Source organism: Dechloromonas sp. ZS-1 (assembly GCF_039649255.1).
Classification (GTDB): Bacteria; Pseudomonadota; Gammaproteobacteria; order Burkholderiales; family Rhodocyclaceae; genus Azonexus.
The window spans coordinates 1-48486 of the sequence record NZ_JBDIYD010000019.1; the positions used below are offsets into that span (position 1 = coordinate 1).

Sequence of the window (48486 nt, forward strand, 5' to 3'; positions counted from 1 at the left end):
TCTTGAGCGACGGCGGAGAAACCGATACCGGCCAGCAGGGCCAGCACCAGGGACTTCTTGGCGATATTCTTGATCATTGTTTTCCCTCGTTGAAGAAAAATATTCGAAAAATTCGAAAACCCGTTAACCCGCCTCAATGCTTACTCAGGAGCCTTACGACGGACTTCCAGTTTATTTTGCCATAGCGCAATTGACGACTCCAAGTCATTTTGCTCAATGCTGTGTAATTTTTTGTGCTCTACGCAACAGCGTCCGTTGACCCAGACATGGCTGACGCATTCCCTGCCGGCAACGTGGATGAGGTGGGAAAGCGGGTCGTAGCAGGGGCGGGTTTCCAGTGTATTCAATTGAACCGCGCACAGGTCTGCTGCCTTTCCTGGGGTGATTGAGCCGATTTTGTGGCCCAGTCCCAAGGCTTGGGCGCCTTTGAGCGTGGCCATGCGCAGTACTTCCAGGGCGGGCAGGGCGCTCGCGTCGCCGCTCGTGCCTTTGGCCAGCAGGGCGGCCAGGCGCATTTCGCCGAACATGTCCAGTCGGTTATTGCTGGCGGCCCCGTCTGTTCCCAGGCCGACGGCAATGCCGGATTGTTGCATTTTTACGACAGATGCAATGCCGCTGCCCAGTTTCAGGTTCGATGTCGGGCAATGGGCGAGGTAGCTGCCGCTTTCAGCGATGCAGGCGAGGTCCTCATCGTTCATGTGGACCGCATGCACGCCAATGAAATTCGGGCCGGTGATGCCCAGTTTGTGCAGGCGCGCCAGCGGGCGAATGCCATCGCGTTCGAGCGCCTCGGTAATTTCCTGCGCGGTTTCATGAATATGGCAATGAATTGGCAAATTCAACTGGCCGGCGAGGGTGGCAATCCGTTCAAAGGTGGTGTCGCTGACCGTGTAAGGGGCGTGTGGCGCCAGGCAGAACCCAATCAGAGGGTGATTGAGCCAGCGTTCTCGTGTGGCCAGGCCTTGCGTCAGATAGTCCTCGGCATCGCTCGCGTAGCGGGTTGGAAATTCGAGGGTGGTGATGCCCAGCATCGCGCGCATGCCCAGTTCTGCGGCGGCTTCTGCGGCAGCGTCCGGGAAAAAATACATGTCGTTGAAACAGGTGATCCCGCCGCGCAGCATTTCTGCGCAGGCAAGTCGGGTGCCGTCGCGGACGAATTGGGCGCAGACGTGCTCGGCCTCGGTCGGCCAGATATGGTGTTGCAGCCAATCCATCAGCGGCAGGTCGTCTGCCAGGCCGCGCATCAGGTTCATGGCGGCGTGTGCATGAAGATTGATCAGGCCGGGAATCAGCAGGTGATCATCCAGCCGAACCCGTTCGGCGGGTCTGTAGCGCAGATGCGCTTCGCCGCTGGGCAAGAGATCGAGGATGCGTCCCTGATGGACGGCCACGGCGTGATTTTTGAGGAGGCCATCGGTGTCGACCGGGGCGATCCAGCGGGCCTCGATCAGCAGATCGATGCTCTGGGGGGTGTTTGTCATGGCATTAGGCTCTCGGTGCGGCATGCGCGCATGTTAAAATAAAAAATTGCGCTCAGTTCGCGCTGTGCCGTTCAACCCGATGTGTCATCGCGCAAGCGATGCGATAGTGAGTCATGGATCAATTCGCCAAAGAAACCCTGCCGATCAGTCTTGAAGACGAGATGCGGCGTTCCTATCTCGATTACGCGATGAGCGTGATCGTCGGCCGGGCCTTGCCGGATGCGCGGGATGGCCTGAAGCCGGTGCATCGCCGTGTGCTGTACGCGATGCACGAGACGAACAATGTCTGGAACCGTCCCTTCGTCAAATGTGCCCGCGTCGTCGGTGAGGTCATGGGTAAGTACCACCCGCACGGTGACTCGGCGATTTACGACACCCTGGTCCGGATGGCGCAGGACTTTTCCCTGCGTTACACGCTGGTCGATGGTCAGGGTAACTTCGGTTCGATCGACGGCGACAACGCGGCGGCCATGCGTTACACCGAGTGCCGCCTGGAGCGCATTGCTTCCGATCTGACGGCCGATATCGACAAGGAAACGGTCGATTTCGAACCCAACTACGACGGCAAGGAACTGGAGCCTTCTGTTCTCCCGACCCGGATTCCCAACCTGCTGATCAACGGCTCGGCTGGTATCGCGGTGGGGATGGCGACCAACGTGCCGCCGCACAACCTGCGCGAAGTGGTGCGTGGTTGCCTGGCGCTGCTGGAAAATCCGGCCATCTCGATTGATGACCTGATCGCCCTGATCCCGGCGCCGGATTTCCCGACTGCCGGTCTGATTTACGGCGTGATGGGGGTGCGCGAGGGCTATCGCACCGGCCGTGGTCGCGTCGTCATGCGCGCCCGTACCCATTTTGAAGACATCGGCCGGGGCGACCGTCAGGCGCTGATCGTCGACGAGATTCCCTATCAGGTGAACAAGAAGAGCCTGATCGAAAAGATCGCCGAGCTGGTCAACGACAAGAAGATCGAAGGCATTTCGGACATTCGCGACGAGTCGGACAAGTCCGGCATGCGCATCGTCATCGAGCTGAAGCGTGGCGAAGTCGGCGAGGTGGTGCTGAACAACCTGTACAAGCAGACCCAGCTGCAGGACACCTTCGGCATGAACATGGTGGCGTTGGTCGATGGTCAGCCGCGTTTGCTGAACCTGAAGCAGGCGCTGGAATGCTTCCTGTCGCACCGCCGCGAAGTGGTCACCCGTCGCACGGTCTTCGAATTGCGCAAGGCGCGCGAGCGCGGGCATATCCTCGAAGGTCTGGCCGTTGCGCTGTCCAACGTCGATGAAATCATCGCCCTGATCAAGGCCGCGCCAACGCCGCCGGATGCGAAGCGCAGCCTGATGGGCCGCGAATGGCGCAGCCCCATCGTCGAGGAAATGCTCCTGCGCGCCTCGTCCGATGCTTCTCGTCCGGAAGGGCTGGCCCCCGAGTTCGGTTTGTCCGAGCAGGGCTATCGTCTCTCCGACGCCCAGGCCCAGGCCATTCTCGAACTCCGCCTGCAGCGCCTGACCGGCCTCGAGCAGGACAAGATCGTCGGCGAATATAAGGAAGTCATGGACAAGATCGTCGACCTGCTCGACATCCTGGCCAAGCCGGAACGCATCACGGCGATCATCGTCGATGAACTGAACCAGATCAGTGAGCAATACGGCGACGACCGCAAGTCGGAAATCGTGCTGCATACTCAGGAACTCGGTATCGAGGACCTGATCACCCCGACCGACATGGTTGTGACCCTGTCGCACGGTGGCTACATCAAGGCCCAGCCGCTCGCCGACTATCGTGCCCAGAAGCGCGGTGGACGCGGCAAGCAGGCCGCGGCGATCAAGGATGAAGATTTCGTCGATCATCTGTTCGTGGCCAACACCCATGACTACATCCTGTGCTTCTCGAACCGCGGCCGCTGCTACTGGCTCAAGGTCTACGAAGCGCCGCAGGGCAGCCGCAACAGCCGCGGCAAGCCGATCGTCAATCTCTTCCCGCTCGAAGAGGGCGAGAAGATCAACGCCGTGTTGCCGGTAAAGGAATTTGCCGACGACAAGTTCGTCTTCATGGCCACCCGCTCGGGTACCGTCAAGAAGACCCCGCTGTCCGACTTCTCCAACCCGCGCAAGGCCGGCATCATTGCGGTCGACCTGCTGGATGACGATTATTTGATCGGCGTCGAACTGACCACCGGCCAGAGCGACATCGTGCTGGTGTCCGATGCTGGCAAGGCAGTCTGGTTCGATGAGGGCGATGTCCGCCCGATGGGCCGTGGCGCCCGTGGTGTGCGCGGCATGAAGCTGCAGGATGGTCAGGCCGTGATTTCCCTGCTGGTGGCCGAGAGCGATCAGCAGTCGGTGCTGGTGGCGACCGAGAACGGTTTCGGCAAGCGCACCGTGCTGGCCGACTTCCGTCATTCCGGTCGCGGCACCCAGGGCGTCAAGGCGATTGCCGAAAGCGAGCGCAACGGTGCCGTGATCGGCGCCAAGCTGGTTGATGACAACGACGAAGTGATGATGATCACGACCGGCGGCGTGTTGATCCGCACCCGCGTCTCCGAGATTCGCGGCATGGGCCGGGCAACCCAGGGTGTGACCCTGATTGCGCTGGATGAAGGCGAAAAGCTGGCTGGTCTGGAAAAAGTGGCGGAATCCGTGGCTGAGGTGGATGCCGAGGCCCCGACGGTCGACGGCGAAAATGGGGCCGAAACCGGCGCAACGGATGCCGCACCGGCAGCCGAGTCGGGCGACGAGCAAGCAGGTGGAGAAGCGTAAATGAGCCGTATCTGGAATTTCAGCGCCGGCCCGGCTGCCTTGCCGGAAGCGGTGCTCAAGCAGGCGCAGGAAGAATTGCTGGACTGGCATGGCGCGGGATGCAGCGTCATGGAGATGAGTCACCGTGGCAAGGAATTCACCGCCATCATCGAGCAGGCCGAAGCCGATCTGCGCGAGTTGATGGGGATTCCCGAGCAGTACAAGGTGCTCTTCCTGCAGGGCGGCGCCACGCAGCAGTTTGCCCAGATTCCGATGAACCTGCTGGCCGGCCGCTCGGCCGATTACATCGTGACCGGCTCCTGGTCCAAGAAGGCCGTCAAGGAAGCGCAGCGTATCGGCACGGTGCGGGTCGCCGCGAGCACGGAAGCGAGCAATTTCACCCGTCTGCCGACCGGTGAGGAAATCAAGCTCGATCCGTTCGCTGCCTATCTGCACGTCTGTACCAACGAAACCATTCACGGCGTCGAAATTCCGGCCGAGCGGATTGCCGATGTGGGCGTGCCGCTGGTGGCAGACATGTCGTCGCACATCCTGTCGCGCCCGGTGCCGGTTGAAAAATTCGGCCTGATCTACGCCGGCGCTCAGAAGAACATTGGCCCGTCGGGCGTCACGCTGGTCATCGTCCATCGCGATCTGCTCGGTATGGCGCCGCTGTCGACGCCGACCGTCATGGATTACGCGGTGATGGCCGAGAACGGCTCCATGCTGAACACGCCGCCGACCTACGGGATTTACATCGCCGGCCTCGTTTTCCAGTGGCTCAAGCAGCAGGGTGGTCTGGCGGCCATCGAGGCGGTCAACATCGAAAAAGCCCGTATTTTGTACGACTGCATCGATCAGTCCGGCGGTTTCTATACCAACCCGGTCGATCCGGATTGCCGCTCGCGCATGAACGTCCCCTTCGTGCTGGCCGATGCAGCGCTGGACGCTGCCTTCCTGGCCGAATCCAAGGCCGTGGGTCTGGCCTCCCTGAAAGGCCACAAGTCCGTGGGCGGCATGCGTGCCTCGATCTACAACGCCGTGCCGCTCGCCGGCGTGCAGGCGCTGGTCGATTTCATGAACGACTTTATGAAGCGCAAGGGCTGAGCCGATGAGCGACGATCTGCAGACAGCACTGGCCGGCGTGCGCGCCGACATCGACCACATCGACAGCGAACTGCTGCGCCTGCTGAATGCGCGCGCGCAGTGCGCCCAGAAAGTGGGCGAGATCAAGGCGGAGTTTGGCGACGCCGGGTTCATCTATCGTCCGGAACGCGAGGCGCAGGTGCTGCGTCGCCTGCAGGATGTCAATCCGGGGCCGTTGCCGAACGAGAACATCACCTTCTTCTTCCGTGAAGTGATGTCGGCCTGCCTGTCGCTCGAACAGCCGCTCGGCGTGGCCTTTCTCGGCCCCTTGGGGACATTTTCCGAATCGGCGGCGACCAAGCATTTCGGCCATGCCGCCCGCCTGCTGCCGCAAGTCTCGATCGACGATGTCTTCCGCGAAGTTGAAGCCGGGCATGCGCATTACGCCGTGGTGCCGGTCGAGAATTCGACGGAAGGCGCTGTCGGTCGCACCATGGACCTGCTGCTCGGTTCCTCGCTGAAAATCTGCGGTGAAGTGGTCCTGCGCATTCACCAGAACCTGCTCTCCAACGAGACGGATCTGAATCAGATCACGCGCGTGTATTCGCACGCCCAGTCGCTCGCTCAGTGCCACGAATGGCTGAACCGCATGTTGCCGAATGCCCAGCGCATCTCGGTCGGCAGCAATGCCCAGGCTGCCCAGAAGGCCGCCGAAGAGCCGGGGGCTGCGGCGATCGCCGGTGAGGCCGCTGCCGCCCGCTACCAGTTGCCGAAGCTCGCTGAGAACATCGAGGACGAGCCGAACAACACGACGCGCTTCCTGGTCATGGGGCGTCAGGATGCCGGCATTTCCGGCCGCGACAAGACCTCCCTGATCATGTCCGCGCCGAACCGCACCGGATCGCTGCACGACCTCCTGCTGCCGTTCTCCGATGCCGGTGTCTCGATGAGCCGTCTGGAGTCGCGTCCGGCCCGCCACGCGCTCTGGGAATACGTGTTCTACGTCGATGTCGAAGGTCACCGCGACGAGCCCGCCGTCAAGCAGGCGCTCGACGCCCTGGCCGGCCGCGCCGCTTACCTGAAGATCCTCGGCTCCTACCCGGTTGCCGTTTACTGAGAGTGATCCATGAGTCTCGTTGAAAACGCCCTGTCCTACGTTCGTGCCATTTCGCCCTATCAGCCGGGCAAGCCGATCACCGAACTGGCCCGCGAAATGGGTATCCCGGTCGAGCGCATCGTCAAGCTGGCTTCCAACGAGAACCCGCTGGGCATGAGCCCGAAGGCGCGTCAGGCCGTTGAGGCGGCCGTTGCCGGGATCGAGCGCTACCCGGATCAGTTCGACCTGATCGCCAAGGTGGCCGGTCGTTGCGGGGTGGGGCAGAACCAGGTCGTGCTGGGCAACGGCTCGAACGACGTGCTCGACCTGATTGCCCGCGTGTTTCTTGCGCCGGGGCGTTCTGCCGTGTTTTCGCAGCATGCCTTCGCGGTTTACCCGCTCGCCACACTGTCGACCGGCGCCGAACTGATCGCCGTGCCGGCCAAGGCCTATGGCCACGATCTCGACGCCATGCGCGCGGCGATTCGCCCTGATACGCGCATCGTCTGGATTGCCAACCCGAACAACCCGACCGGCAATTTCCTGCCCTATGCCGACGTGCGCGCCTTCATGGAAAGCGTACCGAAGGACGTCGTGGTGGTGCTCGACGAGGCTTACAACGAATACATTCCGCCGGCCGAACGGGTCGATACCGCCGCCTGGCTGGCTGATTTCCCGAATCTGGTGATCTGCCGCACCTTCTCCAAGATCTACGGCCTGGCGGGTCTGCGCGTCGGCTATGGTCTGGCTTCGGCCGCCGTGGCCGACCTGATGAACCGCGTACGCCAGCCGTTCAATGTGAACAACCTGGCCCTGGCCGGCGCGCTTGCCGCGCTGGATGATGTGGATTTCCTGAACGCGAGTTACGAGCTCAATCGTGCCGGCATGGCGCAGATTGTCGCGGCGCTGGATCAACTCGGCCTGGAACATATTCCCTCCTGCGGCAACTTCGTGACCTTCCGTGCCGGCGATGCCGCTGCGGTCAATCAGAAACTCCTGCAGCAGGGCGTCATCGTTCGCCCGATTGCCGGCTATGGCCTGCCCGAGTGGCTGCGCGTGACCATCGGCAAGGCCGAGGAAAACGCGCGCTTCATCGAGGCGCTGCAGAAGGCGCTGTAAATGGACGCCGGGCTGCCCGAGTTTGGCAAGGTCGTTGTCTTTGGCACCGGCCTGATCGGCGGGTCCTTTGCCCTGGGCTTGAAAGAAGCCGGCATGGTGGAGGAGGTGGTCGGTTTCGGTCGCACCCCCGCCACGCTGAAGGCGGCGCAGGCGCTGGGCGTGATCGACCGGGCCGGGATCAATCCGGCACATGAGATCGGTGATGCCGACCTCGTCCTGGTCGCCACGCCGGTGGCGCAGATGCCGGAAATTTTCAACCGCATTGCCCCCTATCTGGGGCCGAACACCATCGTCACCGATGGCGGTTCGACCAAGGGCGATGTGGTGGCGGCGGCGCGTGCGGCGTTCAAGGGGCATATCGGGAAATTCGTCCCGGCGCATCCGATTGCCGGCGCCGAGAACAGCGGCCCGAGTGCGGCGCGCTGGGATCTGTATCAGAACAAGAAAGTGGTGGTCACGCCGCTGCCGGAGAACAACGACGAGCGGCTGGATCGCGTCAAGCGCGCCTGGTCGCTGTGCGGGGCGGACATTTATGAACTGACGCCCGAGATGCACGACCGTGTCTTCGCGGCGGTCAGTCATCTGCCCCATCTCCTGTCGTTCGCGCTGGTGCATGACCTGGCTGTGCGTGACGATGCGGACCTCTTCTTTACCTTTGCTGCCTCCGGTTTTCGCGACTTCACCCGCATCGCGGCCAGTCATCCGGAAATGTGGCGCGACATCTGTCTGGCCAACCGCACGGCGCTGCTGGGCGAACTCGACAGCTATCGCCGTCAGCTCGATGAGTTGCATGCGGCGCTCTCGGACAACGACGGCTCGCGCCTCGAAGAAATTTTCGGCATTGCCCGGCAGGCCCGGCGCGACTGGGCGGGCGGCTGATCATGTCACGGCTGCTGCGCTGCCTCATCCTTGGATGCTGGGTCGCGCTGCAGCCGCTGCTTGCTCCGGCTGCAGCGCCGGAGATCCTGCTCGCGAATGTCTATCGCGAGGGCATCGATGTCGGTGCCTATCTGGTCAGTGAAAAACTCGATGGTGTGCGTGCGATCTGGGATGGCGAGCACCTGCGTTTTCGCAGCGGTTTGCCCGTGGCAGCGCCCGAGTGGTTCATCGCTGCTTTGCCCAAAGTGCCGCTCGACGGCGAGCTGTGGGCCGGACGCGGCACCTTCGAGCGCTTGTCCGGCATCGTGCGCAAGGCGGTGCCGGTCGATGAAGAGTGGCGCCAGGTGCGCTACATGATTTTCGAACTGCCGGGCGCGCCGGGCGATTTCGCCACACGGGCGCGCCAGATCGAGGCTGTGGTGCAGTCGGCGCAGTTGCCCTGGCTGCAGGCGATTGAGCAGCGTCCGGCGGTCGACCGTCGCCAGGTGGCCAAAATGCTCGCCGATGTGTTGAAGGCTGGTGGTGAAGGCCTGATGTTGCATCGTGCCGATGCATCCTATGAAACCGGCCGCAGCGATACCTTGCTCAAAGTGAAGCCCTGGCTGGATGCCGAAGGTGTGGTCGTCGCGCATCTGCCGGGCAAGGGGCGTCACGCCGGTCGTCTGGGGGCTGTGCGCCTGCGTTTGCCGGATGGGCGCCATCTGTCGATCGGCACGGGATTTACCGATGCCCAGCGCGATGCTCCGCCGCCTCTGGGGAGTGTCGTGACCTATCGCTACCGCGAACTGACGGCCAGCGGGCTGCCCCGATTCGCCAGTTTTCTCCGTATCCGGACGGATTGAGCGGCGGCATGCGCTAAAATCCCGCGCTTCTCCTTTGTGCGGGTGATGTTGTGAGCCACGAATTCCTCGACCTTCCCCAGTTGCTGTCCGCTGCCGGCACGGTGCGCCTGCCCGGCTCGAAGAGCATTTCCAACCGCGTGCTGCTGCTGGCGGCGCTCTCTGCCGGCGTGACCGAAGTGCGCGACCTACTGGCTTCCGACGACACGGAACGCATGCTCGAGGCCCTGCAGGCGCTGGGCGTGGGGGTCGAGTCGCTGGGCGATGAGGCGTGGCGCATCACCGGCTGTGGCGGTGTTTTCCCGGTCAAGCAGGCCGAACTCTTCCTGGGGAATGCTGGCACCGCCTTCCGTCCGCTCACGGCCGCCCTGGCGCTGGCCGGCGGCGATTACATCCTGAAGGGCGTGCCGCGCATGCATGAGCGCCCGATTGGCGATCTGGTCGATGGGCTGCGTCAGCTGGGTGCGGACGTGACCTACCTCGGCAACGACGGTTATCCGCCGCTGCATCTCAAGCCGGCAAGCATTCGTCCGGGCGGCAGTGTCCAGGTGCGCGGCGATGTCTCCAGCCAGTTCCTGACCGGCCTGTTGATGGCCTTGCCGCTGACCGGCGAGACGGTGACGGTCGACGTGGTGGGGGAGCTGATTTCCAAACCGTATATCGAGATCACGCTGGCCACGATGGCGCGTTTTGGCGTCACGGTGGTGCGTGACGGCTGGCAGCGCTTTACGGTCAAGGCCGGCAGCCACTATGTGTCGCCGGGTGTGGTCTATGTCGAGGGCGATGCTTCGTCCGCTTCGTATTTCCTCGCCCTGGGCGCCATCGGCGGCGGTCCGGTGCGCGTCGAAGGGGTCGGTCGCGACTCCATCCAGGGCGATGTGAAATTTGCCGATGCGCTGGCGCAGATGGGGGCGGTGATCGAGATGGGGCCGAACTGGATGTCGGCCCAGGCGCCGGCCGGCGGTCTGCAGGCGGTCGACCTCGATTGCAACCATATTCCCGATGCCGCCATGACCCTGGCGACGGCGGCGTTGTTCGCCAAGGGCACGACGGTGCTGCGCAATATCGCCAGCTGGCGCGTCAAGGAAACCGACCGCATTGCCGCGATGGCAAACGAACTGCGCAAGCTCGGTGCCGAGGTGGAAGAGGGCGAGGATTTCATCCGCGTGACGCCGGTCGACCGTCTGGCATCGCCGCCGGAAGGCATCGACACCTATGACGACCATCGCATGGCCATGTGCTTCTCCCTGGCTGCCTTCGGGACGCCGCTGCGCATCAATGATCCCAAGTGCGTGGCCAAGACCTTCCCGGATTATTTTCAGCGCTTTGCCGGCGTCACCCGCGCGGCGCCGGTCATCGCCATCGACGGCCCCTCGGCGTCCGGCAAGGGGACGGTCGCCGGCCGGGTGGCGGCGGCGCTCGGCTTTGCCTATCTCGATTCCGGCGCGCTGTATCGCCTGACTGCGCTGGCAGCCCATCGGGCCGAGGTGGATTGGGCGGATGAAGCCGGTGTCGCGTCGATTGCCGCAGAACTTGATGTTGAATTCATCGGTGAAGACATCCGCCTCAATGGTGTGGCGGTGGGCGATGCCATCCGTACCGAAGCGATCTCCGCCGGAGCCTCCAAAGTGGCGGCATTGCCTGCTGTCCGCGAGGCTTTGCTGTTCCGTCAGCGCATCTTCAACCGTGCGCCGGGGCTGGTCGGTGATGGCCGGGATATGGGCTCGGTGGTCTTCCCGCAGGCGGTCCTCAAGGTCTTCCTGACGGCCAGTGCCGAGGCGCGCGCGGATCGTCGCTATAAACAGTTGATCGGCAAGGGTTTCTCTGCTAATCTCCCCGACCTTCTGGCGGACCTTCGCGAACGTGACGCGCGCGATGCGCAGCGCAGCGTAGCGCCACTCCGCCAGGAAGCTGATGCCAAGTTGCTCGACACCACGTCGCTTTCGATTGAGGAAGCGGTGCAGCAGGTGCTTGATTGGGCGGCAGAAGCAGCAGTGCAGTAAGCAGTACGGCGTTGCCGGTCGCAATGATCGGCAACGATTTTTAAACCTCAACCCGCTGCGGGCCGTTCGGTTCGTGGCATGAAAGTCTCTCCGTAATGGAATCTTTTGCTCAACTATTTGAAGAGTCCCTGGCCCGTCAGGAAATGCGCCAAGGCGAAGTCATCACTGCTGAAGTGGTGTCCATCGATCACAACTTCGTCGTGGTCAATGCCGGCCTGAAGTCCGAATCCTACGTTCCGGTCGAGGAATTCCTGAACGATCAGGGCGAACTCGAAGTCAAGGAAGGCGATTTCATTCAAGTCGCCATCGAAATGCTGGAAGACGGTTTCGGCGCCACCCGCCTGTCGCGTGATCGCGCCAAGCGCATCGCAGCCTGGAACTTCCTTGAGCAAGCTCTGAACGAAAACACCCTGGTGACCGGCACGATCACCGGCAAGGTCAAGGGCGGTCTGACCGTCATGTCCAACGGTGTCCGCGCCTTCCTGCCGGGCTCTCTGGTCGACATGCGTCCGGTCAAGGACACCACCCCGTACGAAGGCAAGACCCTGGAATTCAAGGTCATCAAGCTGGATCGCAAGCGCAACAACGTCGTGCTGTCCCGCCGCGCCGTGCTGGAAGCCACCGCTGACGCCGATCGCGAAAAGCTGATGGAAAACCTGAAGGAAGGTACCGTCGTCAAGGGTATCGTCAAGAACATCACCGACTACGGCGCATTCGTCGACCTGGGCGGCATCGATGGTCTGCTGCACATCACCGACCTGGCCTGGCGCCGTGTCCGTCACCCGTCCGAAGTGCTGGCCGTGGGCGACGAAGTCACCGCCAAGATCCTCAAGTTCGACGCCGAGAAGAACCGCGTCTCCCTGGGCATGAAGCAACTGGGCGACGATCCGTGGGTTGGCATCGCCCGCCGCTACCCGGCTGGTACCCGCCTGTTCGGCAAGGTCACCAACCTGACCGACTACGGTTCATTCGTTGAAATCGAGCAGGGCATCGAAGGTCTGGTGCACGTCTCCGAAATGGATTGGACCAACAAGAACGTTCACCCGTCTAAGGTTGTTGCCTTGGGTGACGAAGTTGAAGTCATGATCCTCGAGATCGACGAAGAGCGTCGCCGTATCTCCCTGGGTATGAAGCAGTGCATGCCGAACCCGTGGGATGACTTCGCGATGAACCACAAGAAGGGCGACAAGGTCCGTGGCGCCATCAAGTCGATCACCGACTTCGGTATCTTCATCGGTCTGCCTGGCGGCATCGACGGTCTGGTTCACCTGTCCGACCTGTCCTGGAGCCAGTCTGGCGAAGAAGCGATCCGCAACTTCAAGAAGGGCGACGAAGTCGAGGCAGTTGTGCTCGGCATCGACGTCGAGAAGGAGCGTATCTCCCTGGGTATCAAGCAGCTCGAAGGCGACCCGTACGCCAACTTCATCGCTACCCACGAGAAGAACAGCGTCACCCGTGGCACGGTCAAGACCGTTGATGCCAAGGGCGCCGTTGTCACCCTCGATGGCGAAAACGAAGGCTACCTGCGTGCTTCCGAGTTCTCCCGCGATCGTATCGACGATCTGTCGCAGCACCTGAAGGTGGGCGACGAGATCGAAGCCATGATCATCAACGTCGACCGCAAGACCCGTGGTATCAGCCTGTCCATCAAGGCGAAGGATCAAGCTGAACAGCACGAAGCCATGCAGAAGCTGGCTGCTGATTCCTCGGCTGCTTCCGGTACGACCAACCTGGGTGCGCTGCTGAAGGCCAAGCTGAACCAGCAAGGCTGATAAGGCGAAAGCATGACCAAATCCGAGCTCATCGCCCGGCTGGCGGAGCGGTTTCCGCAGTTGGTGGCGAAAGATGCCGATTTTGCGGTCAAGATGATTCTCGATGCGATGTCCGACGCCCTGGTGCGCGGGGATCGTATCGAGATCCGCGGATTCGGCAGCTTTGCGCTCAACTACCGGCCGCCGCGCACGGGCCGTAACCCCAAGTCCGGGGAGAAGGTCAGTGTTCCTGCCAAGTGGGTTCCCCACTTCAAGGCAGGAAAAGAACTGCGCGAGCGCGTCGATCAAGAGATCTGACGCGCCCCGCGCCGGCGCAATGTGGTAGATTCAGGGCAGTGAACCGGTTTCACTGCCCTTTTTTATTTTGATACTCATGACAGCTTTGACCTGGGCGATCCGCCTGATCATCTTTGCCGTACTGGTGCTGTTTGCCCTCCAGAATTCCGGGGTGGTGGTGCTCAATCTGCTGCCCGGGCAGATCTGGGAAGCACCGCTGGTCATTCTGCTGCTGGCCTTCTTTGCCGGTGGCGCCGTGCTGGGTGTGCTTTCCGTTGTCGGTACGCTGTTTCGCCAGCGCCGCGAAATTGCACGCCTGAAGCGTGAATTGGCCAAGCCCGCTGTCTCTCTTCCGGAACCCCCTCCGGCCGCATGAACGATCTTTTTGAATACTGGCAGCTGCTGCTGATCCCGCTCTTTTTTGGGCTGGGCTGGGCGGCGGCGCGCGTCGATATGCGACAGGTGGTACACGAATCCCGTGCCCTGCCGCGTTCTTATTTTCAGGGCCTGAACTTCCTGCTCAACGAGCAGCCGGACAAGGCCATCGATTCTTTCCTGGAAGTGGCCAAGGTCGACTCGGAAACCGTGGAGCTGCACTTTGCACTCGGTAACCTGTTTCGCCGTCGCGGTGAGACCGATCGCGCCATCCGCATGCACCAGAACCTGATCGACCGCCCGGATATCGAAGAGGGCGTTCGTTTGCATGCCTTGTCCGAACTGGGGCAGGATTTCCTGAAGGCCGGTCTGCTTGATCGCGCCGAAGAAATTTTCAACAAGCTCCTGGAGAGCGACTACGCCCAGGAAGCCAAACGTAACCTGCTGGAGATTTACCAGGTTGAAAAGGAATGGCTGAAAGCCATCACGATTGCCCGCGAACTGCCCGAGTTTGTGACGCAGCAGGATATCGCCGAGTTTTACTGTGAGCTGGCGGCAGACGAACTGATGCGCTCCCGCCCGGAAGAGGCACGGAGCCATCTGGAGGCGGCCGTGCAGCAAAACCGCAAATGTGTGCGGGCCAGTCTCCTGCTCGGTGATCTGGCTTTGCAGTCCGGTCAGCTGGATGAAGCGATTGCCGCCTGGCAGCGCATCGAGCAGCAGGATCCCCCTTATCTGGCCTTGGTCGCCCATCGTTTGCTCGAAACTTATCGCAAACTGGGCCGTCGCGAGGAGGGGATTGCCTTGTTGCGCGGTTATCTCGAACGCTATGCCTCGCTCGACCTGCTGGAAGTGGTCTATCAGCTGGTTCTGGAGAATGAAGGGAATGAGGCGGCTTATCGCCTGGTGCGCGCCGAGCTGCAGCGTAACCCGAGCCTGCTTGGCCTGGAAAAGCTGATGACGGCGCATCTGCCGATTGCGCCGCCTGAGGTGCGGAGCGATGTCGATCTGGCACGCACCATCATCCAGGGCTATACCCGCCGTCTGTCGCGCTATCGCTGTAACGACTGCGGCTTCAAGGCGCGTCAGTTCTACTGGCGCTGTCCGGCCTGCGGCGGGTGGGAAACCTATCCGCCACGCCGGACGGAGGAATTTGACCAGTCCATGTGAGTGGACCGTCGGACAGATTGGATGGCCGCCCGGCCATCGCGTTGAATGAATGGAACGGAACATACTGTGAGCGACATGCTGGAAAAAGTGGCGCAGGTGCGCCTGCTCGTGGTCGGCGACGTGATGCTCGACCGTTACTGGTTTGGTGACGTCAGCCGGATTTCCCCGGAGGCCCCGGTGCCGGTCGTCAAGATCGAGCGCCAGGAGGAGCGTTTGGGCGGTGCGGCCAACGTGGCGCGCAATGCCGGCTCGCTGGGCGCCGTGACTGCACTCTTGTCCGTGGTCGGCGATGACGATGCCGGACGCACCCTCGGTCGACTGCTCGAAGAGGGCCAGATCGACGCCGGCCTGCATGTCGATGCCGATATCGACACCATCGTCAAACTGCGCGTCATCGGCCGCCAGCAGCAATTGCTGCGCATCGATTTCGAAACCCCGCCGTCGCACGAAATCCTGCAGGCCAAGCTGGCCGATTTCGAGAGCCGGGTCAATCAGTGCGATGTGGTGATCCTCTCCGACTACGGCAAGGGCGGGCTGACGCACATCGCGGAGATGATCCGTATTGCCCGCGCTGCCGACAAGCCGGTGCTGGTCGATCCCAAGGGCGACGATTGGGCGAAATACGCCGGCGCCACCGTGATCACCCCGAACCGGGGCGAGCTGAAGCAGGTGGTCGGCAGCTGGAAAGATGAGGCCGAACTCGCCGCCAAGGCTACCAAGCTGCGCGGCGATCTCGGTCTGGAGGCGCTGCTGGTGACGCGCAGCGAAGAGGGGATGACCCTCTTTGCCGACGAGGTTCACCACCAGCCGGCGCTGGCCCGTGAAGTCTTCGATGTCTCCGGTGCAGGCGATACCGTGATCGCCACGCTGGCCGTCATGCTCGCTGCCGGGGCCGATTGGGCCGAGGCGATTCGTGTCGCCAACATTGCCGCCGGCATCGTGGTCGGCAAACTGGGGACGGCTGTCGTCACCCGCCAAGAATTACTTGCAGCCCTTTAAGGAGCGCTCATGTCCTATATCGTCGTGACCGGTGCCGCCGGTTTCATTGGTTCCAACATCGTCAAGGCGCTCAATGAGCGCGGCGTGAAGAACATCATCGCGGTCGACAACCTGACCAAGGCCGACAAGTTCAAGAACCTGATCGATTGCGACATCGCCGATTACGTCGACAAGCAGGATTTCATTGCCCGCATCCAGGCCGGTCATTACGACGGCGAGATCGAGGCCATCCTGCACGAAGGCGCCTGTTCCGACACCATGGAAACCGATGGCCGCTACATGATGGAGAACAACTACCGTTACTCCATGATCCTGCTCGACTGGTGCCAGGACCAGGACGTCCAGTTCCTCTACGCTTCGTCGGCCGCCACCTATGGCGCCAGCAGCGTCTTCAAGGAAGAGCGTCAGTACGAAGGCCCGCTCAACGTCTACGGCTATTCGAAGTTCCTGTTCGACCAGATCGTGCGTCAGCGCCTGGAAAAGAATCCGTCTTCGCAGATCGTCGGTTTCCGCTACTTCAACGTCTATGGCCCGCGCGAGTACCACAAGGGGCGCATGGCCTCGGTGGCCTTCCACAACTTCAACCAGTTCCGTGCCGAAGGCAAGGTGAAGCTGTTCGAAGGCTCGCACGGCTACGAAAACGGCGGCCAGATGCGCGACTTCGTGTTCGTCGGCGATGTGGCCAAGGTCAATCTCTTCTTCCTGGACCATCCGGAAAAGTCGGGGATTTTCAACCTCGGCTCCGGGCGGGCGCAGAGCTTCAACGATGTCGCCGTGGCGGCGGTCAACGGCTGCCGCAAGGCCAAAAACGAGGCGCCGCTCACGCTGGCGGAACTCCGCAGCCAGGGCCTGCTCGAATACACCGCTTTCCCCGAAGCCCTGAAGGGCAAGTACCAGGCCTTCACCCAGGCCGACCTGAGCAACCTGCGCGCAGCCGGTTACGAGGCGCCGATGGCCACGGTCGAGGAGGGCGTTTCCCAATATATCGAGTGGCTGCACAAGCATGTATAAAACCCTGCAGGACTTCGTCGGCAACACCCCGCTCGTGCGCCTGGTGCGCATTCCGGGCGCGGACAACGACGTACGCGGCAATGTCATCCTGGCCAAGCTGGAAGGCAACAATCCGGCCGGTTCGGTCAAGGACCGGCCCGCCCTGTCGATGATCCAGCGCGCCGAGGCGCGCGGCGACATCAAGCCGGGCGACACCCTGATCGAGGCGACCTCCGGTAACACCGGCATCGCACTGGCCATGGCGGCAGCGATCAAGGGCTACCGCATGATTCTCGTGATGCCGGAAAACCAGAGCATCGAACGCCGCCAGAGCATGCGTGCCTACGGCGCCGAGCTGGTCCTGACGCCCAAGGATGGCGGCATGGAACTGGCGCGCGACGTGGCCGAGAAAATGCGCGACGAAGGCAAGGGCATCATCCTCGACCAGTTCGGCAATCCGGATAACCCGATTGCCCACTATGAAGGCACCGGGCCGGAAATCTGGCGCGATACCGACGGGCGCGTGACCCACTTCGTGTCCAGCATGGGGACGACGGGGACCATCATGGGCACCAGCCGTTTCCTGAAGGAAAAAAATCCGGCCATCCAGATCGTCGGTTGTCAGCCGGACGAAGGCAGTCAGATTCCCGGCATCCGCAAATGGCCGGAAGCCTATCTGCCGAAAATCTATGCCCCGACCAACGTTGACCGTATCGAATACGTCAGCCAGGCCGATGCCGAGGCAATGACGCGTCGGCTGGCCACCGAGGAAGGCATCTTTGCCGGTATTTCCTCCGGCGGCGCACTCGCCGTGGCACTGCGCCTGTCGCAGCAGCTGGAAAACGCCACCATCGTCAGCATCATCTGTGACCGGGGCGATCGCTACCTGTCGACCGGGGTGTTTCCGGCATGATGCCCGTCCTGGTATTCGACATCGAGACCATTCCCGATGTCGCCGGCTTCCGCCGTCTGAATGACCTGCCGGCCGAGCTCTCCGATGCCGAGGTCGCGGCGCTCGCCTTCCAGCAGCGTCGGGCCCGGACCGGTAACGACTTCCTGCAGTTGCACCTGCAGCGGGTGGTGACCATCTCCTGCGCCTTGCGCACGATGGACGGGTTCAAGGTCTGGTCGCTCTCCGAGCCCGATCTCGACGAGGGCGCGATCATCCAGCGCTTTTTCGACGGCATCGAGAAATTCACGCCGCAGATCGTGTCGTGGAACGGCGGCGGCTTCGACCTGCCGGTGCTGCATTACCGCGCCATGCTGCATGGCGTCTCGGCGCCGCGTTACTGGGACATGGGCGACGGCAACTATGCCGATTCGCGCGAGTTCAAGTGGAACAACTACATCAGCCGCTATCACACCCGCCATCTCGACCTGATGGACCTGCTGGCCCTCTATAACGGCCGCGCCAACGCGCCGCTCGACGAACTGGCCAAGCTCTTCGGCTTTCCCGGCAAGCTCGGCATGGATGGCGGCAAGGTCTGGGATGCCTGGCAGGACGGCGGAATCGCCGGTATTCGCGATTACTGCGAGACCGATGTCGTCAATACCTATCTCGTCTATAACCGTTTCCGCCGCCTGCGCGGCGAGTTGACGGCTGACGAGGAGCGCAGTGAAACCGAGTTCATCCGGGCCCACCTCGACAAGATCGGCGCACCTCATTGGCAGGAGTTTCTGGCTGCCTGGGGCTGAATGACGCCGTGGTCGGCGCTATAATTACCAGTTCTAACTCAACAACGCAGAGAGATCTAGCAATGGCACTCAACAACGTTCCGTCCGGCAAGTCCCTCCCCGATGATTTCAACGTCATCATCGAGATTTCGGCCCATTCCGATCCGGTCAAGTACGAAGTCGACAAGGAATCCGGCGCGATCTTCGTCGATCGCTTCATGGGTACCGCCATGCACTATCCGTGCAACTACGGCTACATCAACAACACCATCGCCGGTGACGGTGACCCGGTTGACGTGCTCGTCGTCTCCCCGTTCGCCCTGCCGCCGGGCGTCGTCGTCCGTTGCCGCCCGCTGGGCATGCTGGCCATGGAAGACGAAGGTGGTCAGGACGCCAAGCTGCTGGCCGTGCCGGTCGACAAGCTGACCCCGCTGTACAAGGATGCCAAGAGCTTCGAAGACGTGCCGGAAATCCTGCGCAACCAGATCGCTCACTTCTTCGAGCACTACAAGGATCTGGAAAAGGGCAAGTGGGTCAAGGTGCTGGGCTGGCAAGGCATTGAAGAAGCCCGCAAGGAAGTCATGGACGGCGTTGCCCGCTACCAGGCCGAAGCCAAGTAATCTGTCAGGTTGAGCTGTATGCTGCGTATCGCCGTTGCCCAGTTCAACGCCACCGTCGGTGACCTGACGGGCAACGTCGAACGCATCCTGACCTGCGCCGCCGAGGCGAAAGCCCGCGGCGCCCATCTGCTGCTGACGCCGGAACTGGCGCTCTGCGGCTATCCCCCGGAAGACCTGCTGTTGCGCCCCGATTTCTACCGGGCAAGCCAGCGGGCGCTCGATGATCTGGCGGCCCGTGCGCCGCTGCCCGTGATCGTCGGCCACCCGGAAGAACATGAAGGACGCTGCTACAACGCAGCCAGCGTCCTGGAAAATGGGCAAAAAATTGCGGTCTACCGCAAGAATCGCCTGCCCAACTACGATGTGTTTGACGAGCAGCGCTATTTCGCTGCGGGCACCGAGCCCTGCGTCGTGACGCTCAATGGCGTGCGCTGCGGCATCAACATCTGCGCCGACATCTGGGCTGCCGGCGCGGCCGAGTCGGCCCGTGCCGCCGGTGCCGAGGTGCTCCTTGTCCTCAATGCCTCGCCGCTGCATCTCGGCAAAACGCGCGAACGGGTTGATGCCCTCGGGCAGCGTGTCGCGGCCACGGGCATTCCCGCGGTCTATTGCAATCTGGTGGGCGGCCAGGACGAACTGGTTTTCGACGGCGGTTCCTTTGCCCTCGATGCGCGCGGCGAAGTCCGCATGCGTCTGCCGTCCTTCGACGAAGCCGTGGGCATCGTCGAACTGGGCGAAGCCGGGACGCTCTATTCGAGCGATCTGGCCGAGCCGCTGCTGACCGAAGCCGAAGCCTATCGTGCCCTGGTGGTTGGTGTGCGCGATTACATCGGCAAGAGCGGCTTCAAGGGCGCGCTGATCGGCCTTTCCGGCGGCATCGATTCGGCCCTGACGCTCTGCGTCGCCGTCGATGCGCTCGGCGCCGACAAGGTGCATGCGGTGATGATGCCGTCGCCCTACACCGCCCAGATGAGTCTGGACGACTCGCGCGAGATGATCCGCCAGTTGGGCTGCACCTACGACGAAATCGCCATTGCCCCGGCGATGGCCACCTACGACACCATGCTGGCGCCGCTGTTCGCCGGCCTGCCCAGCGACACCACGGAAGAGAACATCCAGGCCCGCATCCGCGGCAATATCCTGATGGCGCTCTCCAACAAGACCGGCAAGCTGGTCCTGACCACCGGCAACAAGTCCGAAATGGCCGTTGGCTACTGCACGCTGTACGGCGACATGGCCGGCGGCTTCGCGGTGATCAAGGATGTCTACAAGACCCTGGTCTATCGCCTGTCGCGCTACCGCAACAGCCTCTGCGCCGGCGACCCGGTGATCCCGGAGAACATCATCGTGCGGCCGCCCTCGGCCGAACTGAAGCCGGACCAGAAGGATCAGGATTCGCTGCCCGAATACGAGGTGCTCGACGCCATCGTCAAGGCCTACATGGAAGAAGACCGCAGCCCGCGCGAGATCATCGCAGCCGGCTTGCCCGAGGCCGATGTACGCCGTGTCGTGCGCCTGTTGCGCATTGCCGAATACAAGCGCCGTCAGGCGCCGGTGGGCATCCGCATCACACCGCGTGGTTTCGGCAAGGATTGGCGCTATCCTATTACCAACCGCTATGCGGACGAATACTGAATTTGTTTTGAGAGGATCGGGAACATGAAAAAAATCGAAGCAGTCATCAAGCCGTTCAAGCTGGACGAAGTCCGCGAGGCCCTGTCGGAAGTCGGCATCACCGGCCTGACCGTCACCGAAGTGAAGGGCTTTGGTCGCCAGAAGGGCCACACCGAGCTGTATCGCGGTGCCGAATACGTGGTCGATTTCCTGCCCAAGGTGAAAATCGAGATCGTTGTGACCGCCGCTCAGGTGGACGGCGCCATCGAGGCGATCATCAAGGCGGCCCGCACCGGCAAGATCGGTGACGGCAAGATTTTCGTCACCTCGGTCGAGCAGGTTGTCCGTATCCGCACCGGCGAAACGGACGAATCCGCCATCTAAGCAAGCAACCTGGGCCTTGGGCGACGGTCGACCGTCGTCGAGCGCTCAAAACCGGATGGGGCAGGGCAGGCGCAAATGCGCAAGGGCTGGCTCAAACCGGTGATCAAGCGGGGTCGTTTAAACGGCCCCGTTTTTTTTCGCCGCGTGCAGCAGCACGATCAGCGCCCCTTCGCCGCCATCCTGCGGCTTGGCCTGGCAATAGGCGAGCACTTCGATGCGCTGGGCCAGCCAGCCGCGCACCAGTTGGCGCAGCACGGACAGCTTTTGCGGCGAGCCATGGCCCTTGCCGTGAATGACGCGCACGCAGCGTTTGCCCTGGTGCAGGCAGTCGGCCAGAAAGTGCGACATCTGGCGCCGGGCCTCGTCGCGGTTCAGGCCGTGCAGATCGAGTTCTCCCTGGATCACCCAGCGCCCGCGGCGCAGGTCGCGCAGGACCGTGCTGGCGACGCCAAAGCGCAGGTACTGGGGTTCGTCGCCGCCTTCCAGTCGATCCTGGAGGGCAATCGGGCCGTGCAGGCTCTCGTGCAGGGCCGCCTGCTCGTCGGCCTGGGATTGCCGGGGCTTGGGGGGCGGGCGGCGGGGTTCGATGTGGGCGAGGTTGCGGTCCGGCAGCGGCGCCACGCCGCGCAAGGCAGCGAAGAGGGCGGCTTCTTCCGGATTGGCCGGGGGGCGGCGCACGGCAGGCTCGGCGTTGTGCCAGTGGGCGGGCAAGGCATCGCTTTGGCGTGCCTTGCGTGGCCGGTCTTCAGGTTTGTCCGGTCGCGGTGCGCGCAGACGCTGTGCCTTGGGGCGCGGCAGCTGGATGCGGTTGGACGGCGGTAGCGGTTCGACATCCGCTACCGCCTGACGGAAGGTGTTGAGGTCTTCCGGGTCGATCAAGATGCTCAGGCGTGGCCGAGGTTGTCCAGATAGCGCTCGGCATCCAGTGCGGCCATGCAACCCGTCGCAGCCGAGGTGCAGGCCTGCTTGTAGATCTGGTCTTGCACGTCGCCGGCGGCAAAGACGCCGGGGATGCTGGTTTGCGTGGCGTTGCCCTGACGGCCGGCCTGGGTGACCAGGTAGCCGTTTTCCATCTCGAGCTGGCCGGCGAAGATGTCGGTGTTCGGCTTGTGGCCGATGGCGATGAAGACGCCATGCACGTCGACCTTGCGAATTTCGCCGGTTTGCGTGCTCTTGACGTTCAGGCCGGTGACACCGGAGTCGTCGCCCAGCACTTCGTCGAGGGTGCTGTTCCAGAGAATGGTGACCTTGCCTTCCTTTTCCTTCTGGAAGAGCTTGTCCTGCATGATCTTCTCGGCCTTGAACTTGTCGCGGCGGTGGATCAGGGTGACGTGGCTGGCGATGTTGGCCAGATACAGGGCTTCTTCAACGGCGGTGTTGCCGCCGCCGACCACGGCGACCGGCTTGTTGCGGTAGAAGAAACCGTCGCAGGTCGCGCAGGCCGAGACGCCCTTGCCCTGGAAGGCTTCTTCGGACGGCAGGCCGAGATACATGGCGGAAGCGCCGGTGGCGATGATCAGCGCGTCGCAGGTGTAGGTGCCGGCATCGCCGATCAGCGTGAACGGCTTTTGCGTCAGCTGGGTGGTGTGGATGTGGTCGAAGATGATTTCGGTCTCGAAGCGCGTGGCATGCTGCTCGAAACGCTGCATCAGTTCCGGACCTTGCACGCCGTTGGCGTCGGCCGGCCAGTTATCGACTTCGGTGGTGGTCATCAATTGACCGCCTTGCGCCATGCCGGTGATCAGAACGGGCTTCAGGTTGGCGCGGGCGGCATAGACGGCCGCCGTGTAGCCGGCGGGGCCGGAGCCGAGAATGATGAGCGGAGTATGGCGGGCAGCTTGGGACATGATGATCCTCTTCAGGTTGTCGAACTGAAAATTATAGCGCCGCCTGCGTTTTGGCCCTAAATCGGGTGTCGACCGCAGGGCGGCAAAGTAGCGGGCGTGACTGAGAGTACGGCTTTTGTCCCAAGTTCCCGTCGCTGCGTGAAAGCGGTTTATAATCGTTCCGTAACGCTATGAACGGAAATGAATTTATGTGGTTGGAGCATGCCATCTGTGACCCAGGTTTCGGGGCCCTTTCCATGACGGGCGAGGTGGGCTGACATGGCACGGCGTTCGCTGGATCGCGGCAGCAGTCCCCTGCCGGAAAAAATTGGCGGCCTGCTTCAGGAAACCCGCTGGCTGGCCTTGGGCGCGCTTGCGCTGTTTCTCGGCATGGCGCTCTGGGGCTTCAACCGCGCCGATCCGGGTTGGTCGCATGCGGCCAGCTCGCCGGTCGTGCATAACCCGGCAGGGCGTGCCGGTGCCTGGCTGGCCGACCTGCTGCTCTACCTGTTCGGCCTCTCCGCCTGGTGGTGGATCGCGCTGTTTGCCGTCTTTGTTTTCTGGGGCGTGCGGCGTTTGCGGGACGAGGTGGGTGACTATGAGCCGCATCCGCTCTATCTGGCGCTCTTTGGCTTCACCTTTCTGATTGTGGCCAGTGCCTCGCTCGAGGCGCTGCGGTTTTATTCCCTCAAGGCCGAATTGCCGCTCGGGCCGGGCGGTGTGCTGGGCATTGAACTGAGCCGCGTGCTGGGCACGCACCTGGGCTATACCGGTGCGACCGTCCTGTTGCTCGCCCTGATTGCCTTCAGCTGGAGCCTCTTCACCGGCATGTCCTGGCTGTGGGCTTTCGAGCAGACCGGCTTCATCCTGGAGCGCTTTGTCGGCTTTTTCTACGGCCGTGTCGATACCTGGCGCGATCGCCAGATCGGCAAGGAAATCGCGCAGCAGCGCGAGATCGTCGTCGAGGAAGAAAAGCGCCGGGTCGAACTGCACGAGCCGATCATCATCGAGCCGCCTGCGCCGCCCGAAGTGCCGGTCTCCAAAAAGGCCGAAAAACGTGTCGAGCGCGAAAAGCAGGCCATGCTCTTTCCGGATGCCATCGTCGGCGGCAAGCTGCCGCCGCTGCATCTGCTCGACCCGGCGCCGCCGGTCACCGAGACGGTCAGCCCGGAAACCCTGGAATACACGTCGCGCCTGATCGAGCGCAAGCTGGCCGATTTTGGCGTGCAGGTGAAAGTGCTGGCCGCGATGCCGGGGCCGGTCATCACCCGTTACGAGATCGAGCCGGCCGTCGGGGTGAAGGGCGCCCAGATCGTCAATCTGGCGCGCGACCTGGCGCGGGCGCTGGCCATGGTGTCGATCCGCGTGGTCGAGACGGTGCCGGGCAAATCCTGCATGGCGCTGGAGTTGCCGAATCCCAAGCGCCAGATGGTCAAGCTCTCCGAAATCATTGCGAGCCAGCCGTACAACGACATGAGCAGCCCGCTCACCGTCTGCCTCGGCAAGGACATCGGCGGCCTGCCGGTGGTCGCCGATCTGGCCAAGACACCGCATTTGCTGGTGGCGGGGACGACGGGCTCGGGCAAGTCGGTCGGGGTCAATGCGATGATCCTCTCCATGCTCTACAAATCCGAGCCGGAACACGTCCGCCTCATCATGGTCGACCCCAAGATGCTCGAACTGTCGATCTACGAGGGCATTCCGCACCTGCTGGCGCCGGTCGTCACCGACATGAAGCAGGCCGCCAACGCGCTGCACTGGTGCGTGACCGAGATGGAAAAGCGCTACAAGCTGATGTCGGCCATGGGCGTGCGCAACATCGCCGGTCTCAACACCAAGATCAAAGAGGCCGAGAAGAAGGGCGAGCACATCCCGAATCCGCTCACGCTGACGCCGGAAACGCCGGAGCCCCTGAAGCACATGCCGTACATCGTGGTCATCATCGACGAACTGGCCGACCTGATGATGGTGGTCGGCAAGAAGGTCGAGGAGCAGATCGCCCGTCTGGCCCAGAAGGCGCGTGCCGCCGGCATCCATCTCGTGCTGGCCACGCAGCGTCCGTCGGTCGATGTGATCACCGGCCTGATCAAGGCCAACATCCCGACCCGGATCGCCTTCCAGGTCTCCAGCAAGATCGATTCGCGCACCATCCTCGACCAGATGGGGGCCGAGGCCCTGCTCGGTCAGGGCGACATGCTCTACCTCGCGCCGGGCACCGGCTATCCGACCCGTGTGCATGGCGCCTTTGTCTCCGATGACGAAGTGCATCGCGTGGTCGAACACCTGAAGACCACGGGCGCACCGGAGTACGTCGAAGACATCCTCAACGGCGCCGGCGGCGACGAAGAGGGCATGTCGGCAGAAGGCGGTGAGGGCGGGAGCGATGCCGAATCCGATCCGCTCTACGATCAGGCGGTGGAGGTCGTGCTCAAGAACCAGCGCGCGTCGATTTCGCTCGTGCAGCGTCACCTGCGCATCGGCTACAACCGCTCGGCCCGCCTCATCGAGGCCATGGAAGCAGCCGGTCTGGTTTCTGCCATGGATGCGCGCGGTGCGCGCGATGTACTCATGAAGCCGTCCCCGGAATAATCCCGCTTCAATCGGACACTTTTGCTTACACGCTGACACAGCGCGCCGCCGGTCGGCGCGCTATGCTTCCTGCCATGAAAATCCGCTCAAAAATCCTGTCGACCGTCGCCCTCGTGGCCGCCACCCTGTGTCTGCCGTTGGCGGCGCAGGCGGGGGCCATCGAGCAGTTGCACGATTTCCTGAAAACCACGCGCACGCTGAAGGCCGATTTTTCGCAGAGCGTGCTCGGGAAAAATGGCCGCAAGCCGCAGCTCTCGAGCGGCAGCGTGGCCATCTCCCGGCCCGGCAAGCTGCGCTGGGAAATTGCACAGCCCTATCCGCAGCTGGTGGTGGGCGATGGCGAAAAAATCTGGATTCACGATCCGGAACTGCAGCAAGTGACGGTACGCAAGGCCGGGCAGGCCATCAGCGGTTCGCCGGCTGCCCTGCTGGCGGGCAATAATGAACTGGAGCGCAATTTCACGCTGCGCGATACCGGCGATCAGGACGGCCTGGCCTGGGTGGAAGCCACCCCGAAAGCCGCCGAAAGCGGCTTCGAGAAAGTCCGCCTCGGCTTTGCCGGGAGCGACCTGAAAGCCATGGACCTGTTTGACAGCTTTGGCCAGACCACGCAAATCCGCTTTTCGCGGATCGAAAAGAACCCGGCCCTGCCGGCGAGTACCTTCAGCTTCAAGCCGCCCGCCGGGGCGGATGTGATCGGTCAGTAAGCGCCGCGCCGCACCATGTAGCGTCCACCGCCGGGGTAGGTGGCAAGGGCGGCTTGGGCGTCGGCGGTCAACACGGAAAAATCGGCAAAATCCAGTTTCTCCCAGAACGGTCCGGCTGCCTGTACGCAGACCAGGGCCGCCTGTTGCAGCCCCCGGCGCGCAGCCTCCTGCAAGGCATGATTGACCAGACGGACACCCGCGCCGCTGCCCCGCCAGCGCGGCGAAACCGCCAGATCATGCACATAGAGGCAGTCTGCATCGGCGGCCGGGGAAAAGTCCGCGCCCAGCGGCGTCACCTTGCCGATCCGCGACGGATAGGTCATCAGATATGCCCCCACCTCTCCCGCTTCTTCCGCCACCCAGGCAAAGGCCGGCGCGCTCGCCAGACGCGCCAGCATGACCTCGCCCGGCTCATTCATGGCCGGGATGTAGCACTCGGCTTGTACCGCCAGTACAGCGGACAGATCGGCGGGGAGACAGGGGCGAATGAGGCAGGGCATGACGGTGGACCGGGCGAGCAGGGGGTAAGGGAGGCAGGATGCAGCGGGCAGTGGGGGCGTGATGCTGATTTTCTCAACCGGCGCCACCGCCCCAGAAGTACCAGAGCAGGGAGGCGGCGAGCACGCACCAGAGTGTCAGAATGAAGGCTGCAGCGATCCAGCTGCGCGGGCGTTCGAGCAGCGCCTGGGCGCGGCTGCGGGCATCGGCCAGCACGGGCGGCGGCAGCAGGCGGAGTACCAGCCAGAGCCCCAGCGGGACGAGCAGCAGGTCATCGAGATAGCCGAGTACCGGGATGAAATCCGGAATCAGGTCGATTGGGCTCAGTGCATAGGCGGCCACGGCCAGCGCCAGCAGTCGCACCGCCCATGGCGTGCGTGGATCGCGGGCGGCAAAGTAAATGCTCAGGATGTCGGTGCGCAGGCGCTTGGCCCAGGGGCGGAGCTTCTGAAGCAGGGACAACATGCGGTGGCAGGCTCAGGCGGATGAACGAGGCGTCAGGATAGCCCAGGCGTGCTCAGTTGGCCCAGTAATAGCGAATCAGGGCGAGGGCCAGGGCAAAGAGGTACCCATAGGCAAAGCGGTCCCAACGCAGCAGCAACAAGCTTTGCTGCGCCCGCCACGCACCGAGCGCACTCATCATCAGACCAACCAATAGCGGCGTCAGGATCAGGTTGGCAATACGAAACGGCGGGGCCACCAGATGATCGGGAAACACGCCCAGACTGAGCACGCCCGCCACTGCGCCCAAAACCGCATAACCCAGCGCGCTTAAATAAGGATGGCGTTTTTTGCGGAAAGGCTCGCCCAGCGCCCGGAGCCCCAGTTCTCCCAACATCTCGATGACGATTTGAAGCAGCAGTTCGCCGATCAGTTCGAAGAGGAACTCAAACATGGAGTATTCCGATGGCGGTGCGGCGGAGGGGGATCATGTGTGCCAGACGGCGCTTGAGGGCTGTACCGACACAATCAGCAACTCGACGGCTCAGGCTGCCGGTGTCGCCGTCAAGGCCGCAAGCAGGTAGTGGCGTACCTGCTTGGCCTCAATGTCGGCCAGGGTGCGGAGTTTGATGTGCCGCCGGAACTTGCCGTTGCCCTCCAGCACTCCATACTGATCGGCCAGGCTGGCGCCGCTGCCGAACTCCAGGGAAACATGCCGGGCATAGGCAAACACGCCACAAAATGCCTCGCCCGCAGCAAACAGGATGCCGCCGTATTTCACGTTTTCGCTGATCCCCGGGGCGAGCCCCAGAATCAGCTCGCGCAGGGCCTGCACCAAAGCGTGATGGTCGCCATTGAGCAGGCGGAGATCGGCCAGATGCTGCTGGATGCGGTCGTCGGTCATGGGCTCGGCAGGCGGGTGCGGAAAAGCGGTCAGTATGACATATGGCATCGCTCGGCGTGCCGTGCGCCAACGGTCAACCGGTGTCGAAGCCCCAAAAAGCAGGGCGCCGATCCGAGCCTGGGTGGCTCGACGGCGCCCGGAGTGGGGTGCGGCGGGCGCTCAGCGCATCAGCCGACCGCTGCTGCCGACCACGGTGACTTCGACAAAGCTGGAGCCCAGACGATTGCGGCTGTAATCCACGACAAAACCGCCGAGGTCGAATTTATTCAGGCTGGCCAGCGCGGTCGTCAGCTTGTCGCGTGTCGGATTCGGCCCGGCGCGGCGCAGGGCTTCGCTCATCACGCGGGCGGCGATAAAGCCCTCCATGGCCGTGTAAGTCGGGCCGCTTTTGGGCGCGAATTCGGTCGGCAGGGCAAGAAAATCACGCACGATGCCGGTGACGCCGCTCCACGGATACGGCACCACCTGGGCAATGGCAATCCCGGCAGCGCCTTGTCCGATTTCAGCCTGCAGGGCCTTGTAGCCGACCACGGAAAGCGCAAAGAACTGCGTCTGCTTGCCCGCTGCCTTCATCTCCCGGAAAAAAGCCGCCGTCGGTTTGTAGGTGCTGATCATCACCACGCTTTGCGGATCGGCGGCGCTGATTGATTTAACCGCATCGCGCACGTCGTTCTTCGCTTTGTCGAACGCGCCGGTGGCCACCACCTTGAGATTGCGCCGGGCCAGCGCCTTTTCCACCCCGGCCAGACCGGATTTGCCGAAGGCGTCATCCTGATAAAACACGGCAATACGCGTGATGCCCAGCGTGGTCAGCTGATCGACGATTTTTTCCGTCTCATCGCCATAACTGGCGCGCAACCAGAAGGTGCTGGCCGATTTTTGCGCCCGCAGCTCGTCCGAGCCCGTGTAAGGCGCCAGCGACGGGATGGCCTTCTCGTCGATCAGCGGCAGCACCGCGCCATAGTTGGCCGAACCAAACATGCCGATCAAGCCCAGCAACTCCGGGTTCTCCAGCAGCTTGCGCGTGTTTTCAACGCTGCGCTCCACGACATAGCCGTCGTCCAGCGTCGTCAGTTCGACCTTGCGCCCATGAATGCCACCCTTTGCGTTCAACTGCTTGAAGTGCGCCAGCATGCCGTCCCGGTATTCCGTCCCCAGCTCCGCCAGCGTCCCGGTGAGCGGCAAGGACTGCCCCAACCGGATCACCGCGCCCTGTGCCTGCACCCCCAAGGCCACCCAATACAACAGGGCCACGCCCACCCACCGCCAAACCTCGCGCATCGCACCGCTCCAGAAGATGATTGTCTGCCCGGCAGTGTAGAGGGGGCGGGAGGCGGGGAGTGTCGTCTGGCCGACAATTGGGAGCAGGGGCTCAGACGAGGCAGCGCATTGTCTCTAGCGTGCTAGCTCAGCCTACGGCAAAAAGCGCAGCTTTTTGATGGTCCGGTGGATTGGGATGTTAGGCATTGGTTTTCCTCAGTAGGGCGATCACGCCGAGGATAAAACCTAGGCCAAGAAGTACTGCCCAGAACCACTCCCAGAAAGCCCAGTGGCCGGCCCAATTTAACTCGGTGATTTCGCGCAGTACCTTGCCAATAAAGCGAGCTGCCGACTCCCCTAGTTCAATGGGTAATTCGCCTTTGCTGACAGAGAAACTGGGTTGCTCAATCAACATGTTGTTCAACTGGTTTCAAGCGCATGGCAAGAAGGAGCATGATCGTAAGGCCGGGGAGGCTTGCGAAAGAACCAACCCATGGACGGATGGCAAGAGTGAGCAAAACGGCTGGGGCAAAACAGATAGCCATAACTGCCCAAGAAAACACGATTTTCACGCTTTTCCCGCAGTGAGGACAGGATTTAACCCTGCCGAAGCGATTGATAGCACGAGAGAAGATGCTAATAGTTACGTTGCAATGTGGGCACTTCATTCTTGCTGCCTAACGTTGAAAATCACCGGACCTCAGGTAAGCGCAGCTTGCCTGAGGTCCGGTGGATTGGAGTGTTAGCCAACATTCACCTCCTTTTTGTTGATCGCCCAAATCGCCCAGCCAATGACTAGGTAGTCGCCTATATTGCTGACCAAGAAGATGGGTGCGAAATGCCTCGCAATTGATACCAAGCAAAACAGCACTGCCGCGATCAATGCGATGCGAGTTTTTTCCGGCTTTATGAAGAACACTGCGAAAAGTGCAAATGCAATAACTGCATACTGACCAAGAAAAACCTCTTTGCGAGCTTGGGTCCGAAAGTAGGCTTACAGTACCTTTGAATAATCATCAATCGAGAACGAAAAACCAGTCATTGCCATCAAGCGCAAAGCCGCAGCAGTGACGAGTAGAAGCACTACAAGAGGTAAAAGGCGGGAGGAGTTCATGTGGTGGCTAACGTAGAGGTGACCGGCGCTGCGCGGCTTCATCGCGTAGCGTCCAGTGACCGAAGGGAACGGGGGCGAAAGCCGTGTATCCTGGGCTCGCGCCGTCTACACGGGCGAACAGGGTGGCTTCGGAAGTACTTGTCATACGGTGAAAAATGACATGTTGTTTTATGTGCGGTCAATTGCGATTGGCAGCTACGGCATGGGAAAAACCCATCCTCGACCTTGCTTGGGCGCGTTCTGGAACTGATTCATCATCAACACGAAAGCATAATGACTGGGTGTTTATATGTCGAGTGGATGTGTTGTCGTGTGGTTTTCCATGGTCGTCGCCAGCCAAGGGCGAGGGGGCGTGCAAAGGCGGGGGCAGGCCACGGTTCGAGTCCATGTCCGTGCAGCATCCCCGAGTGTGATTTGGGCTTGGTCGGGGGCGGCGGTACACTGCGGGCATGAACCGAGGGTTGTTTGAACCGCCATACGAGATTTTTCCTTGAACGATCTGTTTTCTCAAAATTCGCCGGATTGTCCGGTTGACCGCAGCCAGCCTGAGTTTGCCCCGCTTGCCGAGCAGTTGCGGCCGCAGGCGCCGGATGAGGTGATCGGCCAGCAGCATCTGCTTGGGCCGGGCAAGCCCTTGCGGCTGGCGTTTGCTTCCGGGCAGCCGCATTCGATGATCCTGTGGGGGCCGCCGGGGGTGGGCAAGACCACCCTGGCGCGCATGATGGCGACGCAGTTCAATTGCGAGTTCATCGCGCTCTCGGCGGTGTTTTCCGGGATCAAGGAAGTGCGCGAGGCGGTGGCGCAGGCCGAGGTGTGGCGGGCGCAGGGCCGGCGGACCATTCTCTTCGTCGATGAAATTCACCGTTTCAACAAGGCGCAGCAGGATGGCTTCCTGCCGTTTGTCGAGAGCGGCTTGTTCACCTTTATCGGGGCGACCACGGAGAACCCGTCGTTCGAGGTCAATTCCGCCTTGTTGTCGCGGGCTTCGGTCTATGTGCTGAAGTCGCTCGATGTCGACGAGATGGGCGCGCTGTTCGACCGTGCCTGCGAGCGGGCCTTGCCGGACCTGCATTTTGACGAGGCGGCGCGGACGCGCCTGACCGGGCTGGCCGATGGCGATGCGCGGCGTTTGCTCAATCTGCTGGAGCAGGTGCGCACGGCCGCGAGTGCGGCCGGTTTGGCGACGGTCGACGGTGCCTTTATCGAAGAAACCATGGCGCAGAACCTGCGCCGCTTCGACAAGGGGGGCGATGCCTTTTACGATCAGATTTCGGCCCTGCACAAATCGGTGCGCGGCTCCAATCCGGATGGCGCGCTCTACTGGTTTTGCCGCATGCTCGACGGCGGCGCCGATCCGCGCTATCTGGCCCGGCGCATCATCCGCATGGCCTGGGAAGACATCGGCCTGGCCGACCCGCGCGCCATGCAGCTGGCCAACGATGCAGCCGAGACCTATGAGCGTCTGGGCAGCCCGGAAGGCGAACTGGCGCTGGGGCAGGCGGTGATCTATCTGGCGGTCGCGGCCAAGTCGAACGCCGGCTACAACGCCTACAACCAGGCGCGGGCCTTCGTGAAGCAGGATGGTTCGCGGCCGGTGCCGGTGCATTTGCGCAACGCGCCCACCAAGCTGATGAAGGAACTCGGCTACGGCAAAGCCTATCGCTACGCCCATGACGAGCCGGATGCCTACGCCGCCGGTGAAACCTACCTGCCGGAGGGGATGGCCGAGCCCGGCTGGTACGAACCCACGCCGCGCGGGCTGGAAGGCAAGATCGGTGAAAAGCTCGCCTACCTGCGCAGCCTGGACCGCAAGGCCGGCAAGGGCTGACGGCTGATTTGGGCGGCTTGCCGACGGTCGACCGTCGGGAAACGTCGATTTTTCTTCAAGAGCCCGGCGCTGCCGAATGAGGCCGGGTTTGGGGCGCCGCTTGGCCTGCGCCTAAGCCGGAAGGACCATTCAGGCGGCAGGCATTCAGGCCAGCCCGGGCAAGCCGGGCAAAATGCGTTGCAGCGTGGCGAGCGGAAAGCCCTGCGTGTCCTGCAGCACACGGCCGATCAGGCTGCGCCAGTCAACGCGCACGGGCAGGTCGCGCCCTTCGTTCAGGGCTGAGTCGGCCAGCCCGGCAAAATCCCCCAGCATGCGTCCGCCCTGGCGCAGCGCGCCGCCCGCCAGCAAGGCCAGGCTGCCGTGGCCGTGGTCGGTGCCCTGCGTGCCGTTTTCGCGCACGGTGCGGCCAAATTCGGTACAGATCAGCACCTGGGTGCGCCGCCATTCGGCCTCGCCCAGCCCCGTCTTGAGCGCCAGCAGGCCCTCGCCCAGTTGCGGCAGGCTGCGCCCGAGGCTGTTTTCCTGATTGGCATGGGTGTCGAAGCCGCCCAGATCGAGGAAAGCCATGGCCAGCCTGGGATTGTCGCGCAGCACGCGGGCCATGGTTTCGGCGCTGCGGGCAAAGCCGTTGATGCCGGCAGCGCCCCGTGCCGCACGCGCATCCATGCCCTGAATCGCATCCAGCTCGGCTTGCGTCTGCATGGCCTGATCGAGTGCGCGCCCGCTGGCCTGTTGTGCGTGCATGGCCATGATCGCGTCAAGGCTGCGGTTCTGGCGCACCTGCAGGCTGCTGCCGGCGAGCGGCATGAGATCGGCGGGCGGCGTGGCGCCTTGCAAGGCGAGGGGCGGATTGGCGGTGAAGCCGATCAGGCGGAAGCGGCCCTGCCAGGCCTCGCCGGCTCGCGCCAGCCAACCCTGCTGGCCGCGGGTGTCGCCATTGCCCAGTTCAAACAGATCCTGGGCCTGAAAGTGGCTGCGGCTTTTGTCCGGCGTGCCGGCACAGGGGGCGAAGGCCAGTTCGCGGCGGGCAAATAAATCGCTCAGCGCACGGCAGCTGGGGTGGGCGGCAAATCCGGTGCTGCCGAGCGGTTGACCGTCGGACAGCACGGTTTTGGCGAGGCCGGGGCGCAGGCTGGCCAGCCGGGGATCGGCCGCCGGGGCGAAGGCAAACAGGCCGTCCAGGCCGCCGCGCAGAAAGAGAAAGATGAAGCGGCCATCCGGGCGCTCCGGTCGTTCCAGCGCAAAGGCGGGCAGGGCGGCGCTGAGCAGGCCTGCCCCCAAGAGGCGGCGGCGTTGGCGGTTGAGGTCTGACATGGCGGACTCCTATCGGCGCATGAAGGCCGGACTGGCGAGCAGGGCCGCGCCTTCTTCGGCCGGATTGAGCCCGGCCAGCGCCTGACGGGCTGTTTCCGGGAGCGGGCCGACGGCCTGACGCAGGGCGGCCAGGTCGCTGCGGCAGCGTTGCGGTGCCTCGGCATCACGCGGCGCAGCCAGCGGCGCCTGACCGCTCCCGGCCAGTTGGGCGAGCCGGATGCGCTTGGCCATGGCGGGGGGCGAGAGCCAGTCGCTTTCCTGGCTGCCGTAGCCATCGGGCGTGGTGCGCATGAAGGGCGCCTGCCCCAGGTCTTGTGCGGTGCGCCAGAGCAGCGGGCCGTTGCCGACCGGTTGGTCGAAGCAGGCGGCGCGGGCTACCGAGAGCAGGTAATCCACGGGCTCCTTGAATTTCGAGGGCTGACGCAGCGAATCGGCAAATTCCCGGCTATCGAGCAGCGGGAGCAGGGTGGCCGAGATTTTCCCGCCGGAACGCAGGAAACCGGCCGCCATGCGCTCGACCAGCGCCGGGGGCGGGGCGTCGGCGAGAAAGCGCCGGGCCAGCTTGCCGGCAATGTGGCGGGCAGTGGCCGGATGGCCGGCCAGCTGGACGAGGGCCGCTTCGATTTCTTCGATGCCGCGTCCGGCCGGATAGGGCTTCCCGAGCAGGGTCTTGGCCGAGAAATCGTGACGCAGCGGATTGAAGAAAAAGAGGCCGCGCTGCACCGAACCTTGGGCGCCGCGCCCTGCAGGCGGCAGCTGTGGATTCACGATGCCCGCGCCGCTGATGATGCGCGCCAGGGCTTGAATGTCGGCCTGGGTGTAGCCGCTGTCGATGCCCAGGGTGTGCAGTTCCAGCAGTTCGCGGGCGAGGTTTTCGTTGAGGCCGAGCGTCTTGCCGCGCGCGCTGGCGCGTTGGGCGAAGGGCGATTCGGGGGCGGTCGACTGCGCGTTGTCGAGGTAAAGCTGCATGGCCGGGTGGAAAAAGCTGGCGCGCAGCAGGGCCAGGAAGGTGTCCTCGTGCAGCGCCTGTTGCAGGTGCCGCGTGTAATCCGCCATGAGGAATTTGTTCAGGGTCTTGAGACCGTGGATCGAAAAGTGATTCAGCCAGAAATTGAGCAGCACCTCATGGCCGGGGTTGTCCGAATTGGCGCTTTCCAGCAGGCGGGCGGTGGCCGCCTGTTCCAGAATCTGGCGGCCCCGGATTTCTGATTCGTTGCGTGCGACGCCGTCGGCCATCCGGGTGGTCCGGGCATCTTGGCGCACCACCCCGCCCGGGCCGAAATCGGCCCATAGCGTTTCGACGGGCGTGGCGGAGGCAAATCCTGCGATTTGCTGGCGGATCGTTTCCGGCTGCCGCGAGGGCGCATGCAGGGCGCGTTCGAGATACTGGCGCAGGCTCTGGCCGGTGGTGGCATCCAGGCTGGCGCGATTGGCGCCGTAGCCAAAGCGGTTGAGCAGGGCGCGTGCCGTGTCCTGATCGAGCGGCTGGTCGAGATCGGCATGCACGCCGAGGTGGATGCTCAGCAGCAGGCCAGCGATGAGGGCGCGCCGACGGCGGGAAGGAGCGGGCATGGCAGGTTCCGCCTACGAGGTCTGGATGCGGCGATTATCCGGCGCGCCGGGGTGGTCTGGCTGTGTCCGTTTGCAAGCAAATGTTTCCGTGGCCGGCGCCGGTGGATCGGAGGCGCCGGGGCACAGCTCAGCGGCGCTGCTTTTTGCGCTGGACGGGCTTGCCGGGCGATGGACGCACCGGGCTGGCTTTTTTGACGCTGAGCGTCACCAGGAAGGGGAAGTCGCGGTCAGCATGCTCGGTCAGGCGATAGGCGCTGCCCAGGGCAGGCTTCAGGCGGGCGATCAGCGCGTCGAGATCGACGGCTTCGCAGCGCAGATCGACGATCAGGTCGCCTTCGTCTTCATAAACCGGAAAGTCGGAACAGCCGGGCGGCTTGATGTCCTGGCCGTAGACGCGGCAGTTGCCGGCAGTTTCGTCGTAGGCCGGACAGGGCTTGCTGTGGATGTAGTAGAGGCCGTTGGCGGCGCGGATTTCGACCGGGCCCTTGCCGGCGGCAAGTTGGCGGTCGAAGTCCTTGCGCGAGGCCTCGATCTGCCAGAGCGGCTTGACCTGCTTCCATTCCAGTTCCAGCACGAGGGCATCGAGCTTGCAGCAGGGGCGGCTGCAGCTTGGGCAATGCGGGATCACGTCCGCCGTCTGATAGTCGGCCGCCACGCGGCTGAGCGTCTCGGTGAGCGGGGTGGCGGGGGAGCGGGCGACGGTCGACATGGTTTCAGGGGGCAAAATCGGTTCAGGATACCTGGCGCGGGCCGATGTTGCGGCGCAGCCAGGTCTGCATGTCGTCCCAGATTTCCCGTTGTTCCTTGAGCGGCGGGAGACTGTTGGCGTTGGGCAGTTCGATGGTGATGACCGGCAGTTTTTTGTGCACGCCGCCGTAGTTGCCGAGCGAGCCGGGATAGACGCCCAGCCGGTTCAGGTTCAGGTGGCCGAAGCGGCGCGGCTGGCGGGCCGGGCCGTCGTAGTCGAGCAGGCCGTAGGGCGCGTGCGTGGCGACGATCACGTCCGGCTTGAAATCCTCGATCTGGGCATTCAGCCAGCGCGTTTCGATTTCGGAATTGGCCTGCTTGCCGGGGAAGCGGCGCGGGTCCTTGCGCGTCTTGCTCTGCCAGTAGGCGTGCGCATCTTCGCTCCAGTCCGGCGTCGGGAAGTTGCGGTTGAGATCGACGCCGTTGGCGTTGGTGCGCTGCGGCGGGGTCGCCAGCAGGCCATCCGGATTGGCCACCGGGATGACGCGCCAGTGGTACTGGCGGGCGTCGCCTTCGTCGATCCAGCGCATCCAGCGGAAAACCAGCGAGGCGGCAGCCAGTTCGTCGCCGTGAATGCCGCCGATGATGAGAATGCGCGGCGCGCGTTCGCCTTTGCCGAGGGCGGCGATTTTCTGAGCGGCAGCCGGATAGTCGCGACGCATCAGGGCGTGGCCGTTGCGGGTTTTTTCCGGGGCGGCTTCCAGGCCCAGCTTGCGGCATTGCTCCGTCGGCACGCTGCCCAGCCGCTTGCCGATCTGCGCGCACCAGTCCGGCGCTGCGGCCTGCGCGGGCAGGCTGAAGATCGCGGCGAGCAGCAGGCTCAAGGCGGGACGCAGGAGGGCGAGGGGGCGAAACATCCGTGGCACAGTGTGAAGCAAAACCGCCATGATACCGGCTGGCGAGCCTGAAATCGATCTGCACGGGGCCGGAAGGCGGGCTGCCTCGCGCTATAATTGCCGTTTTTGCCGCCCGTTTTCCGTGTTGCGGCGCTCTGCATTCTTTCAGGACCTGCCATGCTCGACATCCAGCAACTTCGCTCCAATCTTGACGCCGTCGCCGAAGGCCTCGCCAAACGCGGCAAGCCCATCGACTTCACCGAATTCAAGGCGCTGGAAGCCGAGCGCAAGACCCTGCAAACCCGCACCCAGGATCTGCAATCCCAGCGCAACACGCTGTCCAAGCAGATCGGCATGCTCAAGGGCAAGGGGGAAGATGCTTCCGCCGTGATGGCCGAAGTCGGGGCGCTGGGCGACGAACTGAAGGCTTCCGAGGCCCGCCTGAGCGAACTGCTCAACCAGTTCAATGCACTGCTTGCCACGCTGCCGAACATCCCGGACGACACCGTGCCGGTCGGTGCCGATGAAACCGGCAACGTCGAAGCCAAGCGCTGGGGCACGCCGAAGACCTTTGATTTCGAGGTCAAGGACCACACCGACATCGGCGAGCAGCTGGGCCAGCTCGACTTCGCCACCGCCGCCAAGATTTCCGGCGCCCGCTTCTCCCTGCTCAAGGGCGGCGTTGCCCGTCTGCACCGCGCGCTCGCCCAGTTCATGCTGGACACGCACACCGCCAAGCATGGCTATACCGAAGTCTATGCCCCGTACCTCGTCAATGCCGCCAGCCTGTACGGCACCGGCCAGCTGCCGAAGTTCGAGGAAGACCTCTTTAAGGTCCTGCGCGGCGATCAGGACCCGCTCTACCTGATTCCGACTGCCGAAGTGCCGGTCACCAACATCGTGCGCGACGAAATCCTGGCTGCCGAAGTGCTGCCGCTGAAGTTCGTCTGCCACACCCCGTGTTTCCGCTCCGAGGCCGGCTCCGGCGGCCGCGACGTGCGCGGCATGATCCGCCAGCACCAGTTCGAGAAGATCGAACTGGTTCAGGTTGTGCATCCGGACCAGTCGGCCGCTGCGCATGAAGAACTGACCGGCCACGCCGAAGCCATTCTGGAAGCCCTTGAACTGCCGTACCGCCGCATGGTGCTGTGTTCCGGCGACATGGGCTTCTCCGCGGCCAAGACTTACGACCTGGAAGTCTGGCTGCCGGCTCAGAACACCTACCGCGAAATTTCCTCCTGCTCCAACTTCGGCGCCTTCCAGGCCCGCCGCATGCAGGCCCGCTTCCGCAACGAGAAAAACAAGCCGGAACTGGTGCACACCCTGAACGGCTCCGGTCTGGCCGTTGGCCGCACTCTCGTCGCCGTGCTGGAAAACAATCAGCAGGCCGACGGCAGCGTCCTCATCCCGGCTGCACTGCGCCCCTACATGGGCGGCCTTGAGGTGCTCACCCCGGGCGTCTGATCAGCGTCGCTGCGTGCATCATGAAAAACGGCACCCGAGGGTGCCGTTTTTGTTTGGGTTGGTGTCTTGAGCGGGCGTTGTTTTTCGGATTACCGGCTGTCCAGCCTCAATCCCGGATCGTGTGCGATGCCGCCCAGGCCGGGGCCGTCCTGATCGTCGGCATCGGGCAGGCGGGCGATGTCGCGGGCGGCTTTGCGGGAGTAGCGGCGTTGCAGTTCCTCGACTTCGGCGACGACGCGTTTGAGGCTGCGTTCGACGGCGGCGCTGGGTTGGAGCGGCGCGGTGTTGCGCAGGAGGATGTCGTAGTAGCTGCGGATGTTGTCGACGAGGATCACGGCCTCACCGCCGCGGGCGCGACCGGCTTTGACCTTTTGGGCGTATTTGGGCTGGGCCAGTTTGGGCAGCACCGTCTTCATGTCGTACCAGGTGGTCGCATCGGCGCCGAGCAGGCGGGCCAGGCGCAGGCCGGCATTGAGATTGCCCGGGCCGAGGTTGTAGCCGGCGAGGGCAAGCCAGGTCCGGTCCGGTTCATGGATGTCGGCCTCCAGCTGTTCCTTGAGCCAGTTGATGTAGCGGGCCCCGGCCAGGATGGACTCCTTGGGGTCAAGACGGTTGGTGACACGCAGGCGGTCTGCGGTTTCTTCGGTCAGCATCATGATGCCGCGCACCTTGGTGTAGCTGGTGGCTTGCGGGTCCCAGTGGGATTCCTGGTAGGCGACGGCAGCGATCAGGCGCCAGTCGAGGCCGGTGTCGAGTTCGGCGGCCTGGAAATAGCGACGCAGTTTGGGCAGGGTGGTTTCGATTTCGCCGAGGAATTTGGTGACGTCGCCCTGGGTCAGGCGCCGGACATGGCCGTAGTAGCGCTCCTCGATGCGGGCCAGGGTGCCGTCGTGCTGGGCGCGCTCGACAAAGCTTTTCAGGCGCTCGGCCAGTTCGGCATTGGGTTGGGTGCCCAGGAGCCAGACGATGGGTTGTTCTTTACTCAGGGTCAGGGTGGTGCGCAGGTTGGGGACGAACTGGGTGGCGATGTCTTCCACCATGGCGTCGATGGCGACGTAATCGACCCGTCCGTTACCCAGTTGCTCGAGTAGGTCCAGGATGCTGCCCTGATTGACTTCGACCACCTTGAGATTGGGGAAGGTGCCGGCCAGCTGGTGCAGGGTGTCGGCCTGGCGTGAGCCGGCCAGGGCGTGGACCGTCTTTCCGTCGAGTTGGCTCAGTTCGTTGAGGGGCAAGGAGGAATCATGCTGAGCCAGACGGTCGACCGTCTGGAAAATGGGCGCAGTCGTCTGGATCGTTGCATCGTGCCCCGGCGACAGCCAGCCTGCGGCAATGTGGTAATTGCGGCCGCGCAATTTATCCGGGAGTTCGCCGGGTTCGACGGTGAGGTATTTGATGCCCACGCCGAGTTCAAGCGCGAAGGCTTCGATCAGGTCATGCTCCAGCCCGGTCGGGCTGCCGGGTTCGTCCGTGCCGTAGGTCAGCGGGCCGGGCTGGACGAGGACGACAAGATCGTGCTGCCCGGGTGTCGGGAAGGGCAGCGGTGCACGGAACGGCAGATACTCGCCGCAGGCGGCAAGTATCAACAGTAATCCAATGCAGAGAAATCTTGTTGTCCAGGGCATGAAGTGTGCTATAGTTTCGGGCTCGCGGAGAGGTGGCAGAGTGGTCGAATGTACCTGATTCGAAATCAGGCGTACTGCAAGGTACCGAGGGTTCGAATCCCTCCCTCTCCGCCACTCCCGGCTTAGCCACTTTTCAGAACTGCACCGCGGTTTTAAAAAGTGGCTTTGTTGTTTCTGCCGCCGCATTTTTGTCCTTCCAGCGCGCTGCGGCGGTGCGCAGTATACCCGATCCCCAAAATTGACTTGTGGCAGGACTGTAAAGTCTTGTGCTGCCGTCGCTGGCTGCGCTTCGGCCCTTCTTTCTCCGCGCTGAGCGGGCCGGGCTGCAAGGGTTTCCCCAAAGCGTCCAGCCCTTGGCATAATCCGGGGAATGCTCGCCTACCTGATCCGCCGCCTGCTTTACGCACTCCCCATCCTGATCGGGGTGAATCTGATCACCTTCGCGCTGTTCTTTATCGTGAACACGCCGGATGACATGGCGCGCATGCAACTGGGCGTCAAACGGGTGACGCCGGAGGCGATTGAAAAATGGAAGGCGGAGCGTGGCTACGACAAGCCGCTGTTTGTCAATTCGGCGGCTTCAGGGCTGTCGACCGTGACCGACACCATTTTTTTCGAAAAATCGGCGCGCATGTTCGTCGGCGATTTTGGCCGGGCTGAAGACGGGCGCGATATTGCGCGTGAAATCGGCAGCCGCATGGGGCCCTCGCTGGCCATTGCCTTGCCGACTTTCGTACTGGGCCTTCTGGTCGCGGTCAGTTTTGCGCTGATGCTGGCCTTCTTCCGCGCTTCGGCGCTGGATGTCTGGGGCGTGGTGCTGTGCGTGGCCATGATGTCCATTTCCGGCCTCTTTTACATCATTGGCGGCCAGTACCTGTTCAGCAAGATCTGGAAGCTGGTGCCCATCTCCGGCTTTGGCGAGGGGCTGGATGCCTGGCGTTTCCTCATCCTGCCGGTGGCCATCGGCGTGATTTCCGGCATTGGGGCTTCGACGCGCTGGTATCGCACCCTGTTTCTCGAAGAGGTGAACAAGGATTACGTGCGCACGGCGCGGGCCAAGGGGTTGCCCGAAACGACGATCTTTTTCTGGCACATTCTCAAAAACGCGATGATCCCGATCCTGACCGGCGTCGTGGTCGTCATCCCGCTGCTGTTCATGGGCTCGCTGCTCACGGAGTCCTTCTTTGGCATCCCCGGCTTGGGCAGCTACACCATCGATGCCATTCAGGCGCAGGATTTTGCCGTCGTGCGCTCGATGGTGTTCATCGGAGCGGTGTTGTACATCGTCGGTCTGATCCTGACGGACCTCTCCTACACGCTGGTCGATCCCCGGGTGCGTTTCGAATGAGAGACTGGCAGATCGTGGTGCTCTGGTCCGATGTCCTGGTCTGGCTGCTGGTCCTGGCCGGGCTCGGTTTTGCCATGATGGTGCGGCGCCAGCCGCCCTTGCGGGCCGCTTGGGCGCGGGTTGGGCAGCACCGCATCGGGATGGCCTCGGCCACGGTCTTGCTGGCTTTTGTGCTGGTCGGGCTGCTCGATTCCGTGCATTACCGCGAAGCCTTGCCGGCCAAGGCCGGGCAGAAGGTGCAATACGCGGTCGAGGTGCGTTCCGTGCTCGATGCGCTGGCCACGCCGCTGCGTACGAAAAACGAAAAGACCTACTCGGCGCCGCTGGCCACACGCCTCTATGCCAAGGAAACGCGCGAGGTCGAGGGCGTGGGCACGGTGCGCGACTATCCGCGCTTGAAGCATGGCGGGCAGCATCTCGGTGAGAACGAGGCCGAGCGCGGGGCGGACGTGGCCTTGACGGCGTTTCGTGCCGCCGTGCTGGCCTTCCTGACCTGGCTGGGTCTGGCGGGGATGGTACGGCTGGCGACGCGCACGCCGACGGTCAACCCCGAAAACAAGCCCAAAACCGGGCCGGGTTTTGCCTGGGATGCCGTGCTGGGCACGGTGCTCGTCATGTTGCTGGTGCTCGCGCCGCTCTTCGCGCTGGCTGGCCAATACCATGTCTTCGGCACCGACAAGGTGGGGCAGGACGTGCTTTATCAGGTGCTGAAGAGTATTCGCACCGGCCTCATCATCGGCTTGGTGACCACCCTGGTCCTGCTGCCGGTGGCGGTGGTGCTGGGCATCGTGGCCGGCTATTGCCGGGGCTGGGTCGATGACCTGATCCAGTATCTCTACACGGTGCTCAACTCGATTCCGGGCGTCTTGCTGATCGCAGCCGCGGTCCTGATGATGCAGGTGGTGATCGACGGCCACCCCGAGTGGTTCTCTACGGCAGCCGAGCGGGCCGACTTGCGCCTCCTCGCCCTCTGTTTCATCCTCGGCATGACCAGCTGGACCGGCCTGTGCCGTCTGCTGCGGGCCGAAACCCTGAAGCTGCGCGAACTGGAGTACATCCAGGCGGCGCAGGCCTTTGGCGTGCCGGGTTGGCGCATTCTGCAGCGCCATATCCTGCCCAATCTGATGCATATCGTGATCATCTCGCTGGTCATGGATTTCTCCGGCCTGGTGCTGGCCGAGGCGGTGCTGTCCTATGTCGGCATCGGGGTCGATCCGAGCATGACCAGCTTCGGCACCATGATCAACAATGCGCGTATGGAGCTCGGCCGCGAGCCGGTGGTCTGGTGGTCGCTGGCCGCCGCCTTCTCAGCCATGTTCCTGCTCGTGCTGGCGGCCAACCTGTTTGCCGATGCCGTGCGCGATGCATTCGACCCGAGGGCTGCCTGATGCTTGAAGTTTCCGATCTGCGTCTGGGTTTTCAGTCGGGCGGGCAGGTGCTGACGGCCGTGGATGGCATCTCGTTTGCGATTGCGCCGGGTGAAACCTACGCCTTGCTGGGCGAATCCGGCTGCGGCAAATCGGTCACCGCGCAGGCCATGTTGCGTCTCCTGCCGGCGGCAGCGCGGGTGCAGGGCGGGGCGGTACGGCTCGATGGCGAAGACCTGCTGGCCTTGCCGGAAGCCGCCATGCGGACCCGGCGCGGCAGCCAGATGGCGATGATTTTCCAGGAGCCGGGAACCAGCCTGAATCCGGTGTTGACCGTCGGCGAGCAGATCGGCGAAGTGCTGGCCCGCCATCGGCAGCTGCGCGGTGAGGTTGCCCAGGCGCGCATGCTCGATTTGCTGCGGCAGGTGGGCATTGCCGATCCGGCGCGCCGCCTTGAGGCCTATCCCTTCCAGCTCTCCGGCGGCATGAAGCAGCGCGTCATGATTGCCATGGCCCTGGCCGGTGAGCCGGCCTGGCTGATTGCCGACGAACCGACGACGGCACTCGATGTCACGGTGCAGGCGCAGATTCTCGATTTATTGGCCAAAATCCAGGTCGACCGTCGGATGGGCATGTTGCTCATCACGCACGATCTGGGCGTGGTGGCGCGCATGGCGCAGCGCATCGGCGTCATGTATGCCGGCGAACTGGTCGAGGAAGCAGGTTGTGACCGCTTTTTCGCGCAGCCGGCCCATCCTTACACGCAGGCCTTGTTTGCTGCTTTGCCGGATATCAGCCGACGCGGCAGCCGGCTGGCCAGTATTGCGGGGCAGGTCCCCGGTCTGGCCGAGATGCCGGCGGGTTGCCGGTTCGCCTCTCGCTGCCCGCAGGCCATGCCGATCTGCCGCGAGGTGTCGCCGCCCTGGCGGACCTTGGCGGACGGCCATCGCGTGCGCTGTCACTGGGAGGGGGCGCAGTCCGTGCCGATCTCTGGTCATGCGCCGACTGAGCTGGCGCTGCCGGCGGCCCGCCCGGTGCTGACGGTGACGGACTTGCAGGTGCACTTTCCGATCCGGCGCGGTCTGCTGCAGCGGACGGTCGGGCATGTGCGTGCCGTGGATGGCATCTCGCTGTCGCTCTCGCCCGGACGGACCCTGGCCCTGGTCGGTGAGTCCGGCTGCGGCAAGACGACGGTCGGCAAGGCCTTGTTGCAACTGATCCGCCCGACGGGCGGTGCGGTCAGCCTGCATGGCAACGCCTTGCACCAGCTCTCGGGGAGCGCCTTGCGGACGGCCCGCCGGCACGCCCAGATGGTTTTCCAGGACCCCTTTGCCTCTCTCAATCCGCGGATGCGTATCGGCGAGATCATCGCCGAAGGCATGCAGGCCCTCGGCGTGCGCGATGAGGGGCAGTATCATGCGACGGCGGTGGCTGCCTTGCTCGCGCAGGTGGGCTTGCCGGCGGATGCCGCGATGCGCTATCCGCACGAATTCTCCGGCGGGCAGCGCCAGCGCATTGCCATTGCCCGCGCGCTGGCGGTCCAGCCTTCGCTGCTCATTTGCGACGAGCCGACGTCGGCGCTGGATGTGTCGGTACAGGCCCAGATATTGAATCTGCTGAAGCGTTTGCAGGGCGATCTTGGGTTGGCCTATCTGTTTATCACGCACAACTTTGCCGTGGTCGAATACCTGGCGCACGATGTGGCGGTGATGTATCTCGGGCGGATTGTCGAACGCGGCCCGGTCGAGGCAGTGCTGCGCCAGCCGCGTCATCCCTATACGCAGGCCTTGCTCTCTGCGGTGCCGGCACCTCGGCCGGGTGCTGCCAGTACGGCCATCCGGCTGCCCGGCGAAGCCCCGTCACCGGCCAATCCGCCGCGCGGTTGCCACTTTCATCCGCGCTGCCCGCGGGCCGAAGCGCGCTGCCGTGAGGATGCGCCGGCAACCGTGACGGTGGCGGAGGGGTATACGGTCAACTGCCATTTTGGCTGAATTTCCACCTGACTTCCCTGCGTGACCGAGGTTGGCCTCGGCCTGCGCGCAATGTGACAACGCCCGGCATGCCGGGCGTTGTACTGTCTGGGCGAGGCTGGGCGCTTGAGCGTGCTTAACCGCGCTTGCCCTGGCTGGACTTGGCCACCTTGGCCGGGGTTGCCGGTGCGGCTTTGGCGCTGCTGTTCTTGGTAGGCGCGCTTGCCGTTTTGCTGCTCGCCTGCTTGCCCGGTGCGGAGGCCTTGGCTGGCGTGCTGCTGGCGGCGAGCTTGTTTGATTTGCCGCCGGTCTCGCGGCTGTTGTCCTTGGCGCTGGCTTTGCTGTTGGCCTGCTTGCCGCTTGAGGACGCATGGCCCTTGTCGCTGCTGCCGGCCTTCTCGGTCGGTGCGGCGCTGGCCAGGCGAGGGCTGCTCTCGCCCGCACAAGCCGATTTCTTGGCTTTTTTCGGGCAGGGCTTGGGTTCCGGCTCGATGATCTGGGTCGGTGCCATGGCGTTGAGCAGCGGCCCGAGGTTGTCGCGGTTGCCGCCACCCGGCACGAGCAGCGTGGTCCCGGCACCCAGTCGGGCGCGTTCCGGCAGGCTGTTGACCCGCGCCAGTTCACTGGCCGAGATGCCGAACTGGCTGGCAATGCGGTCCAGACGGTCGCTGGCGGGGACCGTGTAGGCGCGCCACTCCGAGAGCGGGGTCTGGGTGGCGTGCAGGTTGGCGTAGAAGGTATCGAGCTTGTCCGCCGGAATGACCACCGGGGTTTCCGGCTTGATGAGCGGGCGATTGTGCGACGGGTTCAGGCGCTGGAATTCTTCCAGGGAGAGGTTGGCCAGTCGTGCAGCGGTTTTGACGTCCATCGGGCGCGGTGTTTCCAGCATGGCCAGGTAAGGACGGTTCGGGATGCGCGGCAGATCAAGGCGGGCAACCAGTTCCGGGTTGCCGAAAATGTTCTTGAGGGCCTGCAGCTTGGGCACGTAATGCCGGGTTTCGTTCGGCATGTTCAGGCTGGGGTAATCGGTCGGCAGGCCGCGTGCTTCATTTTTCTCGACGGCGCGTTTGACCGCACCTTCGCCCCAGTTGTACGAGGCGAGGGCAAGGTGCCAGTCGCCATGCATGTCGTAGATGGTCTGCAGATAGTCGAGGGCGGCGCTGGTCGAGGCGATGATGTCGCGGCGCTGATCCTGCCACCAGTTCTGCTGCAGGTTGAAGCGCTTGCCGGTGGCCGGGATGAACTGCCAGAGGCCGGCGGCATGTGCCTTGGAGTAAGCCATCGGATTGAAGGCACTTTCCACCATGGGGAGCAGGGCCAGTTCGGTCGGCATGCCGCGCGCTTCGATTTCCTCGACGATGTGGTGCAGGTAGGGGCGGCTGCGCTCGACCATGCGGCGCAGGGCATCCGGGCGGCTCTGGTAATACTGCTGGTAGTAGAGGACCAGATCGTCATTCAGATTGGTCATCGCGAAGCCATCGCGAATCCGGTCCCAGAGATTGTCCGACTGGGTGGTCAGGTCGATGCTGCGCTTGAGTTGGGGCGCGCCCTTGAGTTCCTGGACGGCCAACTCATCGGTGGCGGGCGAGGCTTGCGCTGCCGTGGCCTGCAGGCCGGGCATGAGCAGGGAAATCAGCGGGAAGGGGCGGTCGTCATTGGCGAGCGCCGTCGTCGACAGGCTCAGGGCGAGGAAACCCAGTCCGGCACCGGCCAGTCGGCGGATCAGCGATAGAACATGGCGGTCATGCATCGAGATGGCTCCGAGTGCATTGCAACAAAGCCTTCGATTATACCGGATCGGGGAGGGTGTGTCTGCGCCGGGTGTGTTGCAATCAATCCTGTAATTTCGTTCAAGTTGACGCGAATGTGCTGAATATTTGCAAAATTGCGTAAATCGTGACTTGACTCATGGGATGAAGGGCAGGGGGAGGGCGGTCGTGTCTTCTTGCTGGTCCCAGCGGGCGTGGCAGAGTGCGATGAAACGTTGTGCGCCCTGGCCCAGGGTGCGTTGGCGGTGCTGGGCGAAATAGAAGTGTCGGCTCAGGGTGAATTGCGGCGTTGGGATTTCCACCAGGCTGCCGCGCCGGAAGGCTTCGCGCAAGGCGAGCCGGGACAGGCAGCCGATGCCGAGGCCGGATTCCACCGCGCGCTTGATCGCTTCGGTGTGCTCGAGGGTGAGGCGGATCTGGTAGTGCGGAAGTTGGCTGAAGAGCATGCGGTCGATCAGGTCGCGCGTGCCGGAACCGCTTTCTCGAACGATCCAGGCCTGCTCGGCGAGTTGTGCGTTATCGACGGCGTCGTGTCGCGCCAAAGGGTGATCGGGGGCGCAAAAGACAACCAGCTGATCGTTCAGCCAGGGCGTGAGCAGCAGGTTCGGGTCATGGGCTTCGCCTTCGATCAGGCCGAGATCCAGTTCGCAGCTGAGGACCTGCTGCACGATTTCGCGGGTATTGGCGACGTGCAGGCGAAGTTGAGCGGCGGGAGATTCGCGCAGGTAATCGCCCATGATCAGCGTGGCGAGGTAATTGCCGATGGTCAGCGTGGCCCCGACGGAAAGGGGTTCCAGGCTGTTGCCATCGAGGTAGTGCTCGATGCGGGCGGCCTTGGTCAGCAGGCTCTCGGCCATCGGGCGCAAACCGTGGCCGGTGGCGTTGAGGCGCAGTGATTTGCCGATGCGATCAAACAGGGGGCGCTCGAATTGACGCTCCAGTTCGACCAGGGCACTGCTGGCCGCCGATTGGGACATGGCAAGCGCGTCAGCCGCGCGGGAGACGTTTTCGTGGCGGGCGATGGCGGCAAAAACCTGAAGTTGGCGCAGGGTGAGTCGCATATCGATTTTGTCGCTAACGTATATTTGAATTATCCGATTCTATAGCGTAATGCGGCTTGCTAGCATGCGGGTATTGTCATTTGCCTGAAAGAAATGTGTCATGAGCAACTTGAGTACGGAGCAGGTTTTGTCGGTGCACCACTGGAACGACAGCCTTTTCTCCTTCCGCACCACCCGGGACGCCGGCCTGCGCTTCATCAATGGTCAGTTCGTGATGATCGGGCTGGAGGTGGAAGGGCGCCCCCTGACTCGTGCTTACAGTATCGCGAGCGCCAATCATGAGGAGCATCTGGAATTCTTCAGCATCAAGGTGCCGAACGGGCCGCTGACTTCCCGTCTGCAGCACTTGCAACCCGGCGATCCGATCGTGGTCAGCAAGAAGCCCACGGGAACGCTGGTATTGCGTGATCTCAAGCCGGGCAAGCGTCTTTTCATGTTTGCGACGGGGACCGGATTGGCGCCGTTCATGAGCCTGATCCGCGATCCGGATGTCTATGAGCAGTACGAGCAGGTGATCCTGATTCACGGCGTGCGCTGGGTGAGCGAACTGGCTTATCACGACTACATCACCGAGACCTTGCCGGGGCATGAGTTCTTTGGTGACTGGGTGCGCGAGAAGTTGGTGTATTACCCGACGGTGACGCGCGAGCCTTTCCGCAATCAAGGTCGCCTGACTGATCTGATCGAGTCGGGAAAGTTCTTTGAGGATATCGGTCAGGCGCCGCTCGATCCGGCGACGGATCGCGCCATGATCTGCGGTTCCCCGGCCATGCTGGCGGATACGGCAGCCATGCTTGACCGGCGCGGCTTTGCGATTTCGCCGCACATCGGTGTGCCGGGCGATTATGTGATCGAGCGTGCTTTTGTCGAAAAATAAGCCCTGAGTGGCGCCCGACGGTCGACCGTGTGGGCGGGTGAAAAATGTCGGATGCCAGTGTGGGTCCGGCATTTTTTTGGGTCCGACGAATTGGCGCCTTGGGCTTACAGAGGGCGAGGGGCGGGCCAGAAAGCAAAAAGCCGCTGAAATCATCGATTTCAACGGCTTTTAAACTTGGCGGAGTGGACGGGGCTCGAACCCGCGACCCCCGGCGTGACAGGCCGGTATTCTAACCAACTGAACTACCACTC

General features: G+C 63.2%; 42 protein-coding genes and 1 tRNA gene. 27 read left to right on the forward strand and 16 right to left on the reverse strand.

Features of this window, described 5'->3' with window-relative positions:
• Positions 1-140 precede the first annotated feature (140 nt).
• Entirely contained in the window at positions 141-1481 is a 1341-nt protein-coding gene (locus tag AACO21_RS15610; RefSeq protein WP_346193453.1) for a TRZ/ATZ family hydrolase, read from the reverse strand.
• A 113-nt stretch (positions 1482-1594) separates the two neighbouring features.
• Between AACO21_RS15610 and gyrA the strand changes: the two genes are divergently transcribed.
• From gyrA to AACO21_RS15700, 18 genes are all read left to right on the forward strand, one after another.
• The gene (gyrA, locus tag AACO21_RS15615; protein WP_346193454.1) at positions 1595-4243 is read left to right on the forward strand and encodes a DNA gyrase subunit A; all 2649 of its coding nucleotides are present in this window, start codon (positions 1595-1597) and stop codon (positions 4241-4243) included.
• Entirely contained in the window at positions 4244-5329 is a 1086-nt protein-coding gene (gene serC / locus AACO21_RS15620) for a 3-phosphoserine/phosphohydroxythreonine transaminase (RefSeq protein ID WP_346193455.1), read from the forward strand.
• Between the two features lie 4 nt (positions 5330-5333).
• Positions 5334-6425 carry a prephenate dehydratase gene (gene pheA / locus AACO21_RS15625; RefSeq protein ID WP_346193456.1) on the forward strand — a complete coding sequence of 364 codons (1092 nt, stop codon included), beginning with the start codon at positions 5334-5336 and terminating at the stop codon, positions 6423-6425.
• 9 nt (positions 6426-6434) lie between these two features.
• A complete protein-coding gene (hisC, locus tag AACO21_RS15630; protein ID WP_346193457.1) occupies positions 6435-7523 on the forward strand; it encodes a histidinol-phosphate transaminase in 1089 nt (362 codons plus the stop codon).
• Positions 7524-8402, forward strand: a complete 879-nt coding sequence (locus AACO21_RS15635; protein WP_346193458.1) for a prephenate dehydrogenase/arogenate dehydrogenase family protein — start codon at positions 7524-7526, stop codon at positions 8400-8402.
• A gap of 2 nt (positions 8403-8404) precedes the next feature.
• The gene (locus AACO21_RS15640; protein ID WP_346193459.1) at positions 8405-9244 is read left to right on the forward strand and encodes a DNA ligase; all 840 of its coding nucleotides are present in this window, start codon (positions 8405-8407) and stop codon (positions 9242-9244) included.
• Between the two features lie 50 nt (positions 9245-9294).
• On the forward strand, positions 9295-11244 hold the full coding sequence (locus AACO21_RS15645; RefSeq protein WP_346193460.1) for a bifunctional 3-phosphoshikimate 1-carboxyvinyltransferase/cytidylate kinase: 1950 nt from the start codon (positions 9295-9297) through the stop codon (positions 11242-11244).
• A gap of 95 nt (positions 11245-11339) precedes the next feature.
• Positions 11340-13016 carry a 30S ribosomal protein S1 gene (rpsA, locus tag AACO21_RS15650; RefSeq protein WP_346193461.1) on the forward strand — a complete coding sequence of 559 codons (1677 nt, stop codon included), beginning with the start codon at positions 11340-11342 and terminating at the stop codon, positions 13014-13016.
• A gap of 12 nt (positions 13017-13028) precedes the next feature.
• Positions 13029-13313 (forward strand): integration host factor subunit beta, encoded by a 285-nt coding sequence (locus tag AACO21_RS15655; protein WP_346193462.1) that lies wholly within the window; start codon positions 13029-13031, stop codon positions 13311-13313.
• Positions 13314-13389: 76 nt separating this feature from the next.
• Entirely contained in the window at positions 13390-13668 is a 279-nt protein-coding gene (locus AACO21_RS15660; RefSeq protein ID WP_346193463.1) for a LapA family protein, read from the forward strand.
• A complete protein-coding gene (gene lapB / locus AACO21_RS15665) occupies positions 13665-14837 on the forward strand; it encodes a lipopolysaccharide assembly protein LapB (RefSeq protein ID WP_346193464.1) in 1173 nt (390 codons plus the stop codon). The genes AACO21_RS15660 and lapB overlap by 4 nt, the downstream gene beginning before the upstream one ends.
• Before the next feature lie 75 nt (positions 14838-14912).
• A complete protein-coding gene (rfaE1, locus tag AACO21_RS15670; protein ID WP_346193493.1) occupies positions 14913-15836 on the forward strand; it encodes a D-glycero-beta-D-manno-heptose-7-phosphate kinase in 924 nt (307 codons plus the stop codon).
• Positions 15837-15845: 9 nt separating this feature from the next.
• On the forward strand, positions 15846-16847 hold the full coding sequence (rfaD, locus tag AACO21_RS15675) for an ADP-glyceromanno-heptose 6-epimerase (protein WP_346193465.1): 1002 nt from the start codon (positions 15846-15848) through the stop codon (positions 16845-16847).
• Entirely contained in the window at positions 16840-17739 is a 900-nt protein-coding gene (cysM, locus tag AACO21_RS15680; protein ID WP_346193466.1) for a cysteine synthase CysM, read from the forward strand. Before rfaD ends, cysM begins: the two co-directional genes overlap by 8 nt.
• Positions 17736-18521 (forward strand): 3'-5' exonuclease, encoded by a 786-nt coding sequence (locus AACO21_RS15685; RefSeq protein WP_346193467.1) that lies wholly within the window; start codon positions 17736-17738, stop codon positions 18519-18521. Before cysM ends, AACO21_RS15685 begins: the two co-directional genes overlap by 4 nt.
• A 62-nt stretch (positions 18522-18583) precedes the next feature.
• Positions 18584-19120 (forward strand): inorganic diphosphatase, encoded by a 537-nt coding sequence (ppa, locus tag AACO21_RS15690; protein WP_346193468.1) that lies wholly within the window; start codon positions 18584-18586, stop codon positions 19118-19120.
• Between the two features lie 18 nt (positions 19121-19138).
• On the forward strand, positions 19139-20755 hold the full coding sequence (locus AACO21_RS15695; protein WP_346193469.1) for an NAD+ synthase: 1617 nt from the start codon (positions 19139-19141) through the stop codon (positions 20753-20755).
• A 24-nt stretch (positions 20756-20779) separates the two neighbouring features.
• Positions 20780-21118, forward strand: coding sequence for a P-II family nitrogen regulator (locus AACO21_RS15700; RefSeq protein WP_346193470.1), 339 nt, complete (start codon positions 20780-20782; stop codon positions 21116-21118).
• Positions 21119-21235: 117 nt separating this feature from the next.
• Here AACO21_RS15700 and AACO21_RS15705 read toward each other — a convergent pair whose 3' ends face one another.
• Both AACO21_RS15705 and trxB read right to left on the reverse strand, forming a co-directional pair.
• Positions 21236-21997, reverse strand: a complete 762-nt coding sequence (locus AACO21_RS15705; RefSeq protein ID WP_346193471.1) for a Smr/MutS family protein — start codon at positions 21995-21997, stop codon at positions 21236-21238.
• A gap of 5 nt (positions 21998-22002) precedes the next feature.
• Positions 22003-22965: a thioredoxin-disulfide reductase gene (trxB, locus tag AACO21_RS15710; protein ID WP_346193472.1), complete on the reverse strand. Its 963-nt coding sequence runs from the start codon at positions 22963-22965 to the stop codon at positions 22003-22005.
• A 258-nt stretch (positions 22966-23223) separates the two neighbouring features.
• Between trxB and AACO21_RS15715 the strand changes: the two genes are divergently transcribed.
• On the forward strand, positions 23224-25533 hold the full coding sequence (locus AACO21_RS15715) for a DNA translocase FtsK 4TM domain-containing protein (RefSeq protein ID WP_346193473.1): 2310 nt from the start codon (positions 23224-23226) through the stop codon (positions 25531-25533).
• Positions 25534-25607: 74 nt separating this feature from the next.
• Positions 25608-26240, forward strand: a complete 633-nt coding sequence (gene lolA / locus AACO21_RS15720; protein WP_346193474.1) for an outer membrane lipoprotein chaperone LolA — start codon at positions 25608-25610, stop codon at positions 26238-26240.
• On the opposite strand, the gene AACO21_RS15725 is transcribed toward lolA, so the two are convergent.
• The 6 genes from AACO21_RS15725 to AACO21_RS15750 all read right to left on the reverse strand — a co-directional run bounded on the left by AACO21_RS15725 (position 26234) and on the right by AACO21_RS15750 (position 29758).
• Complete coding sequence (locus tag AACO21_RS15725; RefSeq protein ID WP_346193475.1) at positions 26234-26740, reverse strand: GNAT family N-acetyltransferase; 507 nt, start codon at positions 26738-26740, stop codon at positions 26234-26236. The two genes, lolA and AACO21_RS15725, sit on opposite strands and share 7 nt — an antisense overlap.
• Before the next feature lie 73 nt (positions 26741-26813).
• Complete coding sequence (locus tag AACO21_RS15730; RefSeq protein ID WP_346193476.1) at positions 26814-27203, reverse strand: DUF1232 domain-containing protein; 390 nt, start codon at positions 27201-27203, stop codon at positions 26814-26816.
• Between the two features lie 52 nt (positions 27204-27255).
• Positions 27256-27633: a hypothetical protein gene (locus tag AACO21_RS15735; protein ID WP_346193477.1), complete on the reverse strand. Its 378-nt coding sequence runs from the start codon at positions 27631-27633 to the stop codon at positions 27256-27258.
• A gap of 90 nt (positions 27634-27723) precedes the next feature.
• Complete coding sequence (locus AACO21_RS15740) at positions 27724-28083, reverse strand: DUF1801 domain-containing protein (protein WP_346193478.1); 360 nt, start codon at positions 28081-28083, stop codon at positions 27724-27726.
• Between the two features lie 159 nt (positions 28084-28242).
• The gene (locus AACO21_RS15745; RefSeq protein WP_346193479.1) at positions 28243-29364 is read right to left on the reverse strand and encodes an ABC transporter substrate-binding protein; all 1122 of its coding nucleotides are present in this window, start codon (positions 29362-29364) and stop codon (positions 28243-28245) included.
• 178 nt (positions 29365-29542) lie between these two features.
• Complete coding sequence (locus AACO21_RS15750) at positions 29543-29758, reverse strand: hypothetical protein (protein ID WP_346193480.1); 216 nt, start codon at positions 29756-29758, stop codon at positions 29543-29545.
• A gap of 1198 nt (positions 29759-30956) precedes the next feature.
• Between AACO21_RS15750 and AACO21_RS15755 the strand changes: the two genes are divergently transcribed.
• Entirely contained in the window at positions 30957-32285 is a 1329-nt protein-coding gene (locus AACO21_RS15755) for a replication-associated recombination protein A (RefSeq protein WP_346193494.1), read from the forward strand.
• A 144-nt stretch (positions 32286-32429) separates the two neighbouring features.
• Here the strand turns inward: AACO21_RS15755 and AACO21_RS15760 are convergent, their stop codons facing one another.
• The 4 genes from AACO21_RS15760 to AACO21_RS15775 all read right to left on the reverse strand — a co-directional run bounded on the left by AACO21_RS15760 (position 32430) and on the right by AACO21_RS15775 (position 36775).
• A complete protein-coding gene (locus AACO21_RS15760) occupies positions 32430-33599 on the reverse strand; it encodes a DUF1501 domain-containing protein (RefSeq protein WP_346193481.1) in 1170 nt (389 codons plus the stop codon).
• Positions 33600-33608: 9 nt separating this feature from the next.
• Positions 33609-35171, reverse strand: a complete 1563-nt coding sequence (locus AACO21_RS15765) for a DUF1800 domain-containing protein (RefSeq protein ID WP_346193482.1) — start codon at positions 35169-35171, stop codon at positions 33609-33611.
• Positions 35172-35298: 127 nt separating this feature from the next.
• The gene (locus AACO21_RS15770; protein WP_346193483.1) at positions 35299-35880 is read right to left on the reverse strand and encodes a hypothetical protein; all 582 of its coding nucleotides are present in this window, start codon (positions 35878-35880) and stop codon (positions 35299-35301) included.
• 22 nt (positions 35881-35902) lie between these two features.
• On the reverse strand, positions 35903-36775 hold the full coding sequence (locus AACO21_RS15775; protein WP_346193484.1) for a M14 family zinc carboxypeptidase: 873 nt from the start codon (positions 36773-36775) through the stop codon (positions 35903-35905).
• A gap of 156 nt (positions 36776-36931) precedes the next feature.
• Between AACO21_RS15775 and serS the strand changes: the two genes are divergently transcribed.
• Positions 36932-38218, forward strand: coding sequence for a serine--tRNA ligase (gene serS / locus AACO21_RS15780; protein WP_346193485.1), 1287 nt, complete (start codon positions 36932-36934; stop codon positions 38216-38218).
• 89 nt (positions 38219-38307) lie between these two features.
• Here the strand turns inward: serS and mltF are convergent, their stop codons facing one another.
• A complete protein-coding gene (mltF, locus tag AACO21_RS15785) occupies positions 38308-39804 on the reverse strand; it encodes a membrane-bound lytic murein transglycosylase MltF (RefSeq protein ID WP_346193486.1) in 1497 nt (498 codons plus the stop codon).
• Between the two features lie 65 nt (positions 39805-39869).
• Between mltF and AACO21_RS15790 the strand changes: the two genes are divergently transcribed.
• From AACO21_RS15790 to AACO21_RS15805, 4 genes are all read left to right on the forward strand, one after another.
• Positions 39870-39957 (forward strand) — tRNA-Ser (locus AACO21_RS15790).
• A gap of 256 nt (positions 39958-40213) precedes the next feature.
• Positions 40214-41191: an ABC transporter permease gene (locus AACO21_RS15795; RefSeq protein WP_346193487.1), complete on the forward strand. Its 978-nt coding sequence runs from the start codon at positions 40214-40216 to the stop codon at positions 41189-41191.
• On the forward strand, positions 41188-42579 hold the full coding sequence (locus AACO21_RS15800; protein WP_346193488.1) for an ABC transporter permease: 1392 nt from the start codon (positions 41188-41190) through the stop codon (positions 42577-42579). The genes AACO21_RS15795 and AACO21_RS15800 overlap by 4 nt, the downstream gene beginning before the upstream one ends.
• Positions 42579-44549 carry a dipeptide ABC transporter ATP-binding protein gene (locus tag AACO21_RS15805; RefSeq protein WP_346193489.1) on the forward strand — a complete coding sequence of 657 codons (1971 nt, stop codon included), beginning with the start codon at positions 42579-42581 and terminating at the stop codon, positions 44547-44549. The genes AACO21_RS15800 and AACO21_RS15805 overlap by 1 nt, the downstream gene beginning before the upstream one ends.
• 115 nt (positions 44550-44664) lie before the next feature.
• On the opposite strand, the gene AACO21_RS15810 is transcribed toward AACO21_RS15805, so the two are convergent.
• Positions 44665-46278 (reverse strand): transglycosylase SLT domain-containing protein, encoded by a 1614-nt coding sequence (locus AACO21_RS15810; RefSeq protein WP_346193490.1) that lies wholly within the window; start codon positions 46276-46278, stop codon positions 44665-44667.
• A 156-nt stretch (positions 46279-46434) separates the two neighbouring features.
• On the reverse strand, positions 46435-47358 hold the full coding sequence (locus AACO21_RS15815; RefSeq protein WP_346193491.1) for a LysR family transcriptional regulator: 924 nt from the start codon (positions 47356-47358) through the stop codon (positions 46435-46437).
• Between the two features lie 100 nt (positions 47359-47458).
• Between AACO21_RS15815 and AACO21_RS15820 the strand changes: the two genes are divergently transcribed.
• A complete protein-coding gene (locus AACO21_RS15820; RefSeq protein WP_346193492.1) occupies positions 47459-48235 on the forward strand; it encodes a ferredoxin--NADP reductase in 777 nt (258 codons plus the stop codon).
• Positions 48236-48486: the final 251 nt, after the last annotated feature.

Bases quoted from the DNA above. Each gene is read 5' to 3' on its own strand.
- pheA (WP_346193456.1), top strand. From the start codon at position 5,334: ATGAGCGACGATCTGCAGACAGCACTGGCCGGCGTGCGCGCCGACATC.
- AACO21_RS15725 (WP_346193475.1), bottom strand. From the start codon at position 26,740: ATGCCCTGCCTCATTCGCCCCTGTCTCCCCGCCGATCTGTCCGCTGTA.
- AACO21_RS15635 (WP_346193458.1), top strand. From the start codon at position 7,524: ATGGACGCCGGGCTGCCCGAGTTTGGCAAGGTCGTTGTCTTTGGCACC.
- AACO21_RS15655 (WP_346193462.1), top strand. From the start codon at position 13,029: ATGACCAAATCCGAGCTCATCGCCCGGCTGGCGGAGCGGTTTCCGCAG.
- AACO21_RS15730 (WP_346193476.1), bottom strand. From the start codon at position 27,203: ATGTTGTCCCTGCTTCAGAAGCTCCGCCCCTGGGCCAAGCGCCTGCGC.
- rfaD (WP_346193465.1), top strand. From the start codon at position 15,846: ATGTCCTATATCGTCGTGACCGGTGCCGCCGGTTTCATTGGTTCCAAC.
- trxB (WP_346193472.1), bottom strand. From the start codon at position 22,965: ATGTCCCAAGCTGCCCGCCATACTCCGCTCATCATTCTCGGCTCCGGC.
- serC (WP_346193455.1), top strand. From the start codon at position 4,244: ATGAGCCGTATCTGGAATTTCAGCGCCGGCCCGGCTGCCTTGCCGGAA.
- AACO21_RS15815 (WP_346193491.1), bottom strand. From the start codon at position 47,358: ATGCGACTCACCCTGCGCCAACTTCAGGTTTTTGCCGCCATCGCCCGC.
- lolA (WP_346193474.1), top strand. From the start codon at position 25,608: ATGAAAATCCGCTCAAAAATCCTGTCGACCGTCGCCCTCGTGGCCGCC.
- AACO21_RS15760 (WP_346193481.1), bottom strand. From the start codon at position 33,599: ATGTCAGACCTCAACCGCCAACGCCGCCGCCTCTTGGGGGCAGGCCTG.
- rpsA (WP_346193461.1), top strand. From the start codon at position 11,340: ATGGAATCTTTTGCTCAACTATTTGAAGAGTCCCTGGCCCGTCAGGAA.
- AACO21_RS15775 (WP_346193484.1), bottom strand. From the start codon at position 36,775: ATGTTTCGCCCCCTCGCCCTCCTGCGTCCCGCCTTGAGCCTGCTGCTC.
- AACO21_RS15700 (WP_346193470.1), top strand. From the start codon at position 20,780: ATGAAAAAAATCGAAGCAGTCATCAAGCCGTTCAAGCTGGACGAAGTC.
- AACO21_RS15640 (WP_346193459.1), top strand. From the start codon at position 8,405: ATGTCACGGCTGCTGCGCTGCCTCATCCTTGGATGCTGGGTCGCGCTG.
- AACO21_RS15660 (WP_346193463.1), top strand. From the start codon at position 13,390: ATGACAGCTTTGACCTGGGCGATCCGCCTGATCATCTTTGCCGTACTG.
- rfaE1 (WP_346193493.1), top strand. From the start codon at position 14,913: ATGCTGGAAAAAGTGGCGCAGGTGCGCCTGCTCGTGGTCGGCGACGTG.
- gyrA (WP_346193454.1), top strand. From the start codon at position 1,595: ATGGATCAATTCGCCAAAGAAACCCTGCCGATCAGTCTTGAAGACGAG.
- AACO21_RS15740 (WP_346193478.1), bottom strand. From the start codon at position 28,083: ATGACCGACGACCGCATCCAGCAGCATCTGGCCGATCTCCGCCTGCTC.
- ppa (WP_346193468.1), top strand. From the start codon at position 18,584: ATGGCACTCAACAACGTTCCGTCCGGCAAGTCCCTCCCCGATGATTTC.
- lapB (WP_346193464.1), top strand. From the start codon at position 13,665: ATGAACGATCTTTTTGAATACTGGCAGCTGCTGCTGATCCCGCTCTTT.
- AACO21_RS15715 (WP_346193473.1), top strand. From the start codon at position 23,224: ATGGCACGGCGTTCGCTGGATCGCGGCAGCAGTCCCCTGCCGGAAAAA.
- AACO21_RS15750 (WP_346193480.1), bottom strand. From the start codon at position 29,758: ATGTTGATTGAGCAACCCAGTTTCTCTGTCAGCAAAGGCGAATTACCC.
- AACO21_RS15770 (WP_346193483.1), bottom strand. From the start codon at position 35,880: ATGTCGACCGTCGCCCGCTCCCCCGCCACCCCGCTCACCGAGACGCTC.
- AACO21_RS15735 (WP_346193477.1), bottom strand. From the start codon at position 27,633: ATGTTTGAGTTCCTCTTCGAACTGATCGGCGAACTGCTGCTTCAAATC.
- AACO21_RS15795 (WP_346193487.1), top strand. From the start codon at position 40,214: ATGCTCGCCTACCTGATCCGCCGCCTGCTTTACGCACTCCCCATCCTG.
- AACO21_RS15800 (WP_346193488.1), top strand. From the start codon at position 41,188: ATGAGAGACTGGCAGATCGTGGTGCTCTGGTCCGATGTCCTGGTCTGG.
- AACO21_RS15765 (WP_346193482.1), bottom strand. From the start codon at position 35,171: ATGCCCGCTCCTTCCCGCCGTCGGCGCGCCCTCATCGCTGGCCTGCTG.
- AACO21_RS15695 (WP_346193469.1), top strand. From the start codon at position 19,139: ATGCTGCGTATCGCCGTTGCCCAGTTCAACGCCACCGTCGGTGACCTG.
- AACO21_RS15810 (WP_346193490.1), bottom strand. From the start codon at position 46,278: ATGCATGACCGCCATGTTCTATCGCTGATCCGCCGACTGGCCGGTGCC.
- AACO21_RS15805 (WP_346193489.1), top strand. From the start codon at position 42,579: ATGCTTGAAGTTTCCGATCTGCGTCTGGGTTTTCAGTCGGGCGGGCAG.
- AACO21_RS15745 (WP_346193479.1), bottom strand. From the start codon at position 29,364: ATGCGCGAGGTTTGGCGGTGGGTGGGCGTGGCCCTGTTGTATTGGGTG.
- cysM (WP_346193466.1), top strand. From the start codon at position 16,840: ATGTATAAAACCCTGCAGGACTTCGTCGGCAACACCCCGCTCGTGCGC.
- AACO21_RS15685 (WP_346193467.1), top strand. From the start codon at position 17,736: ATGATGCCCGTCCTGGTATTCGACATCGAGACCATTCCCGATGTCGCC.
- hisC (WP_346193457.1), top strand. From the start codon at position 6,435: ATGAGTCTCGTTGAAAACGCCCTGTCCTACGTTCGTGCCATTTCGCCC.
- AACO21_RS15610 (WP_346193453.1), bottom strand. From the start codon at position 1,481: ATGACAAACACCCCCCAGAGCATCGATCTGCTGATCGAGGCCCGCTGG.
- serS (WP_346193485.1), top strand. From the start codon at position 36,932: ATGCTCGACATCCAGCAACTTCGCTCCAATCTTGACGCCGTCGCCGAA.
- AACO21_RS15820 (WP_346193492.1), top strand. From the start codon at position 47,459: ATGAGCAACTTGAGTACGGAGCAGGTTTTGTCGGTGCACCACTGGAAC.